Origin of the sequence: Mesorhizobium sp. M1409 (genome assembly GCF_040317535.1) — a bacterium.
GTDB lineage: Bacteria > Pseudomonadota > Alphaproteobacteria > Rhizobiales > Rhizobiaceae > Mesorhizobium.
Map to the genome: position 1 here is coordinate 1 of NZ_JAMYKV010000042.1, position 54,889 is coordinate 54,889.

Here is a 54,889-nt window from a genome sequence, read left to right on the forward strand (position 1 = left end):
GCGGCGGGTTGATCCGCAGGCAACCCGGCCTCGCGCGCAGCATCGAACTGCTCGTCAAACCCGATAGCCTGCCCCGGCTACAACCCATCCAACCCGTCGAATCCTCTGTGCACAGGTACTAGTAACCGGCTTTGATCTTCTCGAACTCGGCGATCATCTTGAGCTTGAGGTCCGACGGCACCGGCGATTGGAACAGCGTCTTGTCGACGAATTTCTGCACATCGTCATAGCCCTTTTCCTTCAGCGCCGCCTGGTCGACGCCGGCCATGCCCTTGGCGTTGGCCTGGCCATAGCCCCAGTCCTTGACCAGCACCTTGGCCGTCTCCGGATCGTTGACCGCGTTCAGATAATCATAGGCTTTGTCGACGTTTCCGGGCACGTCCTTGAACAGCACATAGCCGCAGACCCAGGTCGAGATGCCTTCGTCGGTGTCCTTCTTCGCCATGATCGGCACGCCGGCTGCCACCGACTGCACGGTTGCGTCATTCCAGGCCCAGGCGCGGGCCACCTCCCCGCCGCTCAACAGCGGAACGTCTTCGGTGGTGTCGGTCCAGTAGGAGCGGACGTTCTTGTGCACCTGGCGCAGGAAATCCGACGCCTGCTTGAACTGCTCGTCGGTCATCTTGGTCCAGTCCCCGAGGCCGATGGCGAGGCTGGCCAGCGCATAGGCGTCGTCGACATTGTCGCCGATCGACACCTTGCCCTTGAATTTGGGATCGGCAAAAGCCTTCAGCGATTGCGCGTCCTTGGCGTCGATCTTGGAGGTATTGTAGGTGAGTTGGGTATTGCCCCAGTCCCAGGGCATGAACCACGCCTTGCCATCCGGCGTGGTGGCAAGATCCTTCATCGCCATGATGCCGGGATTGAGATCTTTCCAGCCCGTGATCTTCGACGTGTCGAGCGGCTGGAGCAGGCCCGCTTCGCGCCATTTAACCACGCTCTGCGAGCAGGGATGGCCGAGATCGGCCTTGAAGCCGGAGCGCACCTTTTCGAACGCCTCGTCCTCGTCGCCGAAGAAGGCGAAGGTCGGCGAGTCGCCGTTCTTCTCGACATATTTCGGATGGAAGCTGGGGTCCTCGTAGCCGGACCAGTCGAACACGATCAGGTCCTTGTCGGCTGCGACCGCAAGTGCCGCGGCCGATGCCGCCAGCGTTCCAGCCAGCGCCAAGGTCAATGTCAGCCGTCGAGCCAATGTCTTCATTGCTGTTCCATCCTCTGCGTCCTGATTTTCTTATGGTTTCGTCGCGTCCTTCAGCGGGTAGTGTTTCGGGAATGCCGCCGACAGGAATTCATTGGCCGCCTGCAAGGCGGTCTCGCGGGTGGTGTCCTCGGTCCCCATCATCAGCCGTAGCCACAGCCCTTCGAGCATGGCGCTGAGCGCCAGGGCCATGACCTGCGGCTCATAGGCATAGTCGCCGCTCTGCTTGAGTGTCACGCACAGGTCGATGAAGATGGTCTGATAGACGGCGTCGCGGGCGCTGCTCAGCGCCTGATAGGTCGGCCGCGACTTGGCCTCGCCCCAGAACGCGCACCATGCGGCCAGCTTGCGCTTGTTACAGATCGAACGGTCGAAATCGGCGGAGACCAGAGCGTGAAGCTGATGGGCGGGGTCATCGCCTGCCTTCTGCAAGGCATTGCGCCAATGCGCCGAGTACTCGTCATACATATGCTGCAAGGTCGCGATCAGCAGCTTTTCCTTGCTCTCGAAATGGAAATTGACGATGCCGCGCGACAGGCCGGCGCCGTCGGCGACATCGGCCATCGTCGTTTCCGAATAGCCGCGCTTGGCCAGGGAATCGATTGTCGCTTCGATGAGCTGAAGCTGCCTGACCTCCTTCGAGGCCTTGCGTCCGCGCTTTTCAGCCTCGCTTTTCCGCACCGAATCAAGGAGGGCTTCCCTGGCGACTGCTGTCTTCATGGGTCCGATGGTCTCCAGCATCGCCGGCTATCCAACCGGCTTTCGACCGCGAAGATGAGTGGGACGGTGCTCACCACTGTCAAGCATCTTCTGCATCGCTTCCCAGGTTCGTATGTTGTTGTCGACATAGGCTGCGGCCGCTATCTGCCGTTTCGATCATCGGATGTCGTCCTCGTCAGCCGATTTCAGAACTTTAGAACGCCGGCAAAGCGTAACGCATGGCAGCGAAAACGCAATATCATTTGTTGAACATTCATTCAGTACGGCTGGACAGAATGGCTACCCTCGTGCCAAATTCCGCGCATTCGGGAACAGATCACGCAAAAATGAGCGCGGGTCGCACACGAGAACTGGGCCAAAATGAAAGCTTGGGATGCGATCATCATCGGCGGCGGACATAACGGCCTCGTCAACGCCTGCTACCTGCAGCGCGCGGGCCTCGACGTGCTGGTGGTCGAGAAGAACGACTGGGTCGGCGGCGCCGCCACCAGCAGGGAACTGACGCCGGGCTTCCTCTACTCCAACTGCTCCTATGTCTGTTCGCTGTTCCGGCCGGAGATCATGCGCGACCTCGAACTGCCGCGCTTCGGCCTGCAGGTCATCTCCTACGAAGGCGGCGCGGTGTTCACTCGCGACGGCGACTACCTCGCCAACTACCGAGACCACGACGCGCACCGGCGCGAGTTCGCCCGCTTTTCCAAGCGCGATGCCGAAGCCTACGACCGCTACGCCCGCGACGTGACGCGACAGTGCCGCTTTATCCAGCCGCTGTTGATGCGCACTGCCCCCGATCCGACCAGCCTGCGGCCCCGCGACATCGGAGAACTGCTCTATCTCGGCAAGAAATTCGCCGATCTGTCGACTGAGGAAATAGCGCTGACGCTGCGCTTCTGGACCATGTCGATCTCCGAGTTTCTCGACGAGTATTTCGAGACCGATGTCATCAAGGCGAACTTCGCTTTGTCTGGCATCATCGGAACCGCACTCGGGCCGATGTCACCGGGCACGGCTTACGTGCTGCTGCACCACTATATGGGCGAGGTCGACGGTTCCATCGGCGCCTGGGGCTATGCGCGCGGCGGCATGGGCGCGGTGACCAAGGCACTGGCCGCGTCGTTCAAGGCGTCCGGTGGAACCATCCGCACCGGCGCCGAGGTCGACCATGTGCTCGTCCAGCGCGGCAAGGCCAGGGGCGTCGTGCTGGCCGGCGGCGAGGAGATTTACGGCAAGCTCGTCGTCTCCAACGCCGACGTCAAGCGCACCTTCCTGAAACTTGTCGAGGAAAAGGAACTGCCCGACATTTTCCTGCGCCGGGTCAGGAACTTCAAGATCCGCGGCTCCTCCGGCAAGGTCAACATCGCGCTCGATTCGCTGCCGGAATTCCCGGCGCTGCCGAAGGACTCGCCGGTCTATCGCGGTGACATGCATTTCACCGATTCGATTGAGCGCATGGAGCGCGCCTATGACGACTGGAAGGACGGCCGCTGGTCGGCCGATCCGTTCCTCGACATGGTCATCCCGACGACACTCGACCCGACCATGGCGCCGCCCGGCAAGCATTTCATGAGCTGCTTCGTGCAATACGCGCCGCCAAAGGTGAACGGCCGCGAATGGACAGATGCCGACCGCGACGGTTTCGCCGAAAGCGTGATTTCGCAGATCGCTGAATACTCGCCTGGCTTTCGCGACCGCATCGTCCACATGGAGGTGCGTACGCCGCGCGAGATCGAAGCGGAAGTCGGCCTCACCGAGGGCAACATCTTCCAGGGCGAACTGACCTTCGACCAGCTGCTGTTCAACCGGCCGGTGCCGGGCTACGCGCAATACCGTTCGCCGCTCAGTGGGCTCTATATGTGCGGCTCCTCGACCCATCCCGGCGGCGGCGTCATGGGCGCGCCCGGCCGCAATGCAGCGGCGGAAATCCTGCGCGATCTTGCCAAGTCGACCTCCCACATGAGCCCGGCCCATGACGTCATTTGATGCAATCGTCATTGGCGGTGGCCACAACGGCCTCATCGCCGCTGCCACGCTGGCGAAAGCCGGCCGCAAGGTGCTCGTGCTGGAAGCTGGAAGCGAGGTCGGCGGCGCCGCACGCACCGAGGAATTCGCACCGGGCTTTCGGGTCTCTTCGATCGCCCATCTGCTGAACCGGCTGCATCCCGATGTGGTGAAGACGCTGGAGTTGGAAATGCACGGGCTGCGGGTCGCCCGCACCGACTTCATGCCGTCGGTGGCGCTGTCGAAGGACGGCCCGTCGCTTGTCCTGCATGGCGCGTATGGCGAGGTGCTGACCGGCGCCAGTCCCTCCGAGCAATCGGCCTGGAAGGACCTGCGCGCCCAGCTGCTGCGCTATGCCGGCATATTGAAACCGTTCCTCTCCCGCCGGCCGCCCGATCTCGCCGGCATGTCGCTGATCGAGACCGCTTCACTCGGCCAGGTCGCGCTGGCGCTGAAAAAGCTCGGCAAGGAAGACATGCGCGACTTCCTGCGCGTGCTGCTGATGAACGTCGCCGACCTGCTCGACGAGCAGCTTGCCGATATCAGGCTGAAAGGCCTGCTCGCCTTCGATGCGACGCTTGGCAGTCACCTCGGCCCGCGCTCGCCGACCTCATTGCTCGGCCTTTACTATCGCCTCGCCGGCGAGGCGGGCGGTACAGCCGGCGCGCAGGTCCTGCCGCAAGGTGGCATGGACGCGGTTATCGTCGCCATCCGTGCCTCGGCGGAGAAGGCTGGCGTCGAAATCCGCACATCGGCGCCCGTAGCAAAAATCATCGTCGAGAGAGGTCGCGCCGTCGGTGTCGCGCTCGAAAATGGCGAGGTGCTGCGCGCGAGAACGATCGTCTCCGCCATCAATCCGGCCACCACCTTCCTCGACCTTGTCGGACCGCGCGAGATCGACACCGGCTTCGTCCGCAAGGTGAAGAGCATCCGCATGAAGGGCGATGCGGCCAAGCTCAATCTGGCACTCGACCGGCCGCCGCAATTCGGCGGCGTCGATGCCGCCGGCCACAAGGGCCGGCTGGTTATCGCCCCCTCGCCCGATCACGTCGAGCGCGCCTTCAATCCCTGCAAATATGGCGAGTTCTCGCCCGAGCCGGTGATGGAGATCACGCTACCCAGCGTCGCTGACCCATCGCTCGCGCCCAACGGCGCCTGCGTGCTGTCCGCGGTGGCGCAATATGCGCCCTATGCGCTGAAGGAGGGCTGGGCTGCCGGCAAGCCGAAATTCCTCAAGGCGATCATGACGCAGCTCGAGTCTCACGCGCCTGGTATCGGCAAGATCGTGGTCCATGCCGAGCTTCTGACGCCGGCCGACATCGAGACGCGCTACCGCATGCCGGGCGGCCACTGGCATCACGGCGAATTGCAGGCCGATCAGATGCTGGTCTCGCGCCCCGTGTCCGGCTGGTCCGGCTACGATACGCCGGTCGAAGGGCTGTTCCTGGCTGGCGCCGGCTCGCATCCCGGCGGCGGCGTTTCCGGCGCTCCTGGCCTCAACGCCGCGCGGCGAATCATTGCGATGAAGGGATAGGCCATGGTTCAGGCAAACAGAAAGAAGCCCATGGCAAAGACAGCCGGTGCAGCCGCTTCCGATCGAGCAGCCGCACAGGCTCATTTCCGCACGCTGCGTCTGGGCACGCCGTTCCAGCCGCGCATCGATGCGCTGGCCAGAACCCAGGACTGGTACAATTGGGCCGGCTACCGCGCCCCGCATTCGCTGTGGGACGAGGAGCTCGAATATTTCGCCATCCGCAGCCAGGCGGCGCTGTTCGACATTTCGCCGATGACCAAATATCGGATCGAGGGTCCGGACGCCGAAGCCTTGCTCGATCGTGTCACGCTGCGCGACGTCACCAAGCTCAAGCCCGGCCGCGTCCACTACACCGCCTGGTGCGACGATGAGGGCTTTGTCCTCGACGACGGCACGCTGTTTAGGCTGTCGCCGACCCACTTCCGCCTCTGTTCGCAGGAGCGGCACCTGCCGTGGCTGCTCGACAGCGCCATTGGATTCAACGTCACGGTCGAGGAAGAAACCGAGGCCGTCGCTGGCCTCGCTTTGCAAGGCCCGACCTCCTTTGCCGTGTTGCGCGATGCCGGCTTCGCCGGCGTCGAGCGGCTGAAAATATTCGACCTCGCCGACTTCCCGCATGATGGCGGTGCCGTCAGCATTTCGCGCACCGGCTTCACCGGCGATCTCGGTTACGAACTGTTCGTGCCGAACGGCAAAGCGCTGAGCCTGTGGGACCGGTTGATGATTGCGGGCGAACCGCGCGGCATTCGCGCTATCGGTTACACCGCGCTCAACCGCGCGCGTCTCGAGGCCGGGCTGATCGTTGCCAATACGGATTTCACCACAGCCGAGCACGCCATCCGCACAGACCGCTTGCGCATGCCCGACGAGATCGGGCTTGGCTTCATGATCGATCTGGAAAAGGGCCATTTCAACGGCCGCCGCGCCATCCTCGAGGCGAGAGCGAAACGCAAATTGCGTTATGTACTGGTCGGGCTGGAGATCGAAGGCAACATCCCGGCCGAACAGGCCATCGTCTACCACAAGAAGACTCAGGAGGTCGGCCTTGTCAGCGCCGCCATGTGGTCGCCGATGGCCAAGCGCAACATCGCCATCGCCTCGCTGGCGCGGCCATATGGTGATACCATGGTCGAGGATCTCTGGGTTGAGATTTACGCGATGCGCGAGCTGCGGTATCAGAAGCTGATGAAGCGAGCCAAGGTGGTGGCGCGGCCGTTCGTCAAGCTCGACCGCCGCACTGCCAACCCGCCGGCGGACTTCTGATCATGACCGACGAAGCCGACAAGCTGGATGGAGACGGGGAAGCAGCCGAACAGTGGGAGCTGGTCAACACGCCGCTCGGCGAAAAATGGTCAGGCCGCACGCGCTATGCCGCGGCCATGTTTTTCTACAAGCGCGACGAGATGAACGCCGAGACACTCGAAGTCTACCGCATCTGCGCACGGCTCGATTCGGAAGATCCGCTGCCGATCATCCGCGTTCGCGGCGTCGGCAGGGACTGGCTTAAGCGCATGGGCTTCCAATAGGTCGTCCTAACCTATCGTTTTTTCCAGCATGTTGAGCCAGTTGCGATAGGCGATCTTCTCGATCAGCGCGCGGCCGAAGCCACGCGCGGCCAATGCATCGAGCAGCTTCGGCAGGCCGGCAACGTCGCCGATCACGGCCGGGATCATGGCGCCGTCGAAATCGGAGCCGAGGCCGACGCCATCTTCCCCCAGCGCCTGCAGCAGGGAATCGACGTGGCGCACCATGATGTCGAGGCTGGTGTCGGCATTCATGCGCCCGTCCTCGCGCAAGAAGCCGGTGGCGAAATTCAGCCCGACCATGCCGCCGGACTCACGGATCGCGCCGAGCTGCCAGTCGGTGAGATTGCGCGAATGACCGCAGATCGCATGCACGTTGGAATGGGTGGCGACCAGCGGCGCATCGCTGAGCGCGGCGACATCGCGAAAGCCCTTCTCGTTGAGATGCGACAGGTCGACCATGATCTTCAGCTGGTTGCAGGCCTTGACCAGCGCCTTGCCGGCATCGGTCAGGCCGGGCCCGGTGTCGGGCGAGGACGGAAAGCGGAACGGCACGCCGTGACCGAAGGCATTGGGCCGGCTCCAGACGATGCCGAGCGAGCGCAAGCCGGCGGCGTGCAGCACGTCGAGCATGGTGAGTTCGGGATCGATCGCCTCGACCCCTTCGATGTGGAACACCGCCGCGATCGAGCCTTGCGCCATGGCGTTGCGCACGTCGCCGGCGCTGCGGCAGACGGTGAGCGCTCCGGCCCGTTCCAGCCGGAATAGGATCGAGGCCATCGCAATCGTCGAGGTCAGCGCGTCATTGCGCGGAACCTCGGGCGGCAGCGGCTCGGCATGGCTCGGCGCCAAGGGCACGGCGCTGCGCCTGGATTTCTCGACAGGCGGCGGAAAGACGGCGAACATCCCGCCGGCAAAGCCACCGGCCTTGGCACGCGGCAGGTCGATATGGCCGCCTGATTTCCCCTCTATGAACAGCTTTTCGACGTCGGTGTCTTTCGACTGATAGAGTCTGAGCAACGTATCGTTGTGGCCGTCGAAGACGGGAACGAGGTCGGTTTCGGTCATGGGGGATCATTCGATTCGTTTGTCGGCAAGGTGGCTGCGATAGATCATATCTACTTAGGCAGGATGCGCCACCCGGGCAAATGCCAAAGCCACCCCGGTGAGACCGCAGCCGCCTGCCGCGCCGTTTGCGAACGCCAAAATCCCTACTGCTTCAGCACGTCGGCCCATTCCTTGTGGCGGCGGAATTGGGCGTTGGCGAACGGGCAGAGCGGAATGATCTTTTTCCCCGCCGCGCGCGCATCCTCGACGGCGCGGGTGACGAGCCGAAGCCCGGCACCCTGGCCGCGAAACGCGTCTGGTACCTCTGTGTGATCGATGATGATCTGGTGCTCGCCGATCTTGGTGAAGGTCATCTCTGCTTCGGCGCCACCGGGCCCGCGAAGGACGTAGCGACCCTTGGAACCGCGATCCTCCAGTTCGATCTCAGGCAGTTGATCCGGCATCGCTATACTCCTTGGGCAGCACCGGCAAAGAGCCGCCGTGCCGCCTCGATCTCGTTTGGCCGCACCTCGTGCCCGCCTTCATGCCACTCCACTGTGACATCGGCGCCATCGGCACGCAAATAGGCTTCGAGCCGCGTCGTCAGGTTCGGCGGGCTGATCGGATCGCGCTTGCCGGCGGTCACGAGAATGTGACGGCCGGCAAGGCTGCCCTTGACCTCCGGTTCGAACGGGATCAGCGGATGCATCAGCACCGAAGCGTCGAACTGCGCCGGCGCCGCAAACACCACCGAGGCCAGGATATTGGCGCCGTTGGAGTAGCCGAGGCCGAGCGCGGCCGATGGCTTCGCCGCCTCGACATGCGCCTTGACGAAGCCCGCCATCTTGTCCGTCGCCCGCGCCAGATCGTCCATGTCGTAGACGCCTTCGCCAGTGCGACGAAAGAAGCGCGCGGCACCTTGTTCCGACACATCGCCGCGCGGCGAGATGATGGTTGCCCGCGGCGCGAGATCGCGCCCCAGCGACAGAAGCTGGTTCTCATCGGCCCCCGTGCCATGGAAGACGAACAGCAGCGGACCGCCCGGCGAACCGGGCAGCAGCTTGTGGATGTACGCGTCCTTGCTCATGGTCTAGCCTTCCAGCTTCTGCAGATGCTGTTCGAGATAGGGTCGCAGGTGCTGGTGCTGCGTCGGCAGCTTCAGCGCCTCGCCGAGATGAGCGGTATCCTCATCGCGATCGAAACCCGGCTCGTTGGTGGCGACTTCGAACAGCACGCCACCCGGCGTGCGGAAATAGATTGCCCAGAAATAATCGCGGTCGATCACCGGCGTCACTCCATAGCCAGTGTCCATCAACGCCTTGCGCACTTCGAGCTGCTTGGCGCGGTTCTCGACGGCGAAGGCGACATGGTGGACGGAGCCAGCGCCGAGATCGGCGAAGGCCGTGGTCGGCAGCGATTCGATATCGACGACGTCGGCGCCGTTGCCGTTCTTCACAGCGAGCCGCCTGACATTGCCTGATTTCTCGATCTCCTCGTAGCCCATGAATTTCAAAAGCTCCTCGGTAGCGCCGCCATCCTTCAGCCGGAGCGACACGGAATGGAAGCCGCGGATCGCCTCATCAACGGGGATGCCGCCTTTCGCCCATGGCGCTCTGCCGTCTGCCTTGTCCTCGACCAGCGCGAAACCGTCGCCATCGGGACCAGCAAAGGCCAGACGCTTCTCGCCGAATGCCTCTTCGCGCGACACGCCGGTGACGCCTTCATCGGCAAAACGCTTTTCCCAGTAGGCAAGCGTACCTTCGGGCACCGAATAGACCGTGGTGCCGACTTCGCCGACGCCATGACGGCCTTTGCCGATGTTGGGGAACGGGAAATAGGTCATCACCGAACCGGGCGTCCCGGACTCGTCGCCATAGTAGAGGTGGTAGACATCGGGCGCGTCGAAATTGACGGTCTTCTTGACCCGGCGCTGGCCAAGCTTTTGGGTGAAGAACTCATTGTTCTGCCGGGCATCCCTGGCCATCGATGTGACGTGATGCAGGCCCTTGATCTGGTCGAGCATTGTCTTGCTCCTTCTCTTGGTGCTTGTGCGGCCTCGCCGCTGTCCACGCCAATATGAGGATGCGAGCGCTTTGGGCAAAGACGGCAAACACAGAATGGACTGTGCTGTAAAAGTGAACAAAGGAAAGAGGTTTGTTCACCAAATGACTCGCGAGACAAACTTGCGCCGTCGCCGGAATTCGGTTCCATGAGCGGCGTTCGACCATCCAGCGACAAGGGTATCGCGAATGACTGGAAAAGCCAGGCGGCCTAACATTCTGCTGATCACATGCGACCAGTGGCGCGGCGATTGTCTGTCGGCCGCGGGCCATCCGCTTGTGAAGACGCCGAATGCCGATGCGCTCGCCGCGGAGGGAGTGCTGTTCAAGCGGCACTATGGTGGTGCTGCGCCCTGCTCGCCGGCTCGCGCGTGCCTCTACACCGGCCTCTACCAGATGAACAACCGCGTCTGCCGCAATGGGACGCCGCTCGACGCCCGTCACGGCAACATCGCGCTGCATGCCCGCGGCCTTGGCTATGATCCGACGCTGTTCGGCTACACCGACGTGTCGCTCGATCCACGTTTGCTGGCGCCGGGCGACCCTCGGCTGCAAAGCTATGAAGGCGTGCTGCCGGGCTTTACGGTGCGCCAGTTGCTGCCTGAGCATCAGAAGCAGTGGCTGTCCTGGCTGAAGCAGCGAGGTATCGACACCAGCGCCGGATCTCCCGACATCCACCGCCCGGTGACCGACGGCAAGGCCGGTGCCGGCGTCAGCAACGCGCCGCCCATCTATTCCGAGGACGAAACGCCGGCCGCGTTCCTGACCCGCGAATTCACGCGCTGGCTCGGCGAGCAGGAGCACGCATCACCTTGGTTCGCGCATCTGTCCTTCATCAGCCCGCACCCGCCCTTCATCGTACCGGAGCCCTACAACACGCTGTATGAATCAGCAGACGGTCCCGCCTTCCAGCGCGCGGCAAGCTGGCAGACAGAGGCGGAAAGCCATCCCTATCTCGCCTATGACCTCGGCCGGCAGAAGCAGGCCAAGTTCCGTCCCGACGCCAGTGGCATGGTGCATGACTGGAGCAATGAAGACTTTCGCCGCCTCCGCGCGATCTATTACGGCATGATCTCCGAGGTCGACGCGCAGCTCGGCCGCGTCTGGCAAGCGGTCAAGGCCGCGGGCGCGTGGGACGACACCATCATCGTGCTGACATCGGACCATGCCGAGATGATGGGCGACCATTTCATGCTGGGCAAGGGCGGCTACTTCGACGGCAGCTACCACATTCCGCTGATCGTCCGCGATCCGCGACACCGCAAGGCGGCCGGCGGCAGCGTCGACCGCTTCTCCGAAGCGGTGGACCTAGTGCCGACGCTTCTCGACCTGCTCGGCGAGGATCCCGCGCCGCACCTCGACGGCCATTCGCTGAGGCCGTTCCTGGACGGCAAGAACCCTGCAGCCTGGCGCGATGCCGCGCATTGGGAGTTCGACTTCCGCTCGGTTGCCGAAGGTGAGGCCGAACGCCATTTCGGCATCGCCTCACGCCAGTGCAATCTCGCCGTCATCCGCACGAAAAGATTCAAATATGTGCATTTCGGTGGTGGCCTGCCGCCGCTGCTCTTCGATCTGGAAAGCGATCCGGGCGAACTGCACAATCTCGCGGCCTCCCCAAAGCATCTCGCCGTGCGGCTGGAGTTTGCCGAACGGCTGCTTGCCTGGCGTGCCGAACATCTCGACCAGTCGCTGGCACTGGCCGAACTCACCGAGCACGGAATTGCGGGCCGCGCCGCCGGTCTCCCTCCGCGCCTGACATGAAAAAGGTCCGCGCCGTTGCCGGGGCGGACCTTCTTCAAGACTGAACCGAGCTACCGCACAATCATGCGCTGCTGATCGCGCTTCTCGGCATAGCTGCCCTTTTCATAGGCGGTTTGAGCCTCGAGCTGTTCCTTGGTGAAGGTCGTGTAGAGATACTTGTTGCCGTCCTTGTCGGTCATGAATTTGAGATTATCCATACCGACCGCGACTTCCTTCGCGCCAATGCCGAGGAAGCCGCCGACATCGACGATCACGGCATCGGGTTTTTTGTCGGGGGTCAAGACGACGTCGCCGATCACGCCGACCTTGGCATCGTTGGCACCGTAGACGGTGGTGCCCTTCAGATCGTCGGCGCGGATCTCACCAACCGGCATTTCGGTCAGCGCGGACTTGTCGATGGCTGCGGTCTGTGTCTGGTCAGGAGCCGTCGGAACAGCCGCGGTCTTGTCCGCCGGAGCGGTCGTGGCAGAAGGTGCGGCGGCCGGTGCGGTTGCTGGCGGCGCATTGGAAGCCGTCGTTGCCGGTAGCGGATCATAGGCCTTGCGGTCGAAATCCGGCTGCGCCTCCAGCTCTTCCTTGGTGGTCTGGGCCACCAGCCAGCGATCGCCATTCTTCTCGGCCCATTTGGCCTTGTTGAAATCATAGGCGACGTTCTTGGCCCCTATACCGAGGAATCCGCCGACGCCGATGATCAGGGACTGCGCTTTGCCTTCCTTGGTCAGAACGATATCGTTGACGCTGCCGATGTTCTGCGCGTCATCGCCGGTGCCGTTGTAGACGGTTTCGCCGAGGATGTTGGTGGCAAGGTTGCCGTCGGCGCGCTTCACCGGTTCCGTCGGAGCGGCGTTCATGTCGACAGGCTTTTGCGCGGTATCCGTCGTCGCGGGTGCTGTTGGCGCCGCGGTCGATGCGGCAGGTGCAGGAGCGTAAGGCTTGCTATCGAATTCTGCCTGCGCCGTCAGCTCGTCCTTGGTCGTCGGGGCAACCAGCCAGCGGTCGCCGTTCTTTTCGGCCCATTGCAGCTTGTCGTAGTCGAAAGCGACGTTCTTCGCTCCGACACCCAGAAAACCGCCGACGCCGATGATGACGGATTTCGCCTGCCCATCCTTGTCGAAGACGACGTCAGTGACCTTGCCGATGTTCTCGGCATCGTCGCCGGTGCCGTTGTAGACGGATTCACCGACGATGTTGGTGACGATGCTGCCTTCCGCGCGCACTACCGGAGCGGCCGGCTCCTGTACGGCAGGTGCATCCGCAGGTGCCGGGGTTGTCGTACTCTGCGCGTAGGCCCCGGTCGCGACCAGCGCTGCGAGTGCGGTCGTGGCTAAGAGGTTGCGGGTCATGATGTTCTCTCCTCGTGCCTGATTTCGTGCACGCCGCGCTCATCGCTAAAAGGAGATCGGACGCGGCGTCTTTTACAGCTTCACAACGTCGTGAGCATGCTGTTGTTCCGACAAAAAGCGCGGGCGTCCGTGCCAGAAAGCACCGAGCGATGTAACCTTGGTCGCAGAGCGACCCGAGCGAATGTCAATTGCTCTCGAGCGGAACCTTTCCCGCTTCGCCGCGTTTCAGCCTGCGGCTGGGTCTGTCCCGGTCCAACCTAATGACGGGAGCGGGCATGAAATTCGCGGCGGTGCTGAACCGGGATGGTGGCACCTTACGCACAACTGACCTTGCCGCTTTCTCCGACAGGATGCATCAGACGCTGGAGACGGCAGGTCACTCTCTCAGCATCGAGATTGTCGCAGGCAAGGATGTGGTGGAAACGCTCGACGGCGCGGCTTCACGCCGCTCCGTCGATGTCGTGCTGGCCGGTGGCGGCGACGGGACCATTTCCGCCGCGGCTGCTCGGCTAATGGGCACGAAGAAGGCGCTCGCCATATTGCCGGCCGGCACCATGAACCTGTTCGCACGCGGGCTGGGTATTCCGCAGTCGCTCGATGCCGCGCTCAAATCCTTCGCCGACGGCGAAATCATCGCGGTTGACATGGCGACTGCCAACGGCCGACCCTTCATCCACCAGTTCTCGATCGGCATGCATGCGAAGATGGTGCAACTGCGCCAAAAAATGGAGTTCGGTTCGCGGCTGGGAAAGATCCGTGCCTCGGTCAGGGCGGCTTGGGTGACGATCAAAAATCCACCGGCGATGAACGTGACGCTCAGCATCGGCGAAGCCGAGATGGCGGCCCGCATTACCGGCATCGGCATCACCAACAATCTGTTCGGCGAAGGCCACTTGCCCTACGCCGACAACCCGGCGGGCGGTGTGCTTGGCGTCTATGTCACGGTGGCGCGGCAGCGCGCCGAACTGGTCAAATTCTTCTTCAACATGGCGCGCGGCAAATGGCGCGACAACGAACATGTCGAAATCCATCAGGCGAGCAAAACGGTCCTGAAAATCCATTCGGGGAGCAGCAAGTTTCGCGCCGTGATGGATGGAGAACTGGTCCGTCTCGACCGTGAAACGACGATCGAAATCCACCCTGGCGCACTGAATGTGCTGGTGCCGGCCAGCGTCGCCGAGGCAAAGGCCGCCTGATGCGATCTCTAACCAGGAAGCCCGAAAATCTAGCCGCTCGGCGCACTTCCTTGCTCTGTCGCCGGCGTCTTGACAATTTCACCATAGATCTCGGCGATGCCCCAGGCGGCGAAGGCCAGCAACAGCGCGGCAATCAAAATGCGCAGGCCGTGCCAGCCCCATCGCCCCTGACGCGCTTTGTTTTCGGGAATGATCTTGGGCATGGTCGGTCCCTATCGCGTTTTGCGCCAGGTGACGGGTCCGGCACAATATTGTCAGGTAACGGTTCCTCGCTAGGATGGTTCCGGGTCGACGAAGACAGCGCGGGGCGAAGACGAAGACCGGGCATTGGGGACTTGGGTGAATAGCAAGGCGGAGATAGTGCCGGATTTGCCGGCCGAAGTTGCGCGCGCGGTCGAGGACGAAGACCGGCTGGCGGTGCTGCATGGGCTGGAGATACTGGATATTGCGGCCGACCCGGATTTCGACCGCATCAGCAGCCTTGCCGCGGCGGTGATGCGGGTGCCGATCGCCCTGGTCACGCTCGTCGACCATGGGCGGCAATGGTTCAAATCCTGCTTCGGCCTGGACGAGACCGAAGCCGCGACCGACGCCTCCTTCTTCGCCCATGCGATTGCCGCCGGCAACGAACCGATTGTGATCGCGGACGCAACGATGGACCCCCGTTTCAGGGCCAACCCGCTGGTCACCGGCAAGCAACATGTCCGCTTCTATGCCGGCGCGCCGATGATCGCCGCAGGTGCCCACATCGGCACGCTGTGCGTGCTCGATCGCAAGCCGCATGCCTTTCCATCCCGCGCCGAACTCGACCAGTTGAAGGCGCTCGCCGGCCTCGCCGCCAGCCTTTTCACCTTGAAGGACGCCACCCGCAGCGGTGCCATCGCCGAGGCTGCACTGGCGCGTGAGGAAAAGCGGCGCGCCATCGCGCTCGATGCGGCGTCGCTCGCCAGCTGGGCGTGGGACATCCGCACCGACATCATCGAATGCGACGCCTTGCTGTCGGAACTGTTCAACCTGCCGCGCTCGAACCGGCTGCGGGCACGCGACATCCTCACCGCCATCGATCCGCGCGACGTCTATCAGAGCAAAACCCGCTTTCGCGATGTCTTGACCGGCAGCGACGACTATTTCGGCGAATACCGGGTGAAGGGCTTTCATCCGCCACGCTGGCTCGCCACGCGTGGCCGCGTCATCGAGCGCGGCGGCGACGGCAAGCCGACGCTGATCTTCGGCGTCAACTACGACATATCAGAGCGCAAGCTTGGCGACGAGCGGCAACGGCTGCTGCTGCGTGAGGTCAACCACCGCGTCAAGAACACGTTGGCGACGGTCCAGGCACTGGCGACGCAGACCGTGCGCCATGCCCGCCAGCCGAGCGAATTCCTCGAAGCCTTCGGCGCCCGGCTTCAGGCCCTGGGCATCGCCCACAATTTGTTGTCGGACCGCGAGTGGCGCGGCATCGGCATTCGTGAACTCGTCAAGATCGAGGTCAGGCCTTTCGAAACGGCAGCGCAGCCGCGCATGACGATCTCCGGCGACGATTTGCTGCTGTCGCCCGACCAGGCTGTCGGTCTTGGCCTGATCCTGCATGAACTGGGCAGCAATGCGCTGCAATATGGATCGCTGTCGGTGGCATCGGGCAAGGTTGATCTCGACTGGAGGACGCGAGGCAGGAAGGGTGCCCGACGCCTTGTGCTGACCTGGCGCGAAAGCGGCGGCCCGCAAGTCGCTCCGCCGGAGCGGCACGGCTTCGGCTCGATCCTCATCCGCCGCGGCCTTGCCAAGGTCATTTCCAGCGAAGTGACCCATGAGTTCCGGCCGGAAGGCGTGTTTGCCGAAATATCGATGCCGCTGGAGGATCCGTCGAAGTGACAGACCATGATCCCCGAAAAGTGGAAACCTGGTTTTCGCGGCCAAACGGTTTCCGTTTGTCCAGAAATCCTGGTCAAAGAGGAAAACGACCTATTTCCGCTCGCTCTCATCTGGATCGTCGGATTTCACATTCTCGCGGTAGATCGCGTAAGCCGCGAGCGCCACGGCCGGACCCAGAATGACACCGAGACCGCCCTTTCCCTTGAGCAGCATCGGCAGCACAGCCAATGCGGCGGTGATGCCGATTGCTTTCATGTCGGCATTGCGGCGCTGCGCCCGGCGCCGAGCGCGCGAGCCCGCGGATATCAGGTAAATCAGCAGGATCAGCCCGGCAAGCACCAGGAAACCGGCGCCAAAGCCTAGCGCGGCGGCAAGCGACCCGTAGCGCGTCGCCGCCCAGATATAGGCTGCCCCGACCAGAAAGCCGAGACCACAGAGCGCTGCCGTTATGGCGATCCCATAGACGATTGCCGCCGTGCGCGCCCGGCGCATGGCGGCAACGATTTCGCCCGACGCCAGGCCGGAAATCAGGGATGCGAGCATTCCCATCCGAGGATGCGATTAGCGACGCGCGAGGAGCGCGAAGAGGAAGCCGACGCCGGCAGCGATCGCCAGTGACGTCACCGGCTTTTCGCGCACGCTGGCCATCATCTGAGCTTCGATGTCCTTGGCGTTGCTGCGCAGACTGTCAAAGGCGGCTTCGCCTTGCGCACGCAGTTGCTCGACCCCTTCGGTGGCCGCGCGGCGGGCCGTGCCATAGCCATGCTCCCCGGTCTTGGCCAACTGCTTGGTGAGCTTGTCGATATCGGCCTTCAGCTGCCTGATGTCGGCTTCGAGGTCCGCATTCGCACGGGCGTCGTTTGCGGTCTTTCCTGCGGCAGTTGCCATTGCTTAACTCCTTGTGATTGCTTGGTTTCAAACGCGCCGCGTGTCTCAAGGTTCCGACACCAGGGGCAAACTAGCCGAAAACGCGTCCGCGCGCACCCTGTCCGCCGACATAGTAAAAAAAGCGCTTCGTCAGATCAGCGGCCGGCGGCCGCAACGGGCAGTTCTCGCAAGGATACTGGCGGCTGGAGAAAGCGCGATTGTCCTGCGCTGACATTTCGACCCCTCTTCGAAAGCCCGCTCTTTGGAAGAGCTGCATTTCAACGCGTTGCAAGGATTGAGGTTCCGCCGCCTGCCACATGTCTTTTTTAAATGACAGCACGCCGATTAGCGATCATGAGTCTATGCGTTTCAAGGAGTCCTTGCCTGTGCCCACATTGCTCGACGGATTGCGGATTCTCGTCCTGGAGGACGAATTTCTTATCGCCATGGATGTCGAGCAGCTTTGCCGTGACCACGGCGCCGGTGAGGTGGTGATCGCGCGCGATCTGACCGAGGTCGATGGCCGGGAGGTCGCCTTGCAATTCGATGCGGCCATCGTCGACCTCATGCTGGGCGGCGCCTCGACACTCGATTTCGCGTCGGGGCTGCGCGCGGCGGGCGTTCCTTTCGTGTTCGCGTCGGGCTATTCGGATGCCGATGAAATCAAGGCATCGTTTCCGGGTGTCAGGCTGGTCGGCAAACCCTATTCGGGCGAAGACCTCGTGCAGGCGGTGGCGGCGGCCTGCGGACGTTCTGCTCCCGGTTGAGACAAGATTTCGACCCGCGCCTGGCGATCGCGGGTCAGCTGGCTGGCGAGCCCGTTACCTGGGCCGAAATCGCATCCGGACCATACTCGTCTTCGCCCGATATTTTCAGGATCTCCTGCAGGCGCGTGCGGGCCCGGCTGACGCGGCTCTTGATCGTCCCGACCGCGCAACCGCAAATCTCGGCCGCCTCCTCGTAGGAGAAACCCGACGCACCGATAAGGATGATGGCTTCGCGCTGGTCCTCCGGCAATTGTTCAAGGGCGCCGCGAAAATCCTTCAGATCGAGCTGGCCATGCTGGGCCGGATGAACGGCAAGCCTGGCCGTCATGATGCCGTCGCTGTCTTGCACTTCGCGCCCGCGTTTGCGCATCTGCGAATAGAATTCATTGCGCAGGATCGTGAAAAGCCATGCCTTGAGATTGGTGCCGGGCTGGAAGCTCTCATGCTTGTCCCATGCCTTGACCAGCGTTTCCTGGACGAGGTCGTCCGCTTTGTCGGCATTCTGCGTCAACGACACGGCAAAGGCGCGCAAGCTCGGGATCGCCCCAAGCAAATCGGTCTTGAAGCCTTGGGAGACCGCTGCCATGCCTCAGTCCTTCTTCTGTGCGGGTTCGGCCTGTTCCAGTTGGCTGAGCAACTGGGCGAAGCGATCCGGCACATCGTCGGAGACCAGCTCGTCGTAATATTGTTTGAGTTTGCGTCCGATTTCGGAGTTCGGCCCGAGGGCGTCACCAGAACCGTTCCGGCGCCTCCCCGCGGCGCCAGCTAGAATATCTTTCGTCATATCCTTCATTTTGCCCTTGTATTCCCAGAACCCAAGCCGCTCACAACAGACTCAACAAAACGCAAGCGGCACCCTCGTCTGGTTGCCCATCCCGGCGCCTAAACGCCGTCTGCCCGCATTAGTTCCATCGAGATCGGAACTTTTTCTCAGGACCAGCGTTGTTTGACCGGGGTTGCAATCAGCTTAACCTGCAATCTATGCAATTACGTCATTCTGAGGGAGACGTCCTATCATGAGCTTATCCGCCACCATCGCACCACATCTGCCGTTCCTGCGCCGCTTCTCGCGGGCCGTTTCCGGATCGCAGGAGAGTGGCGACGCGCTGGTCGCCGCGATGCTCGAAGCCATTATCGCCGATGTCGATATCTTCCCCGAGGCATCGAGCGATCGTATCGCGCTGTACAAGGTTTTCGCCAAGCTGTTCACATCGGTCGCCATCCGCGTCCCGCAGGAGCAGGTGCAGTCGGCATGGGAACAGCGCGCCGCCGCCAATCTGAATGCTATAGCGCCGCTCCCCCGCCAGGCCTTCCTGCTCGTCGCCGTCGAAGGTTTCAGCGAGGACGAGGCGGCGGAGATTCTCGATGTCGGCGACCAGGAGTTTTCCGAGCTGCTTGCCCAGGCAAGCAACGAGATTTCCCGCCAGGTGGCAACCGACGTGCTGATCATCGAGGATGAACCGCTAATCGCCATGGATATAGAGGAAATGGTCGAGAGCCTCGGGCACCGCGTCGTCGGAACGGCGCGCACCCATGCCGAGGCGGTGATGATGTTCGGCAAGACACGGCCAAAGATGGTGCTGGCCGACATCCAGCTCGCCGACGGCAGTTCGGGCATCGAGGCGGTAAACGAGATCCTGTCGTCGACATCGGTGCCGGTCATCTTCATCACCGCCTTTCCCGAGCGTCTGTTGACCGGCGAACGTCCCGAACCGGCCTTCCTGGTCACCAAGCCGTTCAATCCCGATATGGTCAAGGCGCTGATCAGCCAGGCGCTGTTCTTCGATCGCCAGGCAAAAGCCGCCGCCTAGACTCGCGGCACGTCCTGCCGGCACGACATTGAGGACCGCCCGATGCGATACATCGGGCGGCTTTGTGGCGAGCCGGATTCATCATCGGCGAAATTCCCGCACCTCCGGCTTCGAACGATTTGCAAGCATCGTCTTTTTCGGCAAAGGGTGGAACAAACCGCATCTACCCACGTTTTCATCGCACCATTCGAAGGAGATGGACCATGCTTTACTGGGCGCTCGTATTTCTCGTCGTGGCAATCATCGCCGGCGCGCTTGGTTTCGGCGGCATCGCCGGTACGTCTGCTGGCATAGCGCAGATATTGTTTTTCATCTTTCTCGCTTTCCTGATCATTTCGCTTCTTGCGGGCCTATTCAGACGGGCGTGAGGGCCGAGCGATCATCCGAGCGAACACTGGAAGCCGCACCCCTCAAACGGTTTCCAGTCACCGCCGGGCGGTATCCTGCAAAGGGCACTGTCCGGCGGACCGCTTTTGGAGGCTGGTTTCGGGAATCTCTTTTGGAACCCATTCAACAGTGAGCCGTTCAGCCTGAGTTGGGTGGACAGTTTGGCCGATGCGTTCCAGAACCGGAGATAGGAAGGACGACGTGCAAAGCGATGAAGTCATCGCCCTGCATCCTGCCGAAAGCGGTATGCAGCTTGGCCGGGCTCTTCTCCACGCCTTGCACAATGCCGGCATTTCCGTTCTCTATCAGGATCGCGAGATGAAAACCGTATGGGCGCGCAACATGCGCGCGCCCTGGGTTTCCGACACCGCCGACAGCAACGGCATCCTGCCGGCGGCGCAGGCCGACCGCATTGGCGCGGCCAAGCGCGACGTCATTGCATCCGGCAACCCGCAACGTCTCGAGATCAGCGTTCCCGTCGAGGATGGCATCCGCTGGTTCCAAGTCTGGATCGATGCCGACCACGGCGATGGCGGCACGGTGCAAGGCGTCGTCACCACCATGGTCGAGACGACCGAGCAGAAACGCCGTGAGCAGACCCTGACGACGCTGCTGCGCGAAGTCAGTCATCGCTCGAAGAATCTGCTGGCGATCATTCAAAGCATAGCCACCCAGACCGGGCGCTACTCCGACAGCATCGGTGATTTCCTGACACGCTTCCGCGGCCGGCTGCAATCGCTGGCTTCGTCCCAGGATCTCGTGACCTCCTCCAATTGGAGAGGCGCCGCACTTCGCGAACTGGTATCGGGCCAGGTTGGCCGCTACGGCGGAGATCCGGTGCGCAGCCTGCGTTTTCAGGGGGCAAACCCCTATCTCAATCCGAACGCTGCCCTGCATATCGGCCTCGCCATGCATGAACTCGCCGTCAACTCGGTGAGCTATGGCGCCTTGTCGCGGCCGGATGGGTTCGTCGAGGTTACAGCCAGCCTGCCTGCGGCCGACACCGGGACCTCCCTGTCTCTGACATGGGCCGAGACGATCGGAGCCAATGATATCACGCGTAGCGAGAAGCGCTTCGGCAGCGTCGCGCTTGAACGGGTCGTGCCGGCGTCGCTGAACGGCACGGCGACGCTTGAAATCGAGGCTGGTCGCCTCGAATACCGCCTTGTCGTTCCACGGGGCAATTTCGAGACGGAATGAGCGACCGACGCCGATCCTTAACCGGGTGTTCACCATAAAAGCGGATGCTGTTTTTCCCAGATACCGCTGGAACCTGTTGCATCGCCGGACATTGCCGCGGCAGGACTTGCAGCATGGTGCGGGAGGAATGCCTTGACGGTTGCCGATATGAACAGACTGGAACAGGCCGCTCGTATCTCCATGGGCGAGTTTGAGGACTCCGAGGCGTCCGTACCACCTGTCCCCCATGCCTCACTGCGCCTTCTCGCCTTAGGTCTGGCCGCGGTTGTACTCGCAGCCGTGCTCTTCCAGTTGGCTTTCTGACGTCGAAGCCCGGCGCGCCCAGCCCGCCCCATCCTAATTAGCTGGTAAGCCTTGCGATGCAGGAACTTTGTCCAATATGAACCGTTACTATGGCGGGAGGACTTTTCCGCCATGGAACACATCGCTGCATTGTTGCTGGTCATCGGCTGCTCGAACACGATGGCCGACTGCCGTGAACTCCAGGTTCCTGTAAGTGTCTTCGAAACCGCTGACCAATGCATTGCCGAACGGCCGTTTGCGATGAGCGATGTCCAGGGGCAGGCTCAGCATATCGTGGGCAAGTGCCTTTCGGTCGATCCGGCTCTGGAAGACGACTATGACCAGATCGTCTGGAATGTGCATCCGGACGGCACGCTCGACGCTTCCCTGGCGATTTCCAGCGTCGTGATGGCGTCGAACACGGTGCGCCCAGAAAAAGACTATCTTCGGCAACAATAGATTGCAGCAGCAAAGGCCTCCATTTCATGCTAAATGGCGGTTGGAGCTTATTAAAGTGAGGACACAAAGTGAGGAGTGACTCTATGCGGAAGATGATTATCGCCATGGTTGCGGTGGTGGCGGTCAGTGGCTGCACCTCGACCGAACAGGACGTGGTTGGCGGCGGCTTGATTGGCGCCGGTGTCGGCGGCTTGGTCGGCGGCGGCAAGGGCGCGCTGATCGGCGCGGCCGTGGGTGCCGGTTCCGGCCTGCTGGTGCGCAATCTGCGCAATGGCTATTGCCAGTATCGCGATCATCGCGGCCGGATCTACACGGCTCGCTGCAACTAGTTCGGGCGATAATCGAAACGTTGATCCGGAGACCGGTCGGCCGGCCTCCGGATTTTCGATGTTTGGATGCTTGATCCTGGCCGCCTGACGATCGCCGTCAGCTCGCCAGAGGGATTCTGATTTCCACGTTCAGCCCATTGGCCCGGAAATCACGCTTGATCGTGCCGCGCAATTCGCGCGTGACGTTGAGGTCTATCAGCTTGGTACCGAATCCGGTCTTGGCGGGCGCTTCGAATTTCTTCTGCCCGGTTTCGCGCCAGTTGAGAGCCAGCGTCCTGTCACGCCCGCGCCCTTCGAGCGACCAGTCCACTTTCAGCGCCCAGTCCCCCTTGAGCGAATTGGCCGAATTGCCGGCTTCGCCGTATTTCAGCGCATTCGTCGCCAGTTCGTGAAAGGTCAGGCCGAGCGCTTGCGTCGTGGTTTCGTCGAGCAGCACCTGCGGCCCTGACAACAGCCCTTCGGGCAGTTCCTTGCCGAACACCTGGCCGAGCTCGATACGCAAGAGATCGCCAAGATCGGCCTTCTGCCAGCGCGAGCGCGTCAGCATGTCCTGAGACGCCGCCATCGCCTGGAGCCGGGCCGAGAAGGATGCGGAAAACTCATTGACGTCGGTGGCCCGCGAAGCCGTCTGCCGCGCGATCGCCAGCACCCTGGTGATCGAATTCTTGATGCGATGCTTCATCTCCTGCAGCATCAGGTCTTTTTCGAGCAGGCTCTTTTCCGTCGTCTCGTGCAAGCGCGCCGCCGCCTCATAGGCCCGCTCCTGATAACGCGCCACCAGCGCGATGGCGCCGGCCAACAGCAGGCCGAACAGCCCCAGCATCACCGGAATGGCGCGCGACGAAGGCTGCGAGAAGGCGCTCGTCGGCCGGAACAGAACAGTCCATGGCCGCCCGGCCACAATGATCTTGCGTGTGACCAGCAGCCTGTCCCCGAAGGTCGAAGCCGGTGGCGTCTCAGACCGGAACAACAGATTGTCGCCGCTCACGGCGCCGTCGCCGTCGTAGATTTCCGTGTTGACCGGCAGCAGCGGTGACCGGCTGAGCGCGGTCTGGAACAGGTCGCGAGCTCGAAAGGCCGCATAGAGAAAACCGGCTGTGGAGGATCCGGGCGCATTGATGGCATCGGGTGCGGTTTCGACATTGAGCCGAACGAAGACGAGGAAGCCGGTGAACGTCTGCGCGGCACCGGTGTCCTGACCCAGCTGCACCAGCCCGCTGGCGTGCTGCTGGTCGTCCGACATCGCTTTTTCGATCGCCGCGCGCCGCACCGGTTCACTGAACATGTCGTAGCCGACGCTGGTCTGGTTGGAAGGATCCAGCGGCTCGAACAGCACGACGGGGGTGCGCCAGGGCTGCGTGGTATCAGGATAGATTGGATGGCTGACGCCATGGTCGTGCGGCATATCGCGTTCGATCGCCGCCTCGTCTCCAGCCCTTGCCAGCCTGAGATAGCCGATGCCGCGTAAGCCGGCAAAGTTTCTGTCGACATCGAGCGCTTTGAAGAACGCGTTGAACTCGTTGCCGGAAATATTGCCGTTGCGGGCATCGAACAGGGCCTGCGTCGAGCGCAGCAGCGAGAGGTGGAGGTCGATGCGGCTCTCGATCCGGTTGAGCGCGTCGTCGGCTGTCGCTTCGAACTTGATGCGGGCGGCCTCTTGCGTCGCGAAATAAGCAAACCCCGCCATCGTCATGCTGATCAGCGCGACGGCGATGAACGCGACGATTGGAAAAAACCTTTTCAACGGATGATGCGATCCCTGGGCATGTCGGGCCTTTATGGGCAAGTCGCCGTGCCAACACAATGGCAAGGCCAAGCCATCCTGACGGCTGGCACATCAGATGGTCCGAGACCCGGCATATTCGTCCAGCCAGCTGGCACCGCTACCGGCAGGCCTCAAGCGGCGATCTTCAGCGCGCCCGGTCCGGGGATCGCGCCGGGCGGGCATTTGCCCAGAATGATCATGCCGAGCACCTCGTCCTGGGTCACGTCATTGGTGCGGGCGGTGCCGACCACCTGGCCGTTCTTCATGACGCAGACCCGGTCGGCAAGTTCGAACACATCATGGATGTCGTGGCTGATCAGGAAGATGCCGATGCCGTCGGACTTGAGCTGCTTGACCAGTTCGCCGACCTGCGCCGTTTCCTGCGGGCCAAGCGCCGCCGTCGGCTCGTCCATGATCAGGATCCTCGCGTTGAACAGGATCGCGCGCGCGATCGCCACCGACTGCCGCTGGCCGCCCGACAGCTTGATCACCGGCTCCTTGAAGCGCTGGAAGCGCGGATTGAGCCGGCCCATCACCTTGCGCGCCTCCGCCTCCATGGCAACGTCGTCGAGCGTGCCCCAGGCGGTCATCAGCTCGCGGCCGAGGAACAGATTGGCGGCGGCGTCGACATTGTCGGCCAACGCCAGCGTCTGGTAGATCGTCTCGATGCCGTATTTCTTGGCGTCGCGCGGATTGGAGATAGCTGCCTCCTCGCCATTGACGAAGATCTGGCCCGCATCGCGCTTGTAGGCGCCGGACAGGATCTTGATCAATGTCGACTTGCCGGCGCCATTGTGGCCGAGCAGCGCCACGACCTCGCCGGGGAAAAGATCGATCGAGGCGTCGTCGACGGCGCGAATGCCGCCAAAGGCGATCGAGACGTTGCGCATGTCGATCAGCGCGGTGCCGGTGGGAGCGGTCTTGTCTGCCATGATCTTGTCCTCCCTAGACGCGCTTGCGATAGACGGTATCGAGCCAGACCGCGACGACGAGCACGGCGCCGACGACGATGCTCTGCAGCGGCGAGTCGATGCCAAGCAGCACCATGCCGGACTGCAGCGACTGCATGAGCAGCGCGCCGAGCATGGCGCCGAGCACCGTTCCGGAGCCACCGGCAAGCGAGGTGCCGCCGATGACGGCGGCGGCGATCACCAGCAACTCGTCCAACGTGCCCAGCGCATTGGTCGCCGCGTTGAGGCGGGCCGACGAGATCGCCGCGCTGATCGCGGCCAGCACGCCCATGATCATGAACACCTTCATGGTCACCCAGCGCGTGTTGATGCCGGCGAGATTGGCGGCCTCCGGATTGCCGCCGATGGCAAAGACATAGCGACCGAAACGGGTGCGCTTGGTGATGAAGGTCATGACGATGCCGACCGCGACCGCCATCAGCACCGGTATGGCGATGCCGTGGGCGATGAACAGCCCGCCTTCGGGAATGGTGATGCCGTTCTGCTGCGCATACTGGCGCACGATGCCGATTGGCCACGGATAGGAATTGGCGATCCAGACGGCTCCAAGGATGGCAGCGCAGGTGACCACACCGAGGAAGGTTTCGGCCCAGACGGGGCGCAGTGGAAAGTTGAACCGTTTGCGCTGCGACCGGCCGTTCAGCAGCGCGAAAGCGACAGCCACGCAAGCGACGATGCCGATGATCCAGCTGGCGGTGGCGCCGACGGAGCCCCGCGGCCCGCCGCCCATCAGCTGGAACGTAGCGTCAAGCGGCGCGACCGTGCGCCCGTTGGTGATCAGCCATGCCATGCCGCGCCAGACCAACAGACCGCCCAGCGTCACGATGAAGGCAGGAACTTCGAGATAGGCGATGATGAAGCCCTGGAAGGCGCCGATCACAAGACCGAGCACCGCGCCGGCGGCCAGGGCGACGATCCAGAGCCAGGGATTTCCAAGCTGGAAGCCGATGACGCGAATGAGGAATTCGGCTTGCGCCACGCCCATGATCATACCGATCACGCCTTCGACGGAACCGACCGAAAGGTCGATGTTGCGCATGACGATGACCAGCACCATGCCGGTTGCCATGATCGCGACCGAGGAGGTCTGCACCGACAGGTTCCAGAGATTGCGCGGCGTCAGGAACAGTCCGCCCGACAGGATGTGAATACCGACCCAGATGACCAGCAACGCACCGACCATGCCAAGCATGCGCGTATCGAGTTCGGTTGCCTTGAGAAAGCGTCCGACAGCGCTCAGTTCGGACGCGCGCGCTTGGTCCGCGGGGGTATCTGCAGCAAGTGGGTTGGACGTCGTGTCGGTCATGATTTTCTCCCAACCGGCGGGCCGTCTGACGCGAATACCGGAACCAGCCTAGAAGCTATCCGCGTGATGCGGAAACACAAATCTTTTTGAGAAAACGCCGCGGCTTTTGGGCCGCGGCGTTGAGAATGCAGAAAGATCCCAGTTCTAGTTGCAGGCCGCGACGGTGCCGGCGGCGACGCCCGCGCAGACTTCGTCCTTCTTGATCCAGCCGGCGTCGATGACGACGTTGAGATTGTCCTTGGTGATGGCAACCGGGGTCAGGAACAGCGACTTGACGGTGTTGCCGCCCGGTGTCGTGAAGTCCTTGGCGCCTGCAATGTCGCCCGTCTTCTTGCCGTCGGCCAGCTGCGAGGCGATCTCGGCGGCATTCTTGCCGAGTTCGCGCGCATCCTTCCACACCGACACGGTCTGCGTGCCGAGCGCGATGCGGTTGAGTGCTGCATGGTCGCCGTCCTGACCCGAGACCGGCACGGTGCCGGCAAGTCCCTGCGCCGTCAGCGCCGCGACGACGCCGCCGGCGGTGCCGTCATTGGCCGCGACCACGGCATCGACCTTGTTGTCGTTAGCGGTCAGGAACTGTTCCATGTTCTTCTGGGCGTTGGCGGGCAGCCAGCCGTCCGTATAGGCCTCGCCGACATTCTTGATCTTGCCGCTGTCGATGGCTTCCTTGAGCACTTCCATCGAGCCGGCGAACAGGAAGTCAGCATTCGGATCGGCGCCCGAACCCTTGATGAAGACATAGTTGCCTTCCGGCTTGACCTTGAACACTTCGCGGGCCTGCATGCGGCCGACTTCCTTGTTGTCGAAGGTCAGATAGAAGACGTCCTTGTTCTCGATCAGCCGGTCATAGCCGACGACCGGAATGCCTTCGTCCAGCGCCTTCTGTACCGCCGGGCCGATGGCCGAGGCATCCTGCGCCAGGATGATCAGCGAATTGGCGCCCTGCGAGATCAGGCTCTCGACATCGGTCAGCTGCTTGCCGGGATTGGACTGCGCGTCGGCGGAGATGTACTTGTCGCCGGCAGCCTCGATCGCCGTCTTCATGGCGGCCTCGTCGGTCTTCCAGCGCTCTTCCTGGAAGTTGGACCACGAAACCCCGATGACCTTGTCCTTCGCCTGTGCGACCGACGCGAGCGTCAGCGACATGGCGACACCCGCCAGGATGGCGGCTGTGAATCTTTTCATAATATCCTCCCTGCGCCGCGTATGGCGCGACCAAACTGACCCGAAGGCCGGCACAGAGGCTCTATTTTTTCGAGCCTCGAAAAAATACTGATCCAACGCCCGAACGCTGTCAACATCGATTCTGATGGATTTTGAGGTGCTCGCGAATTTTTTTCGAGCTCCGGAATAAATAAATGACAGAGTGGACAGCTTCTGCCAGTATTTGGCTGCGTCGCCGACAGCGTTCGAGGGGTACGGAGAACCGCGGCGACCGGGAGGACTTGAAGAGGACATGTCGGTCGGAATCCGCCACGACGATTTGCGCCGGCGCAACCGGGCGATGGTGATCGCCGCCGTACGCCGAGCCGGACAGCCGTCACGTACCGAGATCGCCGCGACCACGGGCCTAAGCCACTCGACCATATCGGCGATCTCCTCCGACCTGATCGGCGAAGGCATCCTGGCCGAAAGCAAGCCAAGCGAGGCCGCTTCGCTCAAACGCGGCCGGCCGCAGGTCGGCCTCAGCCTCAATCCGGAAGCCGCGACGGTGATGACCGTGGTGCTGTCGCTGAATTTTCTCTCCGTCGCCGTCATCGACTACGCCGGCCAGGTGATATCGGAGGAACAGCGCCGGCTGGACACGCTGACAATGCCGCGCGACGCGCTGATCGGCGAATGCATGGCAATCGTGCGGCGCCGCTTCGAAGACCCGGACCTCGACATGCGCAGCGTCGCCCGCATCGCGTTGGCGATCCAGGGCATCACCGACACCCGTTCCCGCGCAATGCTGTGGTCGCCGATCACCCCGCACACCGACATCGCCTTCGCCGACATACTCGAAGCCGAGTTCGGCATCCCCGCCACCATGGAGAACGACTGCAACATGATGGCGATCGCGCTGCGCTGGCGCGATCCCGATCGCTACCGCGACGATTTCATCGCCATCCTGCTGTCGCACGGCATCGGCATGGGCCTGGTGCTGAAAGGCGAGCTGTTTACCGGCACCCATTCCTCGGGCGGCGAGTTCGGCCACATGATCCATCAGCCAAACGGTGCGCTGTGTCGCTGCGGGCGGCGCGGCTGCGTCGAGGCCTATGCCGGCAACTACGCCATCTGGCGCAATGCAAGGCAGATGGGCGAAGACGCGGAACCAGTCGCCGATGTCAGCGACGCCGACATGCGGGCCCTGGCGACCGCGGCCCGCGAAAGGGATGGGCCCGAGCGCGAGGCCTATCGCAAGGCCGGTGAAGCGCTCGGCTACGGTCTCGGCAGCTTGTTCGCGCTGATCGATCCGGCGCCCGTTGCCATGGTCGGCGTCAGCGCCGCCGCCTTCGACTTGATCGAGCCTGCATTGCGGCAGGCCATTTCCCAGACCGCCGGCGGCCAGCACTCGGAATCGATCTCCTTCGACACCGAGCCGAACGAACTGCCGCTGATCCGCGAAGGCTGCGCGATGCGCGCGCTGACCTTTGTCGACCAGGAGATTTTTGCACCCGGCGCGCAGACGAGAGGAAGCGTCGGAAAGAGCGTTGCGTGAGGACCAGGGTCAAAAACCAATCATTCTGAACGACCGAGTTCGACCCTGAGCGGAAGTTCGCACGCCCTCGGTTGAACTCTCATACCCAGCCCTGGTGATCATTGACCGTGCCTGAGGGGATTGCGCGGCCCGTAACATCTACCGCTCGGTGAAAGCGCGAGCGAAGGAATCAAGCATCGGCCGTGCGAGATACTCGAAGAAAGTCCGGTCGCCAGTTCTGATGAACGCCTCTACCGACATTCCGGGGTAAAGCTGCTCCGCTTTCACGCCGGGCGGCAGGTTGGCGGCAATCTTCAGCTTGGCGCGGAAATAGGGTTCATGCGTAGCCTCGTCGATGAGCCGGTCCGCGGAAACTTGGGTCACGATGGCTGAAATCTCAGGGGTGAGCCGCATGTTCAACGCGGACAATCGCAATTTTGCCGGCTGGCCGATACGAACCTGATCGATGTCTTTCGGCGGTAGCCGTGCATCGACTATCAGGCCCGATGCCGTAGGCAGGATCTCCATGATCTTTTCGCCTGGGGCAATCACGCTGCCCTTGGCATTGTAGGTGGACGACACCACGATGCCCGCTGCCGGTGCCTTGATCGTCGTCCGCCGCAGCACTGCCTCGGATGCGCGCATCTGTTCGTCAATGTCGGCCAGCGAAGAATGCACCTCGTCGAGCTTCGTCAGGGCCTCCTCCACGCGTTGCGTGGTCAGGCGCTCGATCTGCTCCTGGGCTTCGACGATCTCGGTGTTGGCCGATGCAAGATTTGCCTCCAGCGCCCCTGCCTGCCCGACGAGATCGGCCTCGCTGCGCAAAAGCTGCGAATATTCGGTGCGATTGGTGAGGCCTTTGCCCAACAGGCTGGTCTTGATGCCGAGTTCTTTCTTCACGACTTCGGCCTGTTGCTGAATGGCCTGTTTCTGGGCCTGCAATCCCACGACCGACTGGCGATGCATGGCAAGCCGTTGCCTGAGGATCGATTGTTCCGATCGAAACCGGGCGAGCCTGGCGTTGAATTCCTTCTGCTGTTCTTGAACCAGAGTCTCGAAATCGTGCTGGAACGGTGGTGGCGCAGCCTCCGCGATTGGCGCAAGCCGGTCCAGTCCGTCGCGCTCCGCCTCCAGCCGCGAGGCGCTGGCCTTGAGCGCGACAGACTGCCTCGCCAGTCGGTTGAGCTCGGCTTGCGCGGCTGTTCGATCCAGTATGATCAGATCCTGGGCCTGTTGCACGCGATCACCTTCATGAACCAGCAATTCCTGGATGATGCCGCCTTCGGGATGCTGAATGAGAATGTTGCCGCCCGTCGCCGAGATCGTGCCTTGCGTGATCACCGCTCCGGACAACGGTGCACTGACCGCCCAATAGCCAAGGCAGCCCACCAATATTGCTATTGCCGCGTATCCGGCGAATGCCACCCGCCGGATGTCGGTGCGTGCTTTGCCTTCCCAGACAAGACTCTGTGCTGCCATCTTCTAGGATCCAAAGCGGACGCTATGAGGGGTGCTGCGGATCGTCGTGGCAAAAGACCCTGTCACCACCGTGTCGCGCTGTGGGGGAAGGCCGTTACCGGCAATCGACCGCCGCAATACGTCGCCGCTTGGACCGAAGGCTTCGATCACTCCACCGCGCAGAAGCATCACGCGGTCGCAAGCCGCGGCGATCGAGGGACGGTGCGTTATCAGGATTGTCGTAACGCCCGCCGCTTTCGCCGCGGCAAGCGCCCCTTCAAGCGCCGCTTCGCCGCTGCCATCGAGATGGGTACTGGGCTCGTCCAGAACCAGAATACGCGGATTGCCGTAGAAGGCGCGCGCCAGCCCGATCCTTTGGCGTACGCCGCCCGACAGTGTTCTGTCCGACGGACCTATTCTGGTCTGATAGCCGTCTCGCTGCTCCAATATCAGCTCATGCGCCTGGGCATTCTTTGCCGCTTCGACGATCGAGGTGTCACTTGCATCGGGTTCAAAGCGGGCGACATTTTCCGCGATCGATCCGGGAAAGAGTTCCACCTCCTGAGCGAGATATCCGATATGACGGCCAAGCTGCTTCTCGTTCCAGGTTCTGAGGTCAGCGCCGTTGATCCTGACGCAGCCGCTGGTCGCTTGGATCGCACCGACAAGCAATCTCGCCAGGGTGGACTTGCCGGCTCCGCTTGGACCTATTATCGCAACCGCTTCGCCGGCGCCGATGTGGAAGTTCAGTCTCTTGATGATGGGTTCGGTGCCGGGCGTGGCGTTCGGCGCGACAAAGATCAGGTCCTGCACGACGATTTCGCCCGACGGATCCGGCAGTATCAGTTTTTGCGTTTGTGCCGAATGGGCGGAAAGCGCCTTGTCCAACCGCTTCCACGATCGTCTGGCGTCGACGATCTGGCGCCATGAACCGATCAGTTGGTCGAGCGGCTGCAGCGCGCGGGACGACACCAGGGAAGACGCGAAGATCATCCCGGCCGTCATCTTCCCTTGCAGCACGAGCCATGCTCCGACACCCAGTATCGCCAGCTGAAGCATCATGCGTACGGCTCGCGACGTTCCGCTGAAAATCGCGTTGGCCATGGACGAACGGTCATGAAGAATTAGCGCCTCCGCCACGTGCCTACCCCAGACGCGCGCGGCGTTTTGGACCATGCCCATGGCGAGCAGCGTCTCCGCGCTGCGGGCAAAGGCCTGCTCCGACAGGCTGGCGACAGCCGAACGTTCCGCGGACAAAGCGTCGTTCCTGCCGACGGCAAGCTGATTTGCCACGACCAGCGCAAGCAACAGCGCAACTCCTGTCAGCGTAAGCCAAAATAGAAAAGGATGGATGAGGTACAGCAGGGCGAGGAAGAACGGAGCGAACGGCAGGTCGAACAAGACCGCCGCGCCGCGTGACCTGATGAAGGCGCATACCGAGGCAAGGTCGCGCAGTGGAGACAGAGCTGCGCCGCCGGCGTACTTAGCCTCAAGCGAGACGGCGAATGTCCTCGCGCCCAATCTGTTGTCGACCGTGGCTGCAACGCGCTGCGTGTAGACGGAGCGGATCGTATCGAGGAGACCGAGAAAGGCGAGCGCGAGAACCGCGATAGCAGAGAGGTAGAGAAGCGTCTCGACGCTGGAGGACAGCAGGACGCGGTCATAGACCTGCAAGAGATAGAGGGGGATCACCAATAGCAGGATGTTGATGAGGAACGAGAAAACACCGACATCTACGATGGCGCGCCTCAAGACTGCCCGCAGACCAGACTGTGCAATCATTCCCGCGCTCCCAACGGCTCATGGCCCCAACGTGAGGGCGTCGCTTAGACCGAATGGTCGGCCGCGATGTCCAAGGGGTGGTGCTGCAGGTCGTCCAGCGTATAGGCGCGGATGTAGTCGATTTTCATCTCCGCCGGCGTCGCCAGATGGTCAGGAGGCTGGCCGGCAATGCCGCCCACCGCGAGATTTGCCAATATGTACATGGGGTCGTGCATGTCGGACGGCGTTGCCGCTTGGGCGACCTTTACACCATCGTAGGTCCAGACAAGCTCATCCTTCGTCCAGAGCAGGCCATAGGTGTGGAAACCGTCGGTGTCCGCAACGTTCACCGTGGACGAAACCTTCGTGTGCGCTCCCGTCTCATTGGTATGCGCCGTCATGTAGAGCGTGTTCAGGTCCTGGCCGCGCGTTTCGACAACGTCCAGCTCCGGCGGCCACGATCCGTCTTCCGGAAGCAGCCAGAAGGCCGGCCATGCTCCGGCTGTTTCGGGCAGGTCCGCCCGCATTTCGAAATAGCCATAGGCTTGCGCGAAGGTGTCGTGCGTCGTCAGGATCCCCGAGGTGTATTCGTAATTGTTGATCAGAGGCTTGATGTCCTCCGGCGCCTGCGCCGCGGTGATGGTGAGGACGCCGTTTTCAACGCTGAACGGGTGGACGGAACTCGTCGGGCCATAATTGGCGTCGACATACCATTGCAACTCGCCATTGCTGCTCAATGTGCTGCCGTTCGGCGCTCCCCACCAGAAATTGGAATTCCAGGTGCCGTCCTGTCCGTTCCGAAGGCTCAGCGTGTTAAATTCGTCGGAGAAGGACAGCGTCATTCCGGACTTGTCTATCGGCAGCTCGAACTGGGTGGGCTGCAACTTGTCGATGGTCGTATTCTTGAACACCAGGATCTCGTCGGATCCGAGGTTCAGCATCACGTTTGATTCCACCTGAACCATCTGTGAACGGACGGCATCGAACGAAGTGAAGTCATAGCCGTTAAGGCGGACCGTATCAGTCGCACCGAAATCGAAGATAAGATCACTTCCATTTCCTTTAGAGATGGCGAAAGTGTCGGCGCCGTCTCCGCCGATCAGGACATCGTCGCCCTTGCCGCCATCCAGCGTCTGATGACCCGACCCGCCCTTGATGATGTTGTCCAACGCATTTCCGAACGCATATCGATTGGCGCCGGTAACGACGAGGTTCTCGAAATTGTCGGGGAGCTTGTAGCTCATCCATGTGTCGATCGTGTCGATTCCTGCCCCAGGATCCTCGACCACCTTATTGTTGGTGGAATAGAGGTGATAGTAGTCGTCGCCGGCGCCACCGTAGATCGTGACCTTGACGCCGGTGTCTCCCCAGAAGGAGTCGTTGCCGGAGGTGCCATGCAGTTCCGGTCCAGACCCAGTGGCCGAGAACCAATGAGTGGAAGCGCCGGTGTAGGGAAGAGGGATGCCTTTGGCGTTTACGACGGTGCTCATCAGAAATCCTTCCTCATGGTATCCGACCTGGTGAAATCATTCGATACGAGTCCCAGCGACTGCTTCCCAAGCAACGTTGCAACGGATGAAATAGTTCCAGGGAATCGTCATCCGATCCGAGATAATATTGACCATTCGGCGCACATACACTGAATAAAGAGAAGGAATCCGTCCTCCGTCAAAAATATAATTTTAATAAAATTCTATATTTATGTGAAAGTCGCGTGCTTTGACGGATATAGATAAATGCATTAGTTCAATCCTCGCTAGAAGGAGCACGATTTGGAGGGCAGAGTTTTACGGGCAAAATGGCGATTATGACCGACTAATCGCGAACCGTTCTTCCCGCGGCCAGCCGGACACAACAGCAGTTTGAGAGATCGCAGAGCAATCGAGTTGTGAAGTGACCGACCAGTTAGCCACGCACAATCAATTCCAGCATGGCTCACTCCGCTGCGGACGTTTCGCTGCGACCGGGCAACGACCGCGAAGGGTCGGTTAAAGATTTCAATCCCGCCTGCTTGAATGTCCGCCATCGCTTTTTGGATGCCAGAAGCCGCCTGTCGCCTTGGCCCAAATGCGGTCATTCGAAAACTGATGGGATGACCGCTCCTGGGCGCCACATGCTCGTTCTCCACCGATGAGACGAATGCAACATTCCACCCTTCGCGGCCGTTGGCGACCGCCTGCTGACCGAGCTTGAACCTGGGTTCCGATTTATCGGGATGGGATGGGAATTAATCTTCCCTGATCGCGTAGCCTGCACCTCGAATGGTGCGGATGACGTCGGGCATGCGGCCGTTGTTGACCGCCTTGCGCAGCCGGCCGACATGCACGTCCACCGTGCGTTCGTCGATGTAGATCGTCTCACCCCAGACATTGTCGAGCAGCTGGCTGCGCGAGAACACGCGGCCGGGATGGCGCATCATGAATTCGAGCAGGCGGAATTCGGTCGGCCCGAGCCGGATCTCGCTCTTCTTGCGATAGACCCGATGCGATTCTCGATCGAGCACGATGTCGCCGACCTTCAGCACGCTGGACAGCACTTCCGGCTTGGCACGGCGCAGCAGCGCCTTGACCCTGGCCATGAACTCCGGCGTCGAGAAAGGCTTGACCAGATAGTCGTCGGCGCCGGTCGAGAGGCCGCGCACGCGGTCGCTCTCCTCGCCGCGCGCGGTCAGCATGATGATCGGCAGCCGCTCGGTCTCGGGGCGCATTCGCAGGCGTCGGCAGAGTTCGATGCCGGAAACCGCCGGCACCATCCAGTCGAGCACCAGAAGGTCAGGCACGTTCTCCTGCAGCCGGATCTCGGCCTCGTCGCCGCGCGTCACCACCTCGACCTGATAGCCCTCGGACTCCAGATTATAACGGAGCAGCACGCCTAGCGGCTCCTCGTCCTCCACCACCATGATGCGTGGCGCGATCATCGGCTGGTCACCCCTGTCGTCATGCCGCCGGCGCGGACATTGTCGTCTCGTCCTGCTTCGGACGATTGGCCGGCAGCTGCGTGCCGGTCAAAACATAATAGGCATTTTCCGCGATGTTGGTGACGTGGTCGCCGATGCGCTCGAGATTCTTGGCGCAGAACAAAAGATGCGTGCACGCGGTGATGTTGCGCGGGTCTTCCATCATATAGGTGAGAAGTTCGCGGAACACGGAGGTGTATTTGACGTCGATGCGTTCGTCGTCGGCACGCAGTTTCGCCAGCGCGGCGGCGTCACGCGCCGCATATTCCTCGATGACGCCCTGCACCTGGATCAGCACCAGTTGTGCCATTCCATCGATCGAGTGCGAAAGGTCGCGCGGCGTAACGCTGAGGCCGACAGTGCCGACGCGCTTGGCGATGTTCTTGGCAAGGTCGCCGATGCGTTCGAGATCGCCGGCCATGCGGATCGAACCGACGACATGGCGCAGATCGTCGGCCATCGGCTGCCGCTTGGCGATCAGCGTGATGGCGCGGTCGTCGAGCTCCCGCTGGCGCGCGTCCATGATCGCGTCGTCGGAGACGACGCGCTGTGCCAAGGCGTTGTCGGAATTCAACAGCGCCTTGGTCGCACCGCCGACCATCGAGCTGGCGAGATCGCCCATGTCGCTGATGAGCTTGCTGATCTGACCGAGATCCTCGTCGAAAGAAGCGACTGTGTGTTCGCTCATGATCCTGTTCCTCGTATGCCTGAGCTCAGCCGAAGCGGCCGGTGATGTAGTCCTGCGTGCGCTTCTCGCGGGGCGACGTGAAGATCTTCTCGGTGCGGTCGAACTCGACCAGCTCGCCCAGATACATGAAGGCCGTCTGCTTCGACACGCGCGCCGCCTGCTGCATGTTGTGGGTGACGATGACGATCGTGTAGTCGGCTTGCAACTCGTCGATCAGCTCCTCGATCTTGGCGGTCGACAGCGGATCGAGCGCCGAGGCGGGCTCGTCGAGCAGGATGACTTCCGGCTTCACCGCCACGGTACGGGCGATGCAGAGCCGCTGCTGCTGGCCGCCTGAGAGGCTGAGGCCGCTGGCGTCGAGCTTGTCCTTGACCTCGGTCCAGAGTGCCGCGCGCTTCAGCGCCTGCTCGACGCGGCCGTCCATCTCGGATTTGCTCAGCTTCTCGTAGAGCCTGATGCCGAAAGCGATGTTTTCATAGATCGACATCGGAAATGGCGTCGGCTTCTGGAACACCATGCCGATCTTGGTGCGCAGCAGGTTGAGGTCCTGCGAGCGGTCAAGAACGTTCTGGCCGTCGAGCAGCACCTGACCGTCGGCCGTCTGCCTGGGATAAAGCTCATAGATGCGGTTGAAGACGCGCAGCAGCGTCGACTTCCCGCAGCCCGAAGGCCCGATGAAGGCGGTGACGCTGCGCTCCGGCAAGGACAGCGTGATGTCCTTCAGCGCCTTCGATTGGCCGTAGTAGAAGTTGAGGTTCTTGACCTCGATCTTGGCCTTGGCGGTGGCCTCGGCGGCGATCGTCATGTCTGGAGACAACATCTGGCTCATTTGTCCTCTCTGCGTCCGGTCAGGCTGCGCGCAACGATGCTGAGCGCGAGAACCGTCAATGTGATGATAAGTGCGCCGGTCCAGGCCAGTTGCTGCCATTCCTCGTAAGGGCTGAGAGCGAACTGGAAGATGGTGACAGGCAAGCTGGCCATCGGCGCGTTGAGATTGCTCGACCAGAACTGGTTGTTGAGCGCCGTGAAGAGCAGTGGTGCCGTCTCGCCGGAGATACGGGCGATCGACAGCAATATGCCGGTGACAATGCCGGAAAGCGCGGCGCGGTAGGCGACCGACTTGATGACCACCCAGCGCGGCGCGCCGATCGCGGTGCCGGCTTCGCGCAAGGCGTTCGGCACCAAATTGAGCATGTCTTCGGTGGTGCGCACCACAACCGGAATGACGAGGATGGCGAGCGCGACAGCACCGGCGATTGCCGAGAAATGCCCCATCGGCCGCACCATCAATTCGTAGACGAACAGGCCGATGATGATCGACGGCGCCGACAGCAGGATGTCGTTGATGAAGCGCACCACGGTGGTCAGCTTGGAAAAGCGACCGTATTCGGCCATGTACGTGCCGGCCAGCACACCGATTGGCGTGCCGACGATGACGGCGATGATCGTCATGACCACGCTGCCGTAAATGGCGTTGAGCAGGCCGCCGGCGTCGCCGGGAGGCGGCGTCATCTGCGTGAAGACGTCAAGGGACAGGCCGGCGGCGCCCTTGTAGACCAGCGCGCCGAGGATGAGCGCCAGCCAGGCAAGTCCGATGCCCGCCGCGGTGACGCACAGCGTCATCATCACGGCATTCTTCCTCTTGCGGCTCTGGTGAAGCGATGTGGCTGTCGACATCGGTCAGGCTCCGGTGCGGGCGTCGATGCGCATCAGCATGTAGCGGGCGATGGCAAGGATCAGGAAGGTGATGACGAACAGGATCAGGCCGAGCGCCACCAGCGAAGACGTGTAGAGGTCGCCGACGGCTTCGGTGAATTCATTGGCGATGGTCGCGGAGATCGTCGTTGCCGGCGCGAACAGCGAGGTCGAGATGCGGTGCGCGTTGCCGATGACGAAGGTCACCGCCATGGTTTCGCCCAGCGCGCGGCCAAGGCCGAGCATGACGCCGCCCATGATACCGATCCTTGTGTAGGGAATGACGACGCGGCGGGTCACTTCCCAGGTCGTGCAGCCGATGCCGTAGGCGGATTCCTTCAGCACCGGCGGCACCGTGTCGAAGACGTCCTTGGTGATCGAGGTGATGAAGGGCAGCACCATGATGGCCAGGATCAGCGACGAGGTCAGCAGGCCGATGCCATAGGGCGGACCGGCAAACAGGCTGCCGAGGCCGGGAATGCCGTGGAACACGCCGATGATGAACGGCTGCACGATCGTCTGCAGGAACGGCGCCAGCACGAACAGGCCCCAGATGCCGTAAATGATCGAGGGGATGCCGGCCAGCAGTTCCACCGCCATGCCGATCGGCCGCCGCAACGGGCGTGGGCAAAGCTCGGTGAGAAAGATGGCGATTCCGATGCCGAGCGGCACGGCAATCAGGATGGCGATGGCCGACGTGATGATGGTGCCGTAGATCGGTGCCAGCGCGCCGAACTTCTCCGTCACCGGATTCCAGCTTTCGCTGGTCAGGAAAGAGAAGCCGAAGGTCGACAGGGCTTGCCAGGATCCGGCAAACAGCGAGATCGCGACGCCGCCAAGCAGGACCAGCACCAATATGGCGGCGGCCCGGGTCATCCCGTGGAAGATTGCGTCGGTCAGCGCGAATCGTCTGACGATCGCATCGCGCGAACCTCGAATGGCTGGCAAGGCTTCCTGGACAGCGCTCATGTGAAGCTCGGCTCTTTGAGTTGAGGAAAAAGGAGCGCCGCGCCGCGGCGCTCCTTCAAAGGTTATTACTCGCCTGCGTAGACGGGCTTCCCGTCGGCCTGGATGTCGGCCTTCCAGGAGGTCTTGATCAGGTCGACGACGCTGTCGGGGATCGAGACATAGTCGAGCGCCTTGGCGGTTTCCTTGCCGTCCTTGTAGGCCCAGGCAAAGAACTTCAGCGCTTCACCGGTGGCGGCGGCATCGTCGGGAACCTTGTGGATCAGCACCCAGGTCGAAGCAGCGATCGGCCAGCTGGTGTCGCCGGGTTCGTTGGTGATGATGACGTTGAAGTTCTTCGCGCCTTTGAAATCGGCATTCGAAGCAGCCGCACCGAAGGATTCGAGCGACGGCTCGACGACCTTGCCGGCGGCATTCACCAGCTTGGAGTAGGAAAGGCTGTTCTGCTTGGCATAGGCATACTCGACGTAGCCGATGCTGCCGTCGGTCTGCTTGACGGTATTGGCGACGCCTTCGCTGCCCTTGGCGCCTACGCCCGTAGGCCATTCGACGGCTGTATCCGAACCGACCTTGTCCTTCCAGTCGGGCGACAGCTTGACCAGATAGTTGGTGAAGTTGAAGGTCGTGCCCGACCCGTCCGAGCGATGCACGACGGCGATCGCGGTGGACGGCAGGGTCAGGGTCGGGTTCAGCGCCTTGATCGCAGCATCATCCCAGGTGGTGATGGCGCCGAGGTAGATCTGGGCCAGGGTCGCGCCGTCAAGAACCAGTTCGCCCGGCTTGATGCCGGTCAGGTTGACGATCGGCACGATGCCGCCCATCACCATCGGGAACTGCACGAGGCCGTTCTTTTCCAGGTCGGCATCGGACATCGGCTTGTCGGTGGCGCCGAAGGTCACGGTCTTGGCGATGACCTGCTTGATGCCGCCGCCCGAACCGATCGACTGGTAGTTGAGGCCGACGCCGGTGTCTTTCTTGTAGGTGTCGGCCCATTTGGCGAACACCGGATAGATGAAGGTCGAGCCGGCGCCGGAAAGATCAGCTGCCATTGCCGCGGAAAGGGTGAAAGTGGACGCCGTAGCCATTGCGATCGCAACGGCCGCCGAGCGGATGAAATGTCTCATGTGGCCTGCTCCTGTTCGGAAGATGGTCTCTCGGCGCCATTGCTCTCGGCGCCCGCTGAGGCCAATAGCCTTCGATTATTACAGTCGCATGACAGTTTGATGTCACCCCGGTAACGCATGATCGGGACGAACAAATTGTGGCCTGGCCAGCACTCCCGATGGAGCCCGGCTTTGTCCCCGGAATCAGGGACTTGCGACGTTTAGGCCCGAGGCTGGCCGGCGATTTGGGATCAGCAGGGCTTTATAAAGAAAAGCCGGACGGGAGCGCGTTGCTCTCGGCCACGGTGTCGTGGCCGGGCCATCGCCGAAAACAGGTCCGTTGGGGTAGGTTGACGCTGTCTCATGCCGGCGGTCGCTGCTCCCGCCCGTAACTGGGAAGAGCGGAATTCGAATACGGCCATTGTCTTGATCAGGCACAGTTTTGATATGGTGCGATCGCGCCATAGTGCTGCGCGCGGGACGCGTCGCGAATCTTTGCTTGGCTTCTCGCGAACCGGTGCGGCGAGAACCCCTTACCCGGCGTTGCGCTGAGCCTGACGGCTGGCGCCGATCCAGCGCTCGACCTTCTCGAGCAGGGCCCTGGGGCTGATCGGCTTGGGCAGATAGTCGTCCATGCCGGCCTCCAGGCAGCGCTCGCGATCGCCTTTCAGCGCATGCGCGGTGACGCCGACGATCGGCACATGCGTGCCGGTTTCTTCCTCCAGCCGACGAATGGCGGCGGTTGCCTCCAGCCCGTTCATCTCCGGCATCGAGACATCCATCAGGATCATGCACGGATTGAGCCGGCCGAAGGCGTCGAGCGCCTTGCGGCCATTGCCGACGATCTCGAAACCAAAACCGGTCTCGCCGAGAATCTGGGTGAACACCATCTGGTTCACCTCGTTGTCCTCGGCTACCAGTATGTCCAGCCTGTCGTCGCCACCCGTCGTGGCTGGCCGTGGGCGAATTGAAGGCGGCTGCAGCAGCGCCCGCTGTTCCGCCGGCGCCGACGGCTGTGGCCGCGCTGCAGGGACGGTGCCTGCGAGCGGCAGGTCGTCGCCGCCGCTCGTGTTGTGGCGATGCCGCTGGATGGTGGCGACCAACGTTTCCAGCAGCACCGATGAGCGCGCCGGCTTGATCAGCTGGGCATCGATGCCGAGATCGCGATAGCTGGTGTTGGCGAGCGACTGGTCGACCGAGGTCAGCATGATGATCGGTGTGCCGGCAAGGCCGGCGGTGTTGCGCACGATCCGCGCCATTTCGGCGCCGCTCATCTCAGGCATCTGGTAGTCGAGCACGACGCAATCGACCGGCACGCCATAGGCGGCGGCGGCGATCAGCACCTTGAGGCCCTCGGCGCCGCTTTCGGCCGCGCAGGAATCGAACGTCCACGATGTCATCTGTTCGGTCAGGATGGCCCTGTTGACGGCATTGTCGTCGACGATCAGCACGCGCGCGCCGGTCACGTCGATCGGCATGATGGGTTGCCCGTTCTGCTCTCCGGCCCTCGGTAGCGTCACCGCGAACCAGAAGGTCGAGCCTTTGCCTTCGGCGCTCTCGACACCGATGTCGCCGCCCATCAGCTCGACGAGTCGCGAGGTGATGGCGAGGCCAAGGCCGGTTCCCTCGTGCCGTCGCGTCGATGAGGTGTCGACCTGGCTGAACTTCTCGAACACAAGTTTCAGTTTTTCCTCGGGGATACCTATGCCCGTATCGGTGACCGAGATGGTGAGCTTTGTTCCGGTCGCAACTCTCTCGCCGGTGACATCGACCAGCACATGGCCTTCATCGGTGAATTTCACCGCATTGCCGAGCAGGTTGGTGACGATCTGCCTGATGCGGCCCACATCGCCGACGAACAGGCTCTCGAGACGGGGCTCGATGCGCACGATGAGCTCGAGGTCCTTTTCCTTGGCGCGTGTCGACACCAGCGTCGCCACATCCTCGATCGCCTCGGCAAGATTGAAGGGCGCCGGATCGAGCACCAACTGGCCGGCATCGATCTTGGAGAAATCCAGGATGTCGTTGATGATGGTGAGCAGCGCGTTGCCCGATTTCACGATGATGTCGGTAAATGTCTTCTGCTTCGGGTCGAGATCCGATTTGGCCAGCAGCTCGGCCATGCCGAGCACGCCGTTCATCGGCGTACGGATCTCGTGGCTCATATTGGCGAGGAATTCCGACTTGGCGCGGTCGGCGAGAATGGCGCGCTGCCGCGCCTCGCGCAGTTCGGCCTCGCGCATCTTCAGCTCGGTGATATCGGTGGTCGATCCGATCAAATAGAGCGAACCGTCGGATGCGATCATCGCGCCCTTGCGGGCGAATTGGTGCCTGACGCTGCCGTCGGCCGCCGTAACGGTCTCTTCGACCTCTTGCGTCTCACCGGTGCGCAGTACCGCAAGGTCGCTGTCGACGAAGGCTTCGCCATCAGGCCCGAAGATCTCGATGTCGGTCTTGCCGATCGCCTCGTCCTTGCCGAAGCCGGTGAGATCGCTCCAGCCCTTGTTGACGTAGAACTGCCTGAGGTCGGAGCGCTTGGCGTAGATCGACACAGGTACGTTGTCGATCAGGCTGCGGAACACCTCGTTCTCGCGCATGCTCTCTTCCAGCGCGCGCTCGCGCGCCTTGACGTCGGTGATGTCGGTGCTCGAACCAACCAGATGCACGGATCCGTCCAGCGCCACCAGGCGGCTCTTGCGCGTCATCAATTGCCGAACCGTGCCGTCGCGATGGGTGACGGGTTCCTCGACCTCCTTGACGGCGCCGGTCACCGCGACTTGTGCATCGTCATCGCTGTAGCCATCGGCGTCCTGCGCACCGAACAGCTGGCGGTCGGTGCGGCCGATGACATCCTCCTTGCCCAAGCCCGTGATCGCGCACCAGGCCTTGTTGACGAACTCGATGCTCAGGTCCTGCGCCTTGATGAAGGCGGCGACCGGCAATTCGTCCAGCACATGCCGGAACAGATCGATCTGGCGCATCGAGTCGCGCAACGCCGCCTCGCGGCTCTTGATCTCGGAGATGTCGACACGAACACCGATGAAGGTGCCATCGTCGGTCCGCATGTCATAGACCTGATACCAGCGGCCATCGGGGTTGTGACGCTCGTAGGAGGAATTGGGCAAGCGGTAGCGGGCGAGGATCGCATCCAGCCAGCGATCATGGTCGCTGTCGTAGAGCTGGTCGACTTGCGGATCGCCGCTGTTGCGGAAATAGCCGTTCGCATGGCCGAGGACGAGCGCCTCGCGGAATGTGCAGCCGGGCTGCCATGCCGGCTTCAAGGCCGGCAGCGTGTCCTGGATCTTGCGGTTGGCGAAAACGAACCTGTCGTCGCGATCGTAGATGATCACGGCGGCCGGCAAGGATTCCAGCACGCTGGCGAGATGCTTGCGCGCATCCTGCGCCTCGGTCTCGCGGCGCTTCATGTCGGAAATGTCGAACAGGAAACCGGCAACGTAATTGCGGCCGCTGGGCATGCCGACGCGGCTCTTCCTGACGATGCGCGAACGGCTGGCGCCGTCAGCCTCGAAATTTTCTTCCACTTCGTATGGGCGTCCGCTGGCAAGCACGTCCCGTTCGCTCTGCTCGAAAAGCGCGACGGCGTTCGTCGGCAGGAAATCGCCGCCGGGTTTGCCGAGCATGGCTTGCGGCGTCTGGCCGAACAAGGCGGCGAACGCCTCGTTGACGAAGACGAAGCGCAGATGATCGTCCTTGACGAAGATCGGATCCTTGACCGCGTTGATCACCGCTTCCGCCAGTCGCGCTTTCTCCAGCGCGTCGGCAAGGTCGGCCTCGCGGTCCTTCATGTCGGTGACGTCGACATAGGAGATCAGCCGCTTGCCGCCGGCCAGCGGCGCCATCGACGATATCAGCGTGCGGCCGTCATTGCGCGGGAACTGCCGCGATCCGGCGGTGCCGGCCCTGATTTCCGCCTCGCGCTCGGCAATATGCCGCTGCCATGTCGCGTCGTCGGAACCAAACGGGTCGATGTCGCGGCTGGCATCCATCAGATCGCGGAAGCTGCAGCCGATCTCGGCGCGCCGGGCGTCGATCTGCCAGAAATCGTAGAAGGCACGGTTGATGACTTCGGCGCGCATATCGGCGTCGAGGACGAGGACACCGATCGGCATCTGGTCGACCATGATGCGGAGATTGGCGAAGGTCTCGGCGATTTTGGCGTTGGCGTTCTCGATCTCGGCATCGCGATGCTTGATCTCGGTGACCTCATAGTAGGTCAACAGCCGCTTGCCTCCGGACAGCGCCGTCACCGAGAACATCATGGTCCTGCCGTCGGCGTGGAGAAACTCACGCGGCGCGACGGAGCCGGCGCGAATTTCCTCGATGCGGGTGGCGAGATAGCGCTGCCATTGCTGTTCGTCGATGTCGCCATAGATGCCGTTGCGGCGGTTGAGTTCCATCAACAGGCTGAACGGAGCGCCGACGGTGACAGTGCCGTCCGGAATCCTGGAAAGCTCGCGATAGGCCTTGTTGACGATCAGCGTGTCGAGCCTAGCATCGAGAAGCACGACGCCCATGTGCATGGCGTCCATCGTCCGCTCGAGATCGACCAGATGCTGGTCGGGTTCGCCGACCGCCGATGATTCCTGCCTCGGGGTTTGGAAGGCGCCGACCAGTGCCGTGATGTTGCGGCCGACACCGCGATAACCGGCGAATTTTCCCTCGTCGTCGAACCTTGGAAAGCCCGATGTCAAAACCCAGCGGCAATCGGCGCTACCACCTTTCAGTTCATAGACGAAGTCGCGAAACGGCCGGTGCGCCTGCAGATCCTCCAGATGCGCGGCACCGCTGCGGTCGCCGTTCAGGACCTGGTTGAGGAAGTCGAAGCGGAACCGGCCAAGCACCTTTGCCGGATCGATGCCGGTGGCTGCCTGGTAGTTTTGCGAAAGCCAGGAGAAGCGCAGTTCGGCGTCGGTTTCCCAGACCCAGTCCGCACCGGCTTCGACCAGTTGGCGAAGCGCATGGACCGACCCCCTACCTGTGGCGGACGATGATGTACCGTCGCCATGCATTGTCGATTTGCGAGGCCCGCGCTTGCCGCGCGCGCCGATTGTTTCGTCCGCTTCCGCCATGCCGTCCCCACCCCGAAAACCAAGGCCGAACCCTCCTTCGCGGTTCGTCGGCGGAATGTGCCCGAGAAGCATTAACGATCCGCTAACCATAACGGACTCGGCGGACAAATTGACCGGCACGAGCTGCGTTGTTCCGCCCGGTTGTCGGCGGGACCGAAGCCGCTATATAAGCGCTGGCAGGGGTAATGCTGATGTCTGGACGGATCGTGCCTTTTTTCATGGGGCTGGCGCTGCTTTTGGGCAGCGGCTGCTCGCGCAGTTATGACGGCACCGTCGTCATCCCGAGGCCGCTCGATGTCCGGCGGTTCTGGGACCGGCCACCCCCTAATGTCGACTACGGGCCTTCCGAGGTCGAGAACAGTGCCTTTCCGGTGGCGCCACAACCGCCGAGGCGATTTTCCGACAGCAAAGTGATGACGCATGCCGCGCCGAGACGGCACCAGACGAGGCTGCCCGCGTCAGCCTCTCTATCCGCCCCGGCGAAGCCGCTGGTATGCAGGAACGTCAGCGAACCCGGCAAGAGGGCTCGCATGGTCTGCGACTAGATGGCGGTCAAACGAGAAGCGATCGGCAAATAGCTTCGGTGAACTGCCCTCACAGCGAGGCTGCGCCCTTTTTCGGCTGTTTCGCGCCGAGCTTGTCGAGTGCGAGACGAACCTGACGCAAATCGTCCTGCCAGCCGTCATCGTCGTCCATCGGGCTCTCCGAGGCCGCCCGCTGCAGCCCGCGCGCCTCGGATTCGATCTCGCGCAGTTCAGCGATTTTCTGTTCGGTGGTCAGGGAGTCGTCTTCGACGATCTCCAGCACCCGCATTTCCCTGAACGTAGCCATGGCATTTCTCCTGGCTGATGTCGATCACAACGCCGTGAACGCCTCTCTGTTCCGGATCGCAAGGGCGTTCGCTGCAATAGATTTTGACAGTTGCATGCCTTGAAATTCATCGCGGCCGCCGGCACTTCGGTGTACCGGCTTGCGCATGTCGAGCGCGGCCATCTGATCGGTTTCAAGGCTGGCGTCGCCCCACGTGTAGGGTGGCAATGATCGTCGATGGCCTGCGGCGCGACGAACCCGTGATATCCGCCGTTGCCGCCGGGCGCCTTTGAAACCTTTGCCCCGTCTTCGGCGTTCAGTGGCCAAGGAAGATGTCGATCCACTTCACGGTCTCGGACCTGACAAGAAACCTGTTTCACTCACTGGGACTGGATCACGAGCGCGCGCCAAGGCCTCTCAACCCCGAGCAAAGCCTGTTGTTGGAATGCTATCTGGCCGGCCAGGTGCCGGAATCGGCCTGGAACGACTATGTCTTCGAGACGCCCGACCTTGCCCGGCATGCCGAGGCAAGGCGCGGCCACCACTGAGCCGGCGAGCCGTGCGCACGGCTGCGGTACAGTGACTTGCACAGCTTACGGGCTTACTTCGGAGAGGCGAACTGCAACGTGAACACGTTGCCAGCGATGCCTTGCGCCAGCTTCGGCGAAAAGGTCAGCGGCAGACATTTCCGCAAGGCCGTTGTTGCTGCCTCGACAAACGATTTTTTTGCGTTGGAATCGCCATCCACCTTGATGGCCGTCGGCCTCGGTGGACCGATCAGCGTGCCGTCCCGCCTGAAGCTGAAGCTCAAGGTCACGCTGGCGGTTCCGGCGTCCGCCGGTGGCGTCCAGCATGCCTGGATGGCGGCCCCGACATCGTTCATGGTGTTGAGTTCAGCCGCATTCGAAGGATAAACGGCGCTCGCCAGCATCACGCCCGCAACCGCGACCCGCCTCGCAACGCTTTTCATCGCCAGCCCTCATCTCACGCCTGACCGACAATCCATGCCGGACTGCCGAAATGGATGGTAGGGCCGACGCCGGCAATGACAATATCTCCCGGCAAAGATGACGCCGAAAAAGCGACACCGGACGCGGCTTGCGTGGCCCAATCGCTGCTCGATCATGTCCGGATAGCACAATGCCAGGAAAAGTGTGAAACGGTTTTCCGTCCCGGAATTGCGTCAAACAAGGAGATGGCGCGCGAAAAGCAAAAAGGCCGGCATGGCGCCGACCTTTCCTATCGCTACGACGTTCTGCGCCAGTACATCCGTGGTCGCGGGCCGAAAGCGAATTACCGGCAGTAGACAGGGCTTTGGTTAACGAGTCCTTAAGCTCAGGCCTTGGCCTGCGACTTCACATAGGCGATGTAGCCGCGCACGTCGCCGGCCGGCTCGCTATACGCCTTGCCGAGCTTCTTCTCGACCGCTGCCACATAGTCCTTCGCCCATTTGGGCAGGACATAGTCGATGACGGCCAGGAATTCGAGCGTCGCCGCCAGGCGGATGTCGGCGATGGACGGGTTCTTGCCGCCGATGAACGGCTTGCCGTCCCTGAAGAAGCTGTGGAAGACCTCCAGCGGCTCGGCGATCGCGGCCATCGCGGCCTTCTGGGCTTCGGACTTCTTGTCTGGATGGGCGTCGCTGTGACCGACCTCGCCGGCATACTGCGGAAAACCGAGGAAGGGATAGGTGGCGCGCGCCACATAAGGGTAGAGCGTACCGACCAGGTAGAACATGGCGCTGTCGATCATCGCCCGCTTGGCCGGCGCCTTCGGATAGAATTTCTCCAGCCCGTGCTTGTTGGAGAGGTATTGCATGATGGCGCAGCTTTCCCACAACACGCCTCTGGGAAGGCCCTTGTCCTCGATCATCGGCGTCAAATGGGCGGGGTTGCGCGCCATGAATTCCGGCGAGCGGGTGTGGCCCCAGGCATCGGTCTCGGCGGCATCCAGCCCGGCCGCGCGCGCGAACACCCGAACCGTCATGTTGTTGACGCTGGGCTTCAGCATGCTGAGCTTCACGCCAGGCCTCTTCGCCGGCTTCGCCCTGGCCCTAGGCGCGGCTTTTGCCGTCGCCTTCGTGGCGGGCTTGGCGGCTGCTTTGGCCGCGGATTTCTTCGCACTCTTCGTCGCTGTCTTGGCCATGTGTTCCTCCCTCTGGTCTGTTCAGTATGGGTTCTTCGGTGCCCGGTCGTCCGACAAGGTTGCGCGGGAACGCTCGACGAGCGCCTGGATCGCATCGGCGAGGTGCACTTCCGCGATGTTGTAGTCGCCGCGCGCGACACGCAGCGTGTGCGCTTCCATCAGCACGTCCGCATGTGTGAAGCCCGCCGGCGGCTCGAAACGGTAGGACGCCAGTTCGATCAGCAGGCCGAGCGGATCCTCGAAATAGATCGAATCCATGAAGCCGCGATCCTTGACGCCGCTGTGTTTGATGCCGCGCTCGTCGAGCCGTGCGACCGCCTGCAGGAAGGTGACGCGCGACACCGAAAAAGCGATGTGGTGGACGCAACCCGGTTCGGTCGGCGTGCGCCGTTTCTCCGGCGTGCGGCTCTCGTCGGTGAAGATGGTGATCAGCCGGCCGTCGCCCGGATCGAAATAGAGATGGCTTTCGCTCGCCTTGTCGAGGTTCGGCTGCTCGAAGATGAACGGCATGCCGAGCACGCCTTCCCAGAAATCGATCGAGGTCTGGCGCCCGGCGCCGACCAGCGTGATGTGATGGACGCCCTGCGATTGCAGTTTCTGCATCGGCCTTCTCCCCATGGCATCAACTGTCCGCCCGGATCTGCCCGGCACCCCGCGCTCTGCGCGCCGCTTGAGCCTAGGAATCCATGAAGGGATGCTAATGCAATCGGCCCCGCCGCGCCAGAAGCGACGAAAGCGGCGACGCAAAGGGGTAAAGCCGAGATCGGTTGGCTGTGTCAGGCACTTGCGCGGTGAGGAAGATACGCGGCACGCCTCGCAAAGGGACTTCGGGGAGGCGATGCAGATGGCCGTGGCTAAGATGAAACAGGAGCGCGCAGTGCTCGGCTATAGGCGGCGTCGCCAGTACGGCAAGTAGCGTGCCGTGCCGGATATTGGCAGGTACACGCTACGCTTTTGGAGGCCGAAGTCGACCAATCCGGCCGGTGGGCCGAACCGAATACCGACTTACGACCCGCTGCTGTTGACCGTAGTGCCTATATTCGTGAACATGCCGTTGAGCGAATTGCCGACCGCGCCGGCGCCGGTGATGATCGCCAGCGCGATAAGAGCCGCGATTAGGCCATACTCGATCGCGGTCGCGCCAGACTCGTCCCGAGCGAAACGGTAGATTATTTTCCGCATTTCAATCTCCTTGGCTAATAAAGGTAATACTAATATACGGCCGCGAGTTGCGGGGCGGTTAAGGTTCTCGGTTGCGAGTCAGTTAATATTTGCCAGAGAAATGAAATGAAGGCTGGGGCCGCGGGTGCCATCGCGGTCTTCAAGGTTGCGGCCACAAGGTGGGCGCCCGGGATGGCGCGATGGCATTCTGCGAATTTGTTGAAATTCCTTGGTACGCCCAAGGGGAATCGAACCCCTGTTCCCGCCGTGAGAGGGCGGTGTCCTGACCGCTAGACGATGGGCGCGTTCAAGAACCGGCGATATAGGCTGACGGCTGGGAAAAAGCAACTGGGGTTCGGCCGCTTTACCGCTTCGAGGAAAAGGCGGCCGTCAGCCTATCGTTTTGGCTCGATCAGGTCCCAGAGATTGCCGTGCAGGTCGGCGAAAACGGCGACCGTACCGTAGGGCTCGAAGCGCGGCGCTTCGCGGAATTCGACGCCCTTCTCCAGCATCGCTGCGTGGTCGCGGGCAAAATCGTCGGTTTCGAGGAACAGGAAGACCCGGCCGCCGGTCTGGTTGCCGATGCTTTTGCTCTGTGCCTCGTCGGAAGCCTCGGCCAGCAGCAGCCTGGCGCCTTGCCCGTTGGCTGGCGCCACCGTGACCCAGCGCTTGCCGCCGCCGAGATCGACGTCCTCGATGAGCAGAAAGCCCAGCCGATCGACATACCAGTCGATCGCCTCGTCATAGCTGGCGACGACCAGGGCGACGGTCGCGACGCGGCGGTGTTCGGCGAACCCGGTCATGCCTGAGGCTTGCGCATCGTTACTGCCCGCTCATTTGTTGCGGATCGCAAAACGGCCGAGCAGGCGGCGCTCGGCGATGTCGTAGACGAAGATCGTGCGGCTGCCGTCGGCAAGCTCGGCATCGATGGAGACGCGATTGCCGGACAGCGATTGGCTGACCACCTTGGCACCGACCGGCAGCACGATATCGCCGTTGATCGGTTCGCCGGCGGGGGTCTGGATATCGCCAGCCAGCGGCGGGTTCTCAGGAGATGCTTTGCGGGATTTGTAGACAACCGCCGCGATCACCACCATAAGAGCCAGCAAAAGCAGGCCGAGATTGATGGCCATGAAGCGGACGAGCTTGCCACGCACCTTGTCGATCTCGGGGTCGAGCGGCTTTTCTTCGTCTTCGTCGGCAGCGGGCCGGGCCATGGCAAACATTCCGGAACGGTTTTTCAATGAGCGCTCATAGCGAAGAGGCCCCTGAATTGATAGAGGCCGCGCCGACCGTGCTGGTAGCAGGCGCGGATGCGGCCGGTCAGCGCCTCGACCAGTGGCTGGCGGCAAGCCTCGGCCCGGACATGTCGCGCAGCCGCGTGCAGATGCTGATCAGGCAGGGCGCGGTGAGCGTCGACGGCAAACCGGTCGACGAGACCAAGCGCAAGATGGCGCCAGGCGAAAGCGTGTCGGTCGCCATGCCGGAGCCGGAGCCGGCCGAGCCGCAAGGCGAGAACATCGCGCTTGATGTCCTCTATGAGGACGACGAGCTGATCGTCATCAACAAGCCGGCGGGGCTTGTCGTGCATCCCGGCGCCGGCAATTGGACCGGCACGCTGGTCAATGCGCTGATCCATCACTGCGGTGACAGCCTTTCCGGCATCGGCGGCGTGCGCCGGCCGGGCATCGTGCACCGCCTCGACAAGGAGACCAGCGGCGTCATGGTGGTCGCCAAGACCGACCGCGCCCACAAGTCGCTGTCCGAAGCCTTCGCCGATCACGGCCTGACCGGCGATCTCGAACGAGCCTATCTGGCGCTGGTCTGGGGCATACCGCAGAGGCCGACCGGAAAGGTCGATGCGCCGCTCGGCCGCGCCGCCGATCGCGTGCGCCGTGCCGTGGTGCCGGAGGGACGCGACGACGCCCGCCATGCCGTTACCCACTTTGCCGTGCAGGAGCGCTTCGGCGAGACACAGCAGGAATTCGCGACCGCCAGCCTAGTCGAGTGCCGGCTGGAGACCGGCCGAACCCACCAGATCCGCGTCCACATGGCGCATATCGGCCATCCCGTGATCGGCGACCCAGACTATGGCCAGGCCTTCCGCACCAAGGCCAACCGGCTGCCCGAACCGCTGAAAAGCCAGGTCAAGGCTTTTCCCCGACAAGCTTTGCACGCCTGGCTCCTTTCATTTCGCCATCCGAGTACCCATCTAACGATGAGGTTCGAAGCACCTATACCGAGGGATATGGAGAAACTCGTAAGCGGCTTTCGCAAGCTCTGAACCTGTCCAGAAAACTTGAGCAGCATTGTTCACTTCAACGTGACACACTGTTTCGTGTTGAACAAATGCCTGTCTTTTCTGGGTTTGTTCCTGTATAACAACTGACGTCGCGAGCGAGCCGTTTGGTGCTCGCGTCACATGCCCGCCGCGTTTCGGGGGCATCACTCCAATAGAGAGGGGGCGCTATCATGGCCCAGTCATTGCCCAGTATCGTTTCCGGCGAAGGCGGCCTCAGCCGCTACCTGGAAGAAATCCGCCGCTTTCCCATGCTGCAGCCGCAGGAAGAGTACATGCTCGCCAAGCGTTACGCCGAGCATGAAGACACTACCGCTGCGCACAAGCTGGTCACCAGCCACCTCAGGCTCGTCGCCAAGATCGCCATGGGCTATCGCGGCTACGGCCTGCCGATCGGCGAAGTGATCTCGGAAGGCAATGTCGGCCTGATGCAGGCCGTCAAGAAATTCGAACCCGAGCGCGGCTTTCGCCTCGCGACCTATGCCATGTGGTGGATCAAGGCCTCGATCCAGGAGTACATCCTGCGCTCGTGGAGCCTGGTCAAGATGGGCACGACCGCCAATCAGAAGCGCCTGTTCTTCAACCTGCGCAAGGTGAAGGGCAAGATCCAGGCGCTCGACGACGGCGACTTGAAGCCCGACCAGATCGCCGAGATCGCCACCAGGCTGAACGTTTCCGAAGCCGAAGTGGTGTCGATGAACCGCCGCCTGTCGGGCGACGCCTCGCTCAACGCCCCGATCCGGGCGAGCGAAGGTGAGTCCGGCGAATGGCAGGACTGGCTGGTCGACGACCACGAAAGCCAGGAAGAGATGCTGATCGAGCAGGACGAGCTGGAAAACCGGCGCGGCATGCTGTCGGGCGCCCTTGCCGTGCTCAACGAGCGCGAGCGGCGCATCTTCGAGGCCCGTCGCCTCGCCGAGGAGCCGCTGACGCTGGAAGAGCTGTCGTCCGAGTTCGACATCAGCCGCGAGCGCGTGCGCCAGATCGAGGTGCGCGCCTTCGAGAAGGTGCAGGATGCCGTCAAGGCCGCCGCCAAGCGCCAGACGCAGGCGCTGCGCACGATCGAGGCGCAGCCGGCGGCGTAGCCGGGATCGGTAATGAAACAAAAAGGCGGCGCCAGGAAACTGGCGCCGCCTTTTTGTGTCTACGGTTGCGCGGGCGATTGGCGAAAACCAGGGCGACAGCCAATCTCCCCCCTTGCGGGGGAGATGTCCGGCAGGACAGAGGGGGGTGTGAAGGATCGCTACTTTTCGGCGTTAGTCACCCAACCGAAAGACTGAAGGCATAGCCACAATTAACTGACAGGTCGGAGGGGCAGCACCCCCTCTGCCCTGCCGGGCATCTCCCCCGCAGGTGGGGAGATCGGCAGTTTCACCGGCCGCGCCCGCCACAGAAATACTCCTCAAAACCCATCCAGCGGAAACTTCAGATAGCGCCTTCCATTGGCTTCCGGTTCCGGCAGCCGCCCGCCATTCATATTCACCTGCAGCGCATGCAGGATCAGCCGCGGCATCGGCAATGTCTTGTCGCGCGCTTCGCGCAAGGCGACGAACTCGGCCTCGGTGTGCGCCGCAACCAGGTGGACATTCTTCGCCCTTTGCTCAGCAACAGTGCTCTCCCAACGCGGCTCGCGGCCACCCTCCTGGTAGTCATGGCCAACGAATACCCGCGTGTCGTCCGGTAATGCCAGGATGCCCTGGATCGAGCGCCACAGCCGCGCCGCGCTGCCACCGGGAAAGTCTGCCCTTGCCGTGCCGCTGTCGGGTATGAACAGCGTATCGTGGATGAAGGCTGCATCACCAACGACGTAGGTGATCGAAGCCAGTGTATGGCCGGGCGAGAACAGCACCTTGACCGGAAGGCTGCCGATCCGAAAGGTATCGCCTTCGCCAAACAGCCTGTCCCACTGCGAGCCGTCGGCGGGAAAATCCGGCCAGTTGTAGATCGCCTTCCACAGTTTCTGGACCTCGATGACCCTGTCGCCGATCGCCGTCGGCGCGCCGGTCTTCTCATGAAGATAATGCGCCGCCGAGAAATGATCGGCATGCGGATGGGTATCGAGGATCCACTCGAGTTCCAGTCCGTTTGCCCGGATGAAGTCCAGCAAGGCATCGGCGCTTTTCGTTGCCGTCGCGCCGGATCTCTCGTCGAAATCGAGGATCGGATCGATGATGGCGCAGCGCTTCGTCGCCGGGTCGGCGACGACATACTGTATGGCTCCGGTCGGCTTGTCGTAAAAGCCGCTGACCAGCGGCTTGGCCAAAGCTGCGTCCAATTTCCGGCCCCCTGCCTATCGCTCTGGCAGGAATGATTTTCTCTGCCGGAATGAACTAAGAGCATGGTCATCTAGCAAGGCGAGCTCGTCAAGCACGCCTTGCCAGAAACAGGACAAAAATCGAAAACGACCCGGTCGAGAAAACCTAGGCCGACGGCTGCTTGGTCTTCCTGAGATAGGGCAGGATTGTCTCGTAAGCGCCGAAACGCTTGATCGCATCCTCGTTGGAAACGGCGGCGGTGATGATGACATCCTCTCCCTGCTTCCAGTTCGCCGGCGTCGCCACCTGGTGTTTAGCGGTCAGCTGCATGGAATCGACCGCGCGCAGGATCTCGTCGAAGTTGCGGCCCGTGGTCATCGGGTAGGTCAGCACCAGCTTGATCTTCTTGTCCGGTCCGATGACGTAGACCGAGCGTACCGTGGCGTTGTCGGCGGGCGTGCGGCCCTCCGACGTCTCGCCGGCTCCGCCCGGCAGCATGTCGTAGAGCTTGGCGACCTTGAGATCCTTGTCGCCGATCAGCGGATACTGCACCGTTTGGCCGGTCGCCGTCTTGATGTCGTCCTGCCATTTGCCATGGCTTTCGACCGGATCGACCGAAATACCGATGATCTTGACGTTGCGCTTCTTGAACTCGCCCTCGAGCCCGGCCATCGTGCCAAGCTCGGTCGTGCAGACCGGCGTGAAGTTCTTCGGGTGAGAGAACAGGATCGCCCAGCCGTCACCAATCCATTCATGGAACTTGATCGTCCCTTGCGTGGTCTCGGCGCTGAAGTCCGGCGCGATATCGTTGATACGAAGGCTCATGGCATATCTCCCCTGTAAACAGATTCCGCTAGAAGCAAGAGGCGGCAGATCATGCCGCCATCACATGTCCACGCTCCGGCAATCCCCGCATCTTAGCGCAAAAATCGCGGCCGCGAGATAATATCAAACTCTTGTCGGCGGCAGAGCGAGAATTTTCATGCTGCCGGCGGCACCGCCAGCGGATGAGAGCCTGGGGTTGAACTCGAAAGCTGCGCTTTGCCTCAGGCCTTGTTGACCGCCAAGGTCGCCGTCAGGTCTTCCATCCGCTGTGCCAGCGCGCCAAGCGCGTTGGTCAGCACGCTGTCGTTCTTGTCGGCCTTGGTCAGCGCATCGTCGCGCGTCTTGCGCAAGGTCAGCACTTCGCTCTCCATGCCCTTGACGCGCTTCTGCAGCTCCGAGAGTTCGTCCATCACCATGATGCCGGCCATCACCGTCAGCCGCTGGTCGCCGATCTCGCCAAAGGAGTCCTTCAGATGCGAGACATAGCGGTCGAAACGTTCGGCAAGGTCGATCAGATGATCTTCCTGGCCTTCGTCGCAGGCCATCCGATACTGTTTGCCGTCGATGGAAACCGTGACTTGAGCCATGAGCCTACCTGTCC

General features: G+C 62.3%; 57 protein-coding genes and 1 tRNA gene. 20 read left to right on the forward strand and 38 right to left on the reverse strand.

Features of this window, described 5'->3' with window-relative positions; all coding sequences use genetic code 11:
* Window positions 1-118 precede the first annotated feature (118 nt).
* Entirely contained in the window at window positions 119-1,201 is a 1,083-nt protein-coding gene (locus tag NKG99_RS26190; RefSeq protein WP_352871840.1) for an ABC transporter substrate-binding protein, read from the reverse strand.
* A 30-nt stretch (window positions 1,202-1,231) separates the two neighbouring features.
* Window positions 1,232-1,939, reverse strand: coding sequence for a transcriptional regulator BetI (gene betI / locus NKG99_RS26195; protein WP_352871842.1), 708 nt, complete (start codon window positions 1,937-1,939; stop codon window positions 1,232-1,234).
* Between the two features lie 339 nt (window positions 1,940-2,278).
* On the opposite strand from betI, the gene NKG99_RS26200 reads away from it, so the two are divergent.
* Genes NKG99_RS26200 through NKG99_RS26215 form a run of 4 tightly spaced genes read left to right on the forward strand, consistent with a single transcriptional unit; the run spans window position 2,279 to window position 6,976 of the window.
* Window positions 2,279-3,898, forward strand: coding sequence for a phytoene desaturase family protein (locus tag NKG99_RS26200; protein WP_352871845.1), 1,620 nt, complete (start codon window positions 2,279-2,281; stop codon window positions 3,896-3,898).
* Window positions 3,885-5,450, forward strand: a complete 1,566-nt coding sequence (locus NKG99_RS26205) for a phytoene desaturase family protein (RefSeq protein ID WP_352871847.1) — start codon at window positions 3,885-3,887, stop codon at window positions 5,448-5,450. Before NKG99_RS26200 ends, NKG99_RS26205 begins: the two co-directional genes overlap by 14 nt.
* Window positions 5,451-5,453: 3 nt before the next feature.
* Window positions 5,454-6,713, forward strand: coding sequence for an aminomethyl transferase family protein (locus NKG99_RS26210; protein WP_502910877.1), 1,260 nt, complete (start codon window positions 5,454-5,456; stop codon window positions 6,711-6,713).
* A 2-nt stretch (window positions 6,714-6,715) separates the two neighbouring features.
* Window positions 6,716-6,976, forward strand: a complete 261-nt coding sequence (locus tag NKG99_RS26215) for a hypothetical protein (RefSeq protein WP_352871851.1) — start codon at window positions 6,716-6,718, stop codon at window positions 6,974-6,976.
* A gap of 6 nt (window positions 6,977-6,982) precedes the next feature.
* Here the strand turns inward: NKG99_RS26215 and NKG99_RS26220 are convergent, their stop codons facing one another.
* The 4 genes from NKG99_RS26220 to NKG99_RS26235 all read right to left on the reverse strand — a co-directional run bounded on the left by NKG99_RS26220 (window position 6,983) and on the right by NKG99_RS26235 (window position 10,043).
* Window positions 6,983-8,041 (reverse strand): dipeptidase, encoded by a 1,059-nt coding sequence (locus tag NKG99_RS26220; RefSeq protein ID WP_352871853.1) that lies wholly within the window; start codon window positions 8,039-8,041, stop codon window positions 6,983-6,985.
* 143 nt (window positions 8,042-8,184) lie between these two features.
* The gene (locus NKG99_RS26225; protein WP_023763762.1) at window positions 8,185-8,484 is read right to left on the reverse strand and encodes a GNAT family N-acetyltransferase; all 300 of its coding nucleotides are present in this window, start codon (window positions 8,482-8,484) and stop codon (window positions 8,185-8,187) included.
* Between the two features lie 2 nt (window positions 8,485-8,486).
* Window positions 8,487-9,107, reverse strand: a complete 621-nt coding sequence (locus NKG99_RS26230) for an alpha/beta hydrolase (RefSeq protein WP_352871855.1) — start codon at window positions 9,105-9,107, stop codon at window positions 8,487-8,489.
* Between the two features lie 3 nt (window positions 9,108-9,110).
* Window positions 9,111-10,043: a VOC family protein gene (locus tag NKG99_RS26235; RefSeq protein ID WP_352871857.1), complete on the reverse strand. Its 933-nt coding sequence runs from the start codon at window positions 10,041-10,043 to the stop codon at window positions 9,111-9,113.
* Between the two features lie 226 nt (window positions 10,044-10,269).
* On the opposite strand from NKG99_RS26235, the gene NKG99_RS26240 reads away from it, so the two are divergent.
* The gene (locus NKG99_RS26240; protein ID WP_352871859.1) at window positions 10,270-11,841 is read left to right on the forward strand and encodes an alkaline phosphatase family protein; all 1,572 of its coding nucleotides are present in this window, start codon (window positions 10,270-10,272) and stop codon (window positions 11,839-11,841) included.
* 50 nt (window positions 11,842-11,891) lie between these two features.
* Here the strand turns inward: NKG99_RS26240 and NKG99_RS26245 are convergent, their stop codons facing one another.
* Window positions 11,892-13,184 carry a PRC-barrel domain-containing protein gene (locus tag NKG99_RS26245; RefSeq protein WP_352871861.1) on the reverse strand — a complete coding sequence of 431 codons (1,293 nt, stop codon included), beginning with the start codon at window positions 13,182-13,184 and terminating at the stop codon, window positions 11,892-11,894.
* A 275-nt stretch (window positions 13,185-13,459) separates the two neighbouring features.
* Between NKG99_RS26245 and NKG99_RS26250 the strand changes: the two genes are divergently transcribed.
* Entirely contained in the window at window positions 13,460-14,380 is a 921-nt protein-coding gene (locus NKG99_RS26250; protein WP_352871863.1) for a diacylglycerol/lipid kinase family protein, read from the forward strand.
* A gap of 29 nt (window positions 14,381-14,409) precedes the next feature.
* Here the strand turns inward: NKG99_RS26250 and NKG99_RS26255 are convergent, their stop codons facing one another.
* Entirely contained in the window at window positions 14,410-14,583 is a 174-nt protein-coding gene (locus NKG99_RS26255) for a hypothetical protein (RefSeq protein ID WP_023757374.1), read from the reverse strand.
* 136 nt (window positions 14,584-14,719) lie between these two features.
* Between NKG99_RS26255 and NKG99_RS26260 the strand changes: the two genes are divergently transcribed.
* The gene (locus NKG99_RS26260) at window positions 14,720-16,252 is read left to right on the forward strand and encodes a sensor histidine kinase (protein ID WP_352871866.1); all 1,533 of its coding nucleotides are present in this window, start codon (window positions 14,720-14,722) and stop codon (window positions 16,250-16,252) included.
* A 90-nt stretch (window positions 16,253-16,342) separates the two neighbouring features.
* Here NKG99_RS26260 and NKG99_RS26265 read toward each other — a convergent pair whose 3' ends face one another.
* On the reverse strand, window positions 16,343-16,801 hold the full coding sequence (locus tag NKG99_RS26265; RefSeq protein WP_352871868.1) for a hypothetical protein: 459 nt from the start codon (window positions 16,799-16,801) through the stop codon (window positions 16,343-16,345).
* 12 nt (window positions 16,802-16,813) lie between these two features.
* Complete coding sequence (locus NKG99_RS26270; RefSeq protein WP_352654111.1) at window positions 16,814-17,140, reverse strand: ElaB/YgaM/YqjD family protein; 327 nt, start codon at window positions 17,138-17,140, stop codon at window positions 16,814-16,816.
* A gap of 341 nt (window positions 17,141-17,481) precedes the next feature.
* On the opposite strand from NKG99_RS26270, the gene NKG99_RS26275 reads away from it, so the two are divergent.
* Entirely contained in the window at window positions 17,482-17,886 is a 405-nt protein-coding gene (locus NKG99_RS26275) for a response regulator (RefSeq protein WP_502910878.1), read from the forward strand.
* Window positions 17,887-17,920: 34 nt separating this feature from the next.
* On the opposite strand, the gene NKG99_RS26280 is transcribed toward NKG99_RS26275, so the two are convergent.
* The gene (locus NKG99_RS26280) at window positions 17,921-18,472 is read right to left on the reverse strand and encodes a sigma-70 family RNA polymerase sigma factor (RefSeq protein WP_027037058.1); all 552 of its coding nucleotides are present in this window, start codon (window positions 18,470-18,472) and stop codon (window positions 17,921-17,923) included.
* Window positions 18,473-18,475: 3 nt separating this feature from the next.
* On the reverse strand, window positions 18,476-18,679 hold the full coding sequence (locus NKG99_RS26285; protein ID WP_352871872.1) for a NepR family anti-sigma factor: 204 nt from the start codon (window positions 18,677-18,679) through the stop codon (window positions 18,476-18,478).
* Window positions 18,680-18,902: 223 nt separating this feature from the next.
* On the opposite strand from NKG99_RS26285, the gene NKG99_RS26290 reads away from it, so the two are divergent.
* From NKG99_RS26290 to NKG99_RS26315, 6 genes are all read left to right on the forward strand, one after another.
* Window positions 18,903-19,697, forward strand: a complete 795-nt coding sequence (locus NKG99_RS26290) for a response regulator (protein ID WP_352871874.1) — start codon at window positions 18,903-18,905, stop codon at window positions 19,695-19,697.
* A 203-nt stretch (window positions 19,698-19,900) separates the two neighbouring features.
* Window positions 19,901-20,065 (forward strand): DUF1328 domain-containing protein, encoded by a 165-nt coding sequence (locus NKG99_RS26295; protein ID WP_006203859.1) that lies wholly within the window; start codon window positions 19,901-19,903, stop codon window positions 20,063-20,065.
* Window positions 20,066-20,252: 187 nt separating this feature from the next.
* Complete coding sequence (locus tag NKG99_RS26300; RefSeq protein WP_352871876.1) at window positions 20,253-21,284, forward strand: sensor histidine kinase; 1,032 nt, start codon at window positions 20,253-20,255, stop codon at window positions 21,282-21,284.
* 132 nt (window positions 21,285-21,416) lie between these two features.
* On the forward strand, window positions 21,417-21,587 hold the full coding sequence (locus tag NKG99_RS26305) for a hypothetical protein (protein WP_352871878.1): 171 nt from the start codon (window positions 21,417-21,419) through the stop codon (window positions 21,585-21,587).
* Window positions 21,588-21,698: 111 nt separating this feature from the next.
* Window positions 21,699-22,025, forward strand: coding sequence for a hypothetical protein (locus NKG99_RS26310; RefSeq protein ID WP_352871880.1), 327 nt, complete (start codon window positions 21,699-21,701; stop codon window positions 22,023-22,025).
* An 83-nt stretch (window positions 22,026-22,108) separates the two neighbouring features.
* Window positions 22,109-22,354 (forward strand): YMGG-like glycine zipper-containing protein, encoded by a 246-nt coding sequence (locus NKG99_RS26315; RefSeq protein WP_023757387.1) that lies wholly within the window; start codon window positions 22,109-22,111, stop codon window positions 22,352-22,354.
* A gap of 97 nt (window positions 22,355-22,451) precedes the next feature.
* Here NKG99_RS26315 and NKG99_RS26320 read toward each other — a convergent pair whose 3' ends face one another.
* The 4 genes from NKG99_RS26320 to xylF all read right to left on the reverse strand — a co-directional run bounded on the left by NKG99_RS26320 (window position 22,452) and on the right by xylF (window position 27,581).
* Window positions 22,452-24,098: a CHASE domain-containing protein gene (locus NKG99_RS26320; RefSeq protein WP_352871882.1), complete on the reverse strand. Its 1,647-nt coding sequence runs from the start codon at window positions 24,096-24,098 to the stop codon at window positions 22,452-22,454.
* 152 nt (window positions 24,099-24,250) lie between these two features.
* Complete coding sequence (locus tag NKG99_RS26325) at window positions 24,251-25,051, reverse strand: ATP-binding cassette domain-containing protein (protein ID WP_352871884.1); 801 nt, start codon at window positions 25,049-25,051, stop codon at window positions 24,251-24,253.
* Window positions 25,052-25,064: 13 nt separating this feature from the next.
* The gene (locus NKG99_RS26330) at window positions 25,065-26,396 is read right to left on the reverse strand and encodes a sugar ABC transporter permease (protein ID WP_352871886.1); all 1,332 of its coding nucleotides are present in this window, start codon (window positions 26,394-26,396) and stop codon (window positions 25,065-25,067) included.
* Window positions 26,397-26,540: 144 nt separating this feature from the next.
* On the reverse strand, window positions 26,541-27,581 hold the full coding sequence (gene xylF / locus NKG99_RS26335; protein WP_352486460.1) for a D-xylose ABC transporter substrate-binding protein: 1,041 nt from the start codon (window positions 27,579-27,581) through the stop codon (window positions 26,541-26,543).
* A gap of 271 nt (window positions 27,582-27,852) precedes the next feature.
* On the opposite strand from xylF, the gene NKG99_RS26340 reads away from it, so the two are divergent.
* Window positions 27,853-29,097, forward strand: a complete 1,245-nt coding sequence (locus NKG99_RS26340) for an ROK family protein (RefSeq protein ID WP_352871889.1) — start codon at window positions 27,853-27,855, stop codon at window positions 29,095-29,097.
* A 138-nt stretch (window positions 29,098-29,235) separates the two neighbouring features.
* Here the strand turns inward: NKG99_RS26340 and NKG99_RS26345 are convergent, their stop codons facing one another.
* From NKG99_RS26345 to NKG99_RS26390, 10 genes are all read right to left on the reverse strand, one after another.
* The gene (locus NKG99_RS26345) at window positions 29,236-30,555 is read right to left on the reverse strand and encodes an HlyD family type I secretion periplasmic adaptor subunit (protein WP_352871890.1); all 1,320 of its coding nucleotides are present in this window, start codon (window positions 30,553-30,555) and stop codon (window positions 29,236-29,238) included.
* A 3-nt stretch (window positions 30,556-30,558) separates the two neighbouring features.
* A complete protein-coding gene (locus tag NKG99_RS26350; protein WP_352871892.1) occupies window positions 30,559-32,316 on the reverse strand; it encodes a type I secretion system permease/ATPase in 1,758 nt (585 codons plus the stop codon).
* A gap of 44 nt (window positions 32,317-32,360) precedes the next feature.
* The gene (gene eglC / locus NKG99_RS26355; protein ID WP_352871894.1) at window positions 32,361-33,785 is read right to left on the reverse strand and encodes an endo-1,3-1,4-beta-glycanase EglC; all 1,425 of its coding nucleotides are present in this window, start codon (window positions 33,783-33,785) and stop codon (window positions 32,361-32,363) included.
* A gap of 737 nt (window positions 33,786-34,522) precedes the next feature.
* The gene (gene phoB / locus NKG99_RS26360; RefSeq protein ID WP_010911896.1) at window positions 34,523-35,212 is read right to left on the reverse strand and encodes a phosphate regulon transcriptional regulator PhoB; all 690 of its coding nucleotides are present in this window, start codon (window positions 35,210-35,212) and stop codon (window positions 34,523-34,525) included.
* 19 nt (window positions 35,213-35,231) lie between these two features.
* On the reverse strand, window positions 35,232-35,939 hold the full coding sequence (gene phoU / locus NKG99_RS26365) for a phosphate signaling complex protein PhoU (RefSeq protein WP_023757396.1): 708 nt from the start codon (window positions 35,937-35,939) through the stop codon (window positions 35,232-35,234).
* 25 nt (window positions 35,940-35,964) lie between these two features.
* The gene (gene pstB / locus NKG99_RS26370) at window positions 35,965-36,768 is read right to left on the reverse strand and encodes a phosphate ABC transporter ATP-binding protein PstB (protein WP_352871897.1); all 804 of its coding nucleotides are present in this window, start codon (window positions 36,766-36,768) and stop codon (window positions 35,965-35,967) included.
* Window positions 36,765-37,616, reverse strand: coding sequence for a phosphate ABC transporter permease PstA (gene pstA, locus NKG99_RS26375; RefSeq protein ID WP_352633396.1), 852 nt, complete (start codon window positions 37,614-37,616; stop codon window positions 36,765-36,767). Before pstA ends, pstB begins: the two co-directional genes overlap by 4 nt.
* A 3-nt stretch (window positions 37,617-37,619) precedes the next feature.
* Window positions 37,620-38,603: a phosphate ABC transporter permease subunit PstC gene (gene pstC / locus NKG99_RS26380; protein WP_352871899.1), complete on the reverse strand. Its 984-nt coding sequence runs from the start codon at window positions 38,601-38,603 to the stop codon at window positions 37,620-37,622.
* 65 nt (window positions 38,604-38,668) lie between these two features.
* Window positions 38,669-39,724, reverse strand: coding sequence for a phosphate ABC transporter substrate-binding protein PstS (pstS, locus tag NKG99_RS26385; protein ID WP_352871901.1), 1,056 nt, complete (start codon window positions 39,722-39,724; stop codon window positions 38,669-38,671).
* A 512-nt stretch (window positions 39,725-40,236) separates the two neighbouring features.
* The gene (locus NKG99_RS26390) at window positions 40,237-44,793 is read right to left on the reverse strand and encodes a PAS domain-containing protein (RefSeq protein ID WP_352871903.1); all 4,557 of its coding nucleotides are present in this window, start codon (window positions 44,791-44,793) and stop codon (window positions 40,237-40,239) included.
* Between the two features lie 191 nt (window positions 44,794-44,984).
* On the opposite strand from NKG99_RS26390, the gene NKG99_RS26395 reads away from it, so the two are divergent.
* Window positions 44,985-45,338 (forward strand): hypothetical protein, encoded by a 354-nt coding sequence (locus tag NKG99_RS26395; protein WP_352871905.1) that lies wholly within the window; start codon window positions 44,985-44,987, stop codon window positions 45,336-45,338.
* 49 nt (window positions 45,339-45,387) lie between these two features.
* On the opposite strand, the gene NKG99_RS26400 is transcribed toward NKG99_RS26395, so the two are convergent.
* Window positions 45,388-45,624 (reverse strand): hypothetical protein, encoded by a 237-nt coding sequence (locus NKG99_RS26400; RefSeq protein ID WP_352871906.1) that lies wholly within the window; start codon window positions 45,622-45,624, stop codon window positions 45,388-45,390.
* Window positions 45,625-45,648: 24 nt separating this feature from the next.
* A complete protein-coding gene (locus NKG99_RS26405) occupies window positions 45,649-45,786 on the reverse strand; it encodes a hypothetical protein (RefSeq protein WP_352871907.1) in 138 nt (45 codons plus the stop codon).
* Window positions 45,787-45,935: 149 nt separating this feature from the next.
* Between NKG99_RS26405 and NKG99_RS26410 the strand changes: the two genes are divergently transcribed.
* Complete coding sequence (locus tag NKG99_RS26410; RefSeq protein WP_352871908.1) at window positions 45,936-46,151, forward strand: hypothetical protein; 216 nt, start codon at window positions 45,936-45,938, stop codon at window positions 46,149-46,151.
* 53 nt (window positions 46,152-46,204) lie between these two features.
* Here NKG99_RS26410 and tolA read toward each other — a convergent pair whose 3' ends face one another.
* Window positions 46,205-46,573 (reverse strand): cell envelope integrity protein TolA, encoded by a 369-nt coding sequence (gene tolA / locus NKG99_RS26415; RefSeq protein WP_352871910.1) that lies wholly within the window; start codon window positions 46,571-46,573, stop codon window positions 46,205-46,207.
* Window positions 46,574-46,627: 54 nt separating this feature from the next.
* Between tolA and NKG99_RS26420 the strand changes: the two genes are divergently transcribed.
* The gene (locus NKG99_RS26420; RefSeq protein WP_352871912.1) at window positions 46,628-46,909 is read left to right on the forward strand and encodes a hypothetical protein; all 282 of its coding nucleotides are present in this window, start codon (window positions 46,628-46,630) and stop codon (window positions 46,907-46,909) included.
* A gap of 29 nt (window positions 46,910-46,938) precedes the next feature.
* Here NKG99_RS26420 and NKG99_RS26425 read toward each other — a convergent pair whose 3' ends face one another.
* The 6 genes from NKG99_RS26425 to NKG99_RS26450 form a co-directional block, all read right to left on the reverse strand.
* Entirely contained in the window at window positions 46,939-47,748 is an 810-nt protein-coding gene (locus NKG99_RS26425; protein WP_352871913.1) for a glutathione S-transferase family protein, read from the reverse strand.
* A 21-nt stretch (window positions 47,749-47,769) separates the two neighbouring features.
* Entirely contained in the window at window positions 47,770-48,351 is a 582-nt protein-coding gene (locus tag NKG99_RS26430) for a VOC family protein (RefSeq protein WP_352871915.1), read from the reverse strand.
* A 402-nt stretch (window positions 48,352-48,753) separates the two neighbouring features.
* Window positions 48,754-48,930 (reverse strand): Flp family type IVb pilin, encoded by a 177-nt coding sequence (locus NKG99_RS26435; RefSeq protein ID WP_352871918.1) that lies wholly within the window; start codon window positions 48,928-48,930, stop codon window positions 48,754-48,756.
* A 209-nt stretch (window positions 48,931-49,139) separates the two neighbouring features.
* Window positions 49,140-49,214 (reverse strand) — tRNA-Glu (locus NKG99_RS26440).
* Window positions 49,215-49,304: 90 nt separating this feature from the next.
* A complete protein-coding gene (locus NKG99_RS26445) occupies window positions 49,305-49,712 on the reverse strand; it encodes a VOC family protein (RefSeq protein ID WP_352871920.1) in 408 nt (135 codons plus the stop codon).
* A 30-nt stretch (window positions 49,713-49,742) separates the two neighbouring features.
* The gene (locus NKG99_RS26450; RefSeq protein WP_352871921.1) at window positions 49,743-50,126 is read right to left on the reverse strand and encodes a fimbrial protein; all 384 of its coding nucleotides are present in this window, start codon (window positions 50,124-50,126) and stop codon (window positions 49,743-49,745) included.
* Between the two features lie 26 nt (window positions 50,127-50,152).
* On the opposite strand from NKG99_RS26450, the gene NKG99_RS26455 reads away from it, so the two are divergent.
* Together NKG99_RS26455 and rpoH are read left to right on the forward strand one after the other, a co-directional pair.
* Window positions 50,153-51,193 carry an RluA family pseudouridine synthase gene (locus NKG99_RS26455; protein ID WP_352871922.1) on the forward strand — a complete coding sequence of 347 codons (1,041 nt, stop codon included), beginning with the start codon at window positions 50,153-50,155 and terminating at the stop codon, window positions 51,191-51,193.
* A gap of 188 nt (window positions 51,194-51,381) precedes the next feature.
* A complete protein-coding gene (rpoH, locus tag NKG99_RS26460; protein ID WP_023757412.1) occupies window positions 51,382-52,293 on the forward strand; it encodes an RNA polymerase sigma factor RpoH in 912 nt (303 codons plus the stop codon).
* Between the two features lie 317 nt (window positions 52,294-52,610).
* Here the strand turns inward: rpoH and NKG99_RS26465 are convergent, their stop codons facing one another.
* From NKG99_RS26465 to NKG99_RS26475, 3 genes are all read right to left on the reverse strand, one after another.
* Window positions 52,611-53,483: an MBL fold metallo-hydrolase gene (locus NKG99_RS26465; protein WP_352871924.1), complete on the reverse strand. Its 873-nt coding sequence runs from the start codon at window positions 53,481-53,483 to the stop codon at window positions 52,611-52,613.
* A gap of 145 nt (window positions 53,484-53,628) precedes the next feature.
* The gene (locus tag NKG99_RS26470) at window positions 53,629-54,288 is read right to left on the reverse strand and encodes a peroxiredoxin (protein WP_352871926.1); all 660 of its coding nucleotides are present in this window, start codon (window positions 54,286-54,288) and stop codon (window positions 53,629-53,631) included.
* Between the two features lie 221 nt (window positions 54,289-54,509).
* Window positions 54,510-54,875, reverse strand: coding sequence for a cell division protein ZapA (locus NKG99_RS26475; RefSeq protein WP_352871927.1), 366 nt, complete (start codon window positions 54,873-54,875; stop codon window positions 54,510-54,512).
* Window positions 54,876-54,889: the final 14 nt, after the last annotated feature.

Excerpts from the sequence above, each read along its gene's own strand:
- NKG99_RS26310 (WP_352871880.1), top strand. The coding sequence starts at position 21,699 with ATGGAACACATCGCTGCATTGTTGCTGGTCATCGGCTGCTCGAACACG.
- NKG99_RS26425 (WP_352871913.1), bottom strand. The coding sequence starts at position 47,748 with ATGGCCAAGACAGCGACGAAGAGTGCGAAGAAATCCGCGGCCAAAGCA.
- NKG99_RS26210 (WP_502910877.1), top strand. The coding sequence starts at position 5,454 with ATGGTTCAGGCAAACAGAAAGAAGCCCATGGCAAAGACAGCCGGTGCA.
- NKG99_RS26255 (WP_023757374.1), bottom strand. The coding sequence starts at position 14,583 with ATGCCCAAGATCATTCCCGAAAACAAAGCGCGTCAGGGGCGATGGGGC.
- NKG99_RS26230 (WP_352871855.1), bottom strand. The coding sequence starts at position 9,107 with ATGAGCAAGGACGCGTACATCCACAAGCTGCTGCCCGGTTCGCCGGGC.
- NKG99_RS26250 (WP_352871863.1), top strand. The coding sequence starts at position 13,460 with ATGAAATTCGCGGCGGTGCTGAACCGGGATGGTGGCACCTTACGCACA.
- phoB (WP_010911896.1), bottom strand. The coding sequence starts at position 35,212 with ATGATCGCGCCACGCATCATGGTGGTGGAGGACGAGGAGCCGCTAGGC.
- phoU (WP_023757396.1), bottom strand. The coding sequence starts at position 35,939 with ATGAGCGAACACACAGTCGCTTCTTTCGACGAGGATCTCGGTCAGATC.
- NKG99_RS26395 (WP_352871905.1), top strand. The coding sequence starts at position 44,985 with ATGTCTGGACGGATCGTGCCTTTTTTCATGGGGCTGGCGCTGCTTTTG.
- NKG99_RS26345 (WP_352871890.1), bottom strand. The coding sequence starts at position 30,555 with ATGGCAGCACAGAGTCTTGTCTGGGAAGGCAAAGCACGCACCGACATC.
- NKG99_RS26340 (WP_352871889.1), top strand. The coding sequence starts at position 27,853 with ATGTCGGTCGGAATCCGCCACGACGATTTGCGCCGGCGCAACCGGGCG.
- NKG99_RS26315 (WP_023757387.1), top strand. The coding sequence starts at position 22,109 with ATGCGGAAGATGATTATCGCCATGGTTGCGGTGGTGGCGGTCAGTGGC.
- eglC (WP_352871894.1), bottom strand. The coding sequence starts at position 33,785 with ATGAGCACCGTCGTAAACGCCAAAGGCATCCCTCTTCCCTACACCGGC.
- pstA (WP_352633396.1), bottom strand. The coding sequence starts at position 37,616 with ATGTCGACAGCCACATCGCTTCACCAGAGCCGCAAGAGGAAGAATGCC.
- NKG99_RS26300 (WP_352871876.1), top strand. The coding sequence starts at position 20,253 with ATGCGTTCCAGAACCGGAGATAGGAAGGACGACGTGCAAAGCGATGAA.
- NKG99_RS26265 (WP_352871868.1), bottom strand. The coding sequence starts at position 16,801 with ATGGGAATGCTCGCATCCCTGATTTCCGGCCTGGCGTCGGGCGAAATC.
- NKG99_RS26270 (WP_352654111.1), bottom strand. The coding sequence starts at position 17,140 with ATGGCAACTGCCGCAGGAAAGACCGCAAACGACGCCCGTGCGAATGCG.
- NKG99_RS26245 (WP_352871861.1), bottom strand. The coding sequence starts at position 13,184 with ATGACCCGCAACCTCTTAGCCACGACCGCACTCGCAGCGCTGGTCGCG.
- NKG99_RS26450 (WP_352871921.1), bottom strand. The coding sequence starts at position 50,126 with ATGGCCCGGCCCGCTGCCGACGAAGACGAAGAAAAGCCGCTCGACCCC.
- NKG99_RS26430 (WP_352871915.1), bottom strand. The coding sequence starts at position 48,351 with ATGCAGAAACTGCAATCGCAGGGCGTCCATCACATCACGCTGGTCGGC.
- NKG99_RS26445 (WP_352871920.1), bottom strand. The coding sequence starts at position 49,712 with ATGACCGGGTTCGCCGAACACCGCCGCGTCGCGACCGTCGCCCTGGTC.
- NKG99_RS26455 (WP_352871922.1), top strand. The coding sequence starts at position 50,153 with ATGAGCGCTCATAGCGAAGAGGCCCCTGAATTGATAGAGGCCGCGCCG.
- NKG99_RS26275 (WP_502910878.1), top strand. The coding sequence starts at position 17,482 with ATGCGTTTCAAGGAGTCCTTGCCTGTGCCCACATTGCTCGACGGATTG.
- NKG99_RS26325 (WP_352871884.1), bottom strand. The coding sequence starts at position 25,051 with ATGGCAGACAAGACCGCTCCCACCGGCACCGCGCTGATCGACATGCGC.
- NKG99_RS26435 (WP_352871918.1), bottom strand. The coding sequence starts at position 48,930 with ATGCGGAAAATAATCTACCGTTTCGCTCGGGACGAGTCTGGCGCGACC.
- NKG99_RS26190 (WP_352871840.1), bottom strand. The coding sequence starts at position 1,201 with ATGAAGACATTGGCTCGACGGCTGACATTGACCTTGGCGCTGGCTGGA.
- xylF (WP_352486460.1), bottom strand. The coding sequence starts at position 27,581 with ATGAAAAGATTCACAGCCGCCATCCTGGCGGGTGTCGCCATGTCGCTG.
- NKG99_RS26290 (WP_352871874.1), top strand. The coding sequence starts at position 18,903 with ATGAGCTTATCCGCCACCATCGCACCACATCTGCCGTTCCTGCGCCGC.
- NKG99_RS26295 (WP_006203859.1), top strand. The coding sequence starts at position 19,901 with ATGCTTTACTGGGCGCTCGTATTTCTCGTCGTGGCAATCATCGCCGGC.
- NKG99_RS26205 (WP_352871847.1), top strand. The coding sequence starts at position 3,885 with ATGACGTCATTTGATGCAATCGTCATTGGCGGTGGCCACAACGGCCTC.
- pstC (WP_352871899.1), bottom strand. The coding sequence starts at position 38,603 with ATGAGCGCTGTCCAGGAAGCCTTGCCAGCCATTCGAGGTTCGCGCGAT.
- NKG99_RS26420 (WP_352871912.1), top strand. The coding sequence starts at position 46,628 with ATGGTAGGGCCGACGCCGGCAATGACAATATCTCCCGGCAAAGATGAC.
- NKG99_RS26200 (WP_352871845.1), top strand. The coding sequence starts at position 2,279 with ATGAAAGCTTGGGATGCGATCATCATCGGCGGCGGACATAACGGCCTC.
- rpoH (WP_023757412.1), top strand. The coding sequence starts at position 51,382 with ATGGCCCAGTCATTGCCCAGTATCGTTTCCGGCGAAGGCGGCCTCAGC.
- NKG99_RS26285 (WP_352871872.1), bottom strand. The coding sequence starts at position 18,679 with ATGAAGGATATGACGAAAGATATTCTAGCTGGCGCCGCGGGGAGGCGC.
- NKG99_RS26470 (WP_352871926.1), bottom strand. The coding sequence starts at position 54,288 with ATGAGCCTTCGTATCAACGATATCGCGCCGGACTTCAGCGCCGAGACC.
- NKG99_RS26390 (WP_352871903.1), bottom strand. The coding sequence starts at position 44,793 with ATGGCGGAAGCGGACGAAACAATCGGCGCGCGCGGCAAGCGCGGGCCT.
- NKG99_RS26215 (WP_352871851.1), top strand. The coding sequence starts at position 6,716 with ATGACCGACGAAGCCGACAAGCTGGATGGAGACGGGGAAGCAGCCGAA.
- NKG99_RS26235 (WP_352871857.1), bottom strand. The coding sequence starts at position 10,043 with ATGCTCGACCAGATCAAGGGCCTGCATCACGTCACATCGATGGCCAGG.
- NKG99_RS26350 (WP_352871892.1), bottom strand. The coding sequence starts at position 32,316 with ATGATTGCACAGTCTGGTCTGCGGGCAGTCTTGAGGCGCGCCATCGTA.
- NKG99_RS26330 (WP_352871886.1), bottom strand. The coding sequence starts at position 26,396 with ATGACCGACACGACGTCCAACCCACTTGCTGCAGATACCCCCGCGGAC.
- NKG99_RS26475 (WP_352871927.1), bottom strand. The coding sequence starts at position 54,875 with ATGGCTCAAGTCACGGTTTCCATCGACGGCAAACAGTATCGGATGGCC.
- NKG99_RS26400 (WP_352871906.1), bottom strand. The coding sequence starts at position 45,624 with ATGGCTACGTTCAGGGAAATGCGGGTGCTGGAGATCGTCGAAGACGAC.
- NKG99_RS26280 (WP_027037058.1), bottom strand. The coding sequence starts at position 18,472 with ATGGCAGCGGTCTCCCAAGGCTTCAAGACCGATTTGCTTGGGGCGATC.
- pstB (WP_352871897.1), bottom strand. The coding sequence starts at position 36,768 with ATGAGCCAGATGTTGTCTCCAGACATGACGATCGCCGCCGAGGCCACC.
- betI (WP_352871842.1), bottom strand. The coding sequence starts at position 1,939 with ATGCTGGAGACCATCGGACCCATGAAGACAGCAGTCGCCAGGGAAGCC.
- NKG99_RS26405 (WP_352871907.1), bottom strand. The coding sequence starts at position 45,786 with ATGGCCGCGCTCGACATGCGCAAGCCGGTACACCGAAGTGCCGGCGGC.
- NKG99_RS26220 (WP_352871853.1), bottom strand. The coding sequence starts at position 8,041 with ATGACCGAAACCGACCTCGTTCCCGTCTTCGACGGCCACAACGATACG.
- tolA (WP_352871910.1), bottom strand. The coding sequence starts at position 46,573 with ATGAAAAGCGTTGCGAGGCGGGTCGCGGTTGCGGGCGTGATGCTGGCG.
- NKG99_RS26225 (WP_023763762.1), bottom strand. The coding sequence starts at position 8,484 with ATGCCGGATCAACTGCCTGAGATCGAACTGGAGGATCGCGGTTCCAAG.
- pstS (WP_352871901.1), bottom strand. The coding sequence starts at position 39,724 with ATGAGACATTTCATCCGCTCGGCGGCCGTTGCGATCGCAATGGCTACG.
- NKG99_RS26240 (WP_352871859.1), top strand. The coding sequence starts at position 10,270 with ATGACTGGAAAAGCCAGGCGGCCTAACATTCTGCTGATCACATGCGAC.
- NKG99_RS26410 (WP_352871908.1), top strand. The coding sequence starts at position 45,936 with ATGTCGATCCACTTCACGGTCTCGGACCTGACAAGAAACCTGTTTCAC.